The organism is Dyella sp. 01N448 (assembly GCF_056399225.1).
The window spans coordinates 114,864-159,308 of sequence record NZ_JBFTQX010000009.1; the positions used below are offsets into that span (position 1 = coordinate 114,864).

Annotated in this window: 43 protein-coding genes (1 of these 43 cut by a window edge); 20 read left to right on the forward strand and 23 right to left on the reverse strand. The window is 64.8% G+C overall.

Going from position 1 to position 44,445, the window contains the following annotated elements:
* The 4 genes from AC1DKY_RS15910 to dusA form a co-directional block, all read right to left on the reverse strand.
* Positions 1-913 carry the 5' portion of an ATP-binding protein gene (locus AC1DKY_RS15910; RefSeq protein WP_441604714.1) on the reverse strand. It extends 506 nt beyond the left edge of the window, so only the first 913 of its 1,419 coding nucleotides appear in the window; it begins with the start codon at positions 911-913; its stop codon lies off the left edge, out of view.
* Positions 879-1,571, reverse strand: coding sequence for a response regulator transcription factor (locus AC1DKY_RS15915; protein WP_046971280.1), 693 nt, complete (start codon positions 1,569-1,571; stop codon positions 879-881). Before AC1DKY_RS15915 ends, AC1DKY_RS15910 begins: the two co-directional genes overlap by 35 nt.
* Positions 1,571-1,804 (reverse strand): PepSY domain-containing protein, encoded by a 234-nt coding sequence (locus tag AC1DKY_RS15920; protein WP_441604715.1) that lies wholly within the window; start codon positions 1,802-1,804, stop codon positions 1,571-1,573. The genes AC1DKY_RS15915 and AC1DKY_RS15920 overlap by 1 nt, the downstream gene beginning before the upstream one ends.
* A 184-nt stretch (positions 1,805-1,988) precedes the next feature.
* Complete coding sequence (dusA, locus tag AC1DKY_RS15925; protein WP_441604716.1) at positions 1,989-2,993, reverse strand: tRNA dihydrouridine(20/20a) synthase DusA; 1,005 nt, start codon at positions 2,991-2,993, stop codon at positions 1,989-1,991.
* A 271-nt stretch (positions 2,994-3,264) separates the two neighbouring features.
* Between dusA and AC1DKY_RS15930 the strand changes: the two genes are divergently transcribed.
* Positions 3,265-4,041: a ferredoxin--NADP reductase gene (locus AC1DKY_RS15930; protein WP_441604717.1), complete on the forward strand. Its 777-nt coding sequence runs from the start codon at positions 3,265-3,267 to the stop codon at positions 4,039-4,041.
* A 130-nt stretch (positions 4,042-4,171) separates the two neighbouring features.
* On the opposite strand, the gene AC1DKY_RS15935 is transcribed toward AC1DKY_RS15930, so the two are convergent.
* A complete protein-coding gene (locus AC1DKY_RS15935) occupies positions 4,172-4,774 on the reverse strand; it encodes a short chain dehydrogenase (protein WP_441604718.1) in 603 nt (200 codons plus the stop codon).
* Between the two features lie 116 nt (positions 4,775-4,890).
* Between AC1DKY_RS15935 and AC1DKY_RS15940 the strand changes: the two genes are divergently transcribed.
* Entirely contained in the window at positions 4,891-5,790 is a 900-nt protein-coding gene (locus AC1DKY_RS15940; RefSeq protein ID WP_441604719.1) for a LysR family transcriptional regulator, read from the forward strand.
* 91 nt (positions 5,791-5,881) lie between these two features.
* Here AC1DKY_RS15940 and AC1DKY_RS15945 read toward each other — a convergent pair whose 3' ends face one another.
* Positions 5,882-6,625, reverse strand: coding sequence for a protein kinase family protein (locus AC1DKY_RS15945; RefSeq protein WP_441604720.1), 744 nt, complete (start codon positions 6,623-6,625; stop codon positions 5,882-5,884).
* A 13-nt stretch (positions 6,626-6,638) separates the two neighbouring features.
* Here AC1DKY_RS15945 and AC1DKY_RS15950 point away from each other — a divergent pair, with 13 nt between their 5' ends.
* Positions 6,639-7,121, forward strand: a complete 483-nt coding sequence (locus AC1DKY_RS15950; RefSeq protein ID WP_441604764.1) for a DUF456 domain-containing protein — start codon at positions 6,639-6,641, stop codon at positions 7,119-7,121.
* A gap of 106 nt (positions 7,122-7,227) precedes the next feature.
* The gene (locus AC1DKY_RS15955; protein ID WP_441604721.1) at positions 7,228-9,000 is read left to right on the forward strand and encodes a DUF885 domain-containing protein; all 1,773 of its coding nucleotides are present in this window, start codon (positions 7,228-7,230) and stop codon (positions 8,998-9,000) included.
* Positions 9,001-9,010: 10 nt separating this feature from the next.
* Here the strand turns inward: AC1DKY_RS15955 and AC1DKY_RS15960 are convergent, their stop codons facing one another.
* The 3 genes from AC1DKY_RS15960 to AC1DKY_RS15970 form a co-directional block, all read right to left on the reverse strand.
* Positions 9,011-9,388, reverse strand: a complete 378-nt coding sequence (locus tag AC1DKY_RS15960; RefSeq protein ID WP_441604722.1) for a TfoX/Sxy family protein — start codon at positions 9,386-9,388, stop codon at positions 9,011-9,013.
* Positions 9,385-10,053 carry a PAQR family membrane homeostasis protein TrhA gene (trhA, locus tag AC1DKY_RS15965; protein ID WP_441604723.1) on the reverse strand — a complete coding sequence of 223 codons (669 nt, stop codon included), beginning with the start codon at positions 10,051-10,053 and terminating at the stop codon, positions 9,385-9,387. Before trhA ends, AC1DKY_RS15960 begins: the two co-directional genes overlap by 4 nt.
* A gap of 145 nt (positions 10,054-10,198) precedes the next feature.
* Positions 10,199-10,627, reverse strand: a complete 429-nt coding sequence (locus AC1DKY_RS15970) for a hypothetical protein (protein WP_441604765.1) — start codon at positions 10,625-10,627, stop codon at positions 10,199-10,201.
* 291 nt (positions 10,628-10,918) lie between these two features.
* On the opposite strand from AC1DKY_RS15970, the gene AC1DKY_RS15975 reads away from it, so the two are divergent.
* Positions 10,919-11,746: a universal stress protein gene (locus AC1DKY_RS15975; protein WP_441604724.1), complete on the forward strand. Its 828-nt coding sequence runs from the start codon at positions 10,919-10,921 to the stop codon at positions 11,744-11,746.
* A 196-nt stretch (positions 11,747-11,942) separates the two neighbouring features.
* Complete coding sequence (locus AC1DKY_RS15980) at positions 11,943-12,602, forward strand: energy transducer TonB (RefSeq protein ID WP_441604725.1); 660 nt, start codon at positions 11,943-11,945, stop codon at positions 12,600-12,602.
* Positions 12,603-12,691: 89 nt separating this feature from the next.
* Here the strand turns inward: AC1DKY_RS15980 and AC1DKY_RS15985 are convergent, their stop codons facing one another.
* On the reverse strand, positions 12,692-12,982 hold the full coding sequence (locus AC1DKY_RS15985; protein ID WP_441604726.1) for a hypothetical protein: 291 nt from the start codon (positions 12,980-12,982) through the stop codon (positions 12,692-12,694).
* A gap of 224 nt (positions 12,983-13,206) precedes the next feature.
* On the opposite strand from AC1DKY_RS15985, the gene AC1DKY_RS15990 reads away from it, so the two are divergent.
* Both AC1DKY_RS15990 and AC1DKY_RS15995 read left to right on the forward strand, forming a co-directional pair.
* Entirely contained in the window at positions 13,207-13,785 is a 579-nt protein-coding gene (locus AC1DKY_RS15990; protein ID WP_441604727.1) for a cysteine dioxygenase, read from the forward strand.
* Between the two features lie 38 nt (positions 13,786-13,823).
* Positions 13,824-15,194, forward strand: a complete 1,371-nt coding sequence (locus AC1DKY_RS15995) for an FAD/NAD(P)-binding protein (RefSeq protein ID WP_477180019.1) — start codon at positions 13,824-13,826, stop codon at positions 15,192-15,194.
* 42 nt (positions 15,195-15,236) lie between these two features.
* Here AC1DKY_RS15995 and AC1DKY_RS16000 read toward each other — a convergent pair whose 3' ends face one another.
* From AC1DKY_RS16000 to AC1DKY_RS16010, 3 genes are read right to left on the reverse strand one after another with little or no spacing between them, the layout of a single operon-like run.
* Positions 15,237-16,250, reverse strand: coding sequence for a zinc-binding alcohol dehydrogenase family protein (locus AC1DKY_RS16000; RefSeq protein ID WP_441604729.1), 1,014 nt, complete (start codon positions 16,248-16,250; stop codon positions 15,237-15,239).
* A gap of 26 nt (positions 16,251-16,276) precedes the next feature.
* Positions 16,277-17,335 carry an SDR family oxidoreductase gene (locus AC1DKY_RS16005; protein ID WP_441604730.1) on the reverse strand — a complete coding sequence of 353 codons (1,059 nt, stop codon included), beginning with the start codon at positions 17,333-17,335 and terminating at the stop codon, positions 16,277-16,279.
* Positions 17,336-17,363: 28 nt separating this feature from the next.
* The gene (locus AC1DKY_RS16010; RefSeq protein ID WP_441604731.1) at positions 17,364-18,593 is read right to left on the reverse strand and encodes an MFS transporter; all 1,230 of its coding nucleotides are present in this window, start codon (positions 18,591-18,593) and stop codon (positions 17,364-17,366) included.
* 148 nt (positions 18,594-18,741) lie between these two features.
* Between AC1DKY_RS16010 and AC1DKY_RS16015 the strand changes: the two genes are divergently transcribed.
* A complete protein-coding gene (locus AC1DKY_RS16015; protein ID WP_441604732.1) occupies positions 18,742-19,671 on the forward strand; it encodes a LysR family transcriptional regulator in 930 nt (309 codons plus the stop codon).
* Positions 19,672-19,727: 56 nt separating this feature from the next.
* Positions 19,728-21,131 (forward strand): cardiolipin synthase, encoded by a 1,404-nt coding sequence (cls, locus tag AC1DKY_RS16020; RefSeq protein ID WP_441604733.1) that lies wholly within the window; start codon positions 19,728-19,730, stop codon positions 21,129-21,131.
* Positions 21,132-21,157: 26 nt separating this feature from the next.
* On the opposite strand, the gene AC1DKY_RS16025 is transcribed toward cls, so the two are convergent.
* Positions 21,158-22,357, reverse strand: coding sequence for an MFS transporter (locus AC1DKY_RS16025; protein WP_441604734.1), 1,200 nt, complete (start codon positions 22,355-22,357; stop codon positions 21,158-21,160).
* Between the two features lie 65 nt (positions 22,358-22,422).
* The gene (locus tag AC1DKY_RS16030) at positions 22,423-22,794 is read right to left on the reverse strand and encodes a hypothetical protein (RefSeq protein WP_441604735.1); all 372 of its coding nucleotides are present in this window, start codon (positions 22,792-22,794) and stop codon (positions 22,423-22,425) included.
* Positions 22,795-23,010: 216 nt separating this feature from the next.
* Between AC1DKY_RS16030 and pncA the strand changes: the two genes are divergently transcribed.
* Positions 23,011-23,658 carry a bifunctional nicotinamidase/pyrazinamidase gene (gene pncA, locus AC1DKY_RS16035; RefSeq protein WP_441604736.1) on the forward strand — a complete coding sequence of 216 codons (648 nt, stop codon included), beginning with the start codon at positions 23,011-23,013 and terminating at the stop codon, positions 23,656-23,658.
* A gap of 5 nt (positions 23,659-23,663) precedes the next feature.
* On the opposite strand, the gene AC1DKY_RS16040 is transcribed toward pncA, so the two are convergent.
* The 3 genes from AC1DKY_RS16040 to AC1DKY_RS16050 form a co-directional block, all read right to left on the reverse strand.
* Complete coding sequence (locus tag AC1DKY_RS16040) at positions 23,664-23,852, reverse strand: CPXCG motif-containing cysteine-rich protein (protein ID WP_441604737.1); 189 nt, start codon at positions 23,850-23,852, stop codon at positions 23,664-23,666.
* Between the two features lie 35 nt (positions 23,853-23,887).
* On the reverse strand, positions 23,888-24,313 hold the full coding sequence (locus AC1DKY_RS16045; protein WP_441604738.1) for a hypothetical protein: 426 nt from the start codon (positions 24,311-24,313) through the stop codon (positions 23,888-23,890).
* A 65-nt stretch (positions 24,314-24,378) separates the two neighbouring features.
* Positions 24,379-24,816 (reverse strand): putative toxin-antitoxin system toxin component, PIN family, encoded by a 438-nt coding sequence (locus tag AC1DKY_RS16050; protein WP_441604739.1) that lies wholly within the window; start codon positions 24,814-24,816, stop codon positions 24,379-24,381.
* Between the two features lie 73 nt (positions 24,817-24,889).
* On the opposite strand from AC1DKY_RS16050, the gene AC1DKY_RS16055 reads away from it, so the two are divergent.
* Genes AC1DKY_RS16055 through AC1DKY_RS16065 form a run of 3 tightly spaced genes read left to right on the forward strand, consistent with a single transcriptional unit; the run spans position 24,890 to position 26,614 of the window.
* The gene (locus AC1DKY_RS16055; RefSeq protein ID WP_441604740.1) at positions 24,890-25,162 is read left to right on the forward strand and encodes a hypothetical protein; all 273 of its coding nucleotides are present in this window, start codon (positions 24,890-24,892) and stop codon (positions 25,160-25,162) included.
* The gene (locus AC1DKY_RS16060; RefSeq protein ID WP_441604741.1) at positions 25,159-25,668 is read left to right on the forward strand and encodes a M48 metallopeptidase family protein; all 510 of its coding nucleotides are present in this window, start codon (positions 25,159-25,161) and stop codon (positions 25,666-25,668) included. The genes AC1DKY_RS16055 and AC1DKY_RS16060 overlap by 4 nt, the downstream gene beginning before the upstream one ends.
* Before the next feature lie 34 nt (positions 25,669-25,702).
* A complete protein-coding gene (locus AC1DKY_RS16065) occupies positions 25,703-26,614 on the forward strand; it encodes an ion channel (RefSeq protein WP_441604742.1) in 912 nt (303 codons plus the stop codon).
* A gap of 7 nt (positions 26,615-26,621) precedes the next feature.
* Here the strand turns inward: AC1DKY_RS16065 and AC1DKY_RS16070 are convergent, their stop codons facing one another.
* Positions 26,622-27,584: a quinone oxidoreductase family protein gene (locus tag AC1DKY_RS16070; protein WP_441604743.1), complete on the reverse strand. Its 963-nt coding sequence runs from the start codon at positions 27,582-27,584 to the stop codon at positions 26,622-26,624.
* 195 nt (positions 27,585-27,779) lie between these two features.
* Between AC1DKY_RS16070 and AC1DKY_RS16075 the strand changes: the two genes are divergently transcribed.
* Positions 27,780-28,700: a sulfotransferase family protein gene (locus tag AC1DKY_RS16075; RefSeq protein WP_441604744.1), complete on the forward strand. Its 921-nt coding sequence runs from the start codon at positions 27,780-27,782 to the stop codon at positions 28,698-28,700.
* A gap of 20 nt (positions 28,701-28,720) precedes the next feature.
* On the opposite strand, the gene AC1DKY_RS16080 is transcribed toward AC1DKY_RS16075, so the two are convergent.
* Complete coding sequence (locus AC1DKY_RS16080) at positions 28,721-30,043, reverse strand: aspartyl/asparaginyl beta-hydroxylase domain-containing protein (protein WP_441604745.1); 1,323 nt, start codon at positions 30,041-30,043, stop codon at positions 28,721-28,723.
* A 159-nt stretch (positions 30,044-30,202) separates the two neighbouring features.
* Here AC1DKY_RS16080 and AC1DKY_RS16085 point away from each other — a divergent pair, with 159 nt between their 5' ends.
* Both AC1DKY_RS16085 and AC1DKY_RS16090 read left to right on the forward strand, forming a co-directional pair.
* Complete coding sequence (locus AC1DKY_RS16085; protein ID WP_441604746.1) at positions 30,203-31,783, forward strand: tetratricopeptide repeat-containing sulfotransferase family protein; 1,581 nt, start codon at positions 30,203-30,205, stop codon at positions 31,781-31,783.
* Positions 31,780-33,360: a tetratricopeptide repeat-containing sulfotransferase family protein gene (locus tag AC1DKY_RS16090; RefSeq protein WP_441604747.1), complete on the forward strand. Its 1,581-nt coding sequence runs from the start codon at positions 31,780-31,782 to the stop codon at positions 33,358-33,360. The genes AC1DKY_RS16085 and AC1DKY_RS16090 overlap by 4 nt, the downstream gene beginning before the upstream one ends.
* 24 nt (positions 33,361-33,384) lie before the next feature.
* On the opposite strand, the gene AC1DKY_RS16095 is transcribed toward AC1DKY_RS16090, so the two are convergent.
* The 3 genes from AC1DKY_RS16095 to AC1DKY_RS16105 form a co-directional block, all read right to left on the reverse strand.
* Complete coding sequence (locus AC1DKY_RS16095; RefSeq protein WP_441604748.1) at positions 33,385-35,211, reverse strand: tetratricopeptide repeat-containing sulfotransferase family protein; 1,827 nt, start codon at positions 35,209-35,211, stop codon at positions 33,385-33,387.
* 72 nt (positions 35,212-35,283) lie between these two features.
* Positions 35,284-38,256, reverse strand: coding sequence for a TonB-dependent receptor plug domain-containing protein (locus AC1DKY_RS16100; RefSeq protein WP_441604749.1), 2,973 nt, complete (start codon positions 38,254-38,256; stop codon positions 35,284-35,286).
* A 353-nt stretch (positions 38,257-38,609) separates the two neighbouring features.
* A complete protein-coding gene (locus tag AC1DKY_RS16105; protein WP_441604750.1) occupies positions 38,610-39,401 on the reverse strand; it encodes an AMP nucleosidase in 792 nt (263 codons plus the stop codon).
* A gap of 179 nt (positions 39,402-39,580) precedes the next feature.
* Between AC1DKY_RS16105 and AC1DKY_RS16110 the strand changes: the two genes are divergently transcribed.
* The 3 genes from AC1DKY_RS16110 (at position 39,581) to AC1DKY_RS16120 (ending at position 43,713) form a co-directional block, all read left to right on the forward strand.
* On the forward strand, positions 39,581-41,995 hold the full coding sequence (locus tag AC1DKY_RS16110) for an acyl-CoA dehydrogenase (RefSeq protein WP_441604751.1): 2,415 nt from the start codon (positions 39,581-39,583) through the stop codon (positions 41,993-41,995).
* A gap of 119 nt (positions 41,996-42,114) precedes the next feature.
* A complete protein-coding gene (locus AC1DKY_RS16115; protein ID WP_441604752.1) occupies positions 42,115-43,059 on the forward strand; it encodes a DegV family protein in 945 nt (314 codons plus the stop codon).
* A gap of 24 nt (positions 43,060-43,083) precedes the next feature.
* Positions 43,084-43,713 carry a DUF4124 domain-containing protein gene (locus AC1DKY_RS16120; RefSeq protein WP_441604753.1) on the forward strand — a complete coding sequence of 210 codons (630 nt, stop codon included), beginning with the start codon at positions 43,084-43,086 and terminating at the stop codon, positions 43,711-43,713.
* Positions 43,714-44,445 lie beyond the last annotated feature (732 nt).

Here is a 44,445-nt window from a genome sequence, read left to right on the forward strand (position 1 = left end):
CGACCAGCTCATCCATGCGGCGTACTTGCTCGAGCACCGGATCGCGCAAGGCCGATTGGGCGATCGCGCTTTCCAGACTGGAGCGGATCACCGCCAACGGCGTCTTCAGGCTGTGCGCAAGATCAGCCAGCGTGTTGCGCGTACGCACGCGCTGTTCGCGCTCGCTGTCGATGAAGGCATTGATGCGTTCGGTAAGGCCGGTGAGTTCCAGCGGGTATTGATCGCCCAGGTGCTCGCGTTCGCCGCGCTCCACGCGCGACATCTCGTTGGCGACTTTGCGCAACGGCGTGAGGCTCCAGCGCAGCAACAGCATCTGCAGCAGGATCAGCATCACGCCCAGTGACGCCAGCCAGAACACCAGGCTTCGTCGGAACACCGCGTTGCGCCCTTCGAGCTGGTCCTCCGTCTGCGCCACCATGAAAGTGAGGTGCACCGATTTCTTCTCGGCGGTATCGAGCGCCACGCCGTAGATGTAGTAGTAGAGGCGCCCCATGCGCGTATCGACTGGGCCGACGAAGTGCTCTTCGCCGGGCGCGAGGGGATGCAGGAAGCCGAAGTCGCGACCAATGGCCGACGGCGATTCCCACTTGAAACCGTTGTCGCCGATGGCGACCGCGTAAAGGCCCGAGCCCGGTCGCGAGAAACTCGGATCGGGCGGCGTGTCGGGCAGCAGCACCTTGCCGGAGCGACCGACTTCGGTGCCCGCGAGGTAAGCCACGACAAAATTCTGCAGGCGATCCTGCAGCCCCTTCAGCGAACTGTCGGCTGCCGTGCGCGTGAGCGTAAGACCGACCACGCCCAGGAACGCAGCCAGCACAAATCCCGTCGCCAGCGCTGCGCGGCCCGCCAGTGAAAGCGGGCGGCGCGGCGGCGATGGATCATTCGTCTTCGCTTTCGCTGCGAGGGATGGCAAAGCGGTATCCGCGTCCACGTACCGTCTCGATGGGCTTGAGGTTGCCTTCCGGGTCCAGCTTCCTGCGCAGGCGGCCGATGAAGACCTCCAGCACGTTGGAATCGCGATCGAAATCCTGCTGGTAGATGTGCTCGGTGAGGTCGGCCTTGGAGACCAGCTCACCGGCGTGCAGCATCAGGTATTCGAGCACCTTGTATTCATAGCTGGTCAGGTCGACCGGTTTGCCTTCCACCGTCACGGTTTGGGCGGTCGTATCGAGCTTGATCGGGCCGCAGGCCAGGATGGGCTTGGACCAGCCGCTGGCGCGGCGCACCAGCGCGTTGATGCGCGCCAGCAGCTCTTCGACGTGGAACGGCTTGACCAGGTAGTCGTCGGCGCCGTGCTTGAGGCCTTCGACCTTGTCCTGCCAGCCGCCACGGGCGGTGAGGATCAGGATGGGGTAACGCTGGCCGGCTTCACGCAGCGACTTGATCAGGTCCATGCCCGACATCTTGGGCAGGCCCAAGTCGATGATGGCCAGATCGAAGGGCACTTCGCGTCCGAGGTACATGCCCTCTTCACCGTCCTGGGCCGCATCGACGGCAAAACCATCGCGCTTCAGGCGGGCGGCGAGGGTCTCGCGCAGGGGAGCCTCGTCCTCAACCAAAAGAATGCGCATCAGTGTTTCTCCTTGTTGCTTCCACCGTCACTGGACGGGTTCTTGGTCGAATCACTGGAAGCCGGCGCCTTGCTGGCCTCCGTGGTCACTGTCACCACGCGTACGTGCCCGGTGGGCGTCAGCACTTTCACGCGGTGTTCGAAGGAACTGCGGCCCCGCCGCACGGTACTGGCGGACAGTACCTTGCCGCCTGTTTCATGCTGCACCTGGGTCACCGCCTGCTCCAGCGACATGGATGGCTCCGTGGACTGTGCCGCCCAGGCAGCGGTGCCTGTCGACAGTGCCAGCAGCCATGCCAGGGGACGCAGGATTGTTTTCATTTTGTTAAACAAAGCCCGGGTAACGGCAGGGGACGGTATCCATCGGCGTTCAGACTATGGAATCGCGGCTGAATATAGGCCGGACGAACCTGAACGGTCACGCGGCGATGCGCGGTTGTGCGATGGCCTGCTCCATCAGCGACCAATCGGCCCCCGGCAGATGGGCGCCCTCGCTGAGCCGGCGGCGGAAGCCGCGGGCCCCGGGCTCGCCCTGGTACAGACCCAGCAGGTGGCGGCTGATGTGCTTGAGCGCCGTGCCGCGGGCCAGCTCGGCCTCGACGTAGGGCCGCAGGCGCAGCAGCACGTCCTCACGGGTCGGCATCGGCTCGTCGTAGAGCGCGGCCTCGACCTGGGCGAGCAGGTAGGGGTCGTGATAGGCCGCCCGCCCCAGCATCACGCCGTCGACCTGTTGCAGGTGGGCCTGCACCTGCTCGACCGAGGTGATGCCGCCGTTGATCACCACCACGAGGTCGGGAAATTCGCGCTTGAGGCGATACACGCGCTCATAGTCCAGCGGCGGGATCTCGCGGTTTTCCTTGGGGCTCAGGCCCTGCAGCCAGGCCTTGCGCGCATGCACCACCAGCACTTCCACGCCGGCGGCGATCATCGTCTCGGTGAAGTGCTGCAGGTCGGCGTAGTCGTCCTGGTCGTCCACGCCGATGCGGCATTTGACGGTGACCGGGATATCGACCGCATCGCGCATGGCCCTCACGCAATCGCCCACCAGGGCCGGCTCGCGCATCAGGCAGGCGCCGAAGCGGCCGGACTGCACGCGGTCGGACGGGCAACCGACGTTGAGGTTGATCTCGTCATAGCCCGCCTCAGCGCCGTAGCGCGCGGCAATGGCCAGCTCGGCCGGATCACTGCCGCCCAGTTGCAGGGCCACGGGGTGCTCCTGCTGGCTGTGTTCGAGCAGGCGCAGCTGTTTGCCGCGCACCAGGGCGGCGCTGGTCACCATCTCGGTATACAGGCGCGCATGCGGCGACAGCAGCCGGTGGAAATACCGGCAGTGGCGGTCCGTCCAGTCCATCATGGGCGCGACGGTGAGGCGCCAGTCGTCCTTCTGGATCGGCTGCCGCAAGGGAGAAATCGGGGCTGACATGGGGCCTATTGTACTTGCTCGGCCCGGCGGGTCGCGAAGGCCCTGCCCGTGCGGCCCGCTCGATGCGGCAGGTTGACGCAATAAACCGGGTCTCGCGACGCCCGGCAGCCTGAGCTGCCAGGACGCCATGGCATAATGGCGCCTTCGCTGCACCCCCAGGGCAGCACTCGTCAGGCGCAGCGGATTCCGCCTTCCCCACACGAGTCCAGTACCGGCCTGGCCGGTACCCTGCCCGCAGCTTCCCCAAGCTTTTTTTAGGACGGTACCGGCAATGGTGGCATTGGCGACGGAGCACGTGATCGACGTGCACCACTGGAACGACAGTCTCTTCAGCTTCCGCACCACGCGCGATCCGGGCTTCCGTTTCGACAGCGGCCAGTTCGTGATGATCGGCCTGGAAGTGGATGGCCGTCCGCTGATGCGCGCCTATTCGATCGCCAGCGCGAACTACGAGGAACACCTGGAGTTCTTCAGTATCAAGGTGGCCAATGGTCCGCTCACCTCGCGCCTGCAGCACCTCAAGCCGGGCGACCCGCTGATCGTCAGCCGCAAGCCGACCGGCACGCTGGTGCTCAACGACCTCAAGCCGGGCAGGCATCTGTATCTGCTGGGCACGGGCACGGGCCTGGCGCCGTTCATGAGCCTGGTGCGCGATCCGGAAACCTATGATCGCTACGAGAAGATCGTGATCGCGCACGGCGTGCGCAACGTCAACGATCTTGCCTACAAGGACTATCTCGAAACCGAGCTGCCGCAGCACGAATACCTCGGCGAACTGGTGCGCGAGAAATTGATCTACTACCCCACGGTGACGCGCGAAACGTTCCGCAACCAGGGACGCATCACCGACAACATCGTCGATGGGGCGATGAGCTCTGCGATTGGCCTGCCGCCGCTCGATCCGGCGACGGATCGCGTGATGCTGTGCGGTAGTCCCTCGATGCTGGACGACACCTGCGCGTTGCTGGATACGCGGGGTTTTCAGGTGTCGCCGCGTACGCGAGAGCCGGGCGATTATGTGATTGAGCGGGCGTTCGTCGAGAAATAAATCGCGCGGAACACCGCGGATTTTTTTGTGGGAGCGCACCCTGTGCGCGACGGGCGCTGCGTCGAGGTACAACGAAGCGCCGTCGCGCACAGGGTGCGCTCCCACAGTTTTCTTTCTCTCAGCGCTGCGTCTATTCCCAGATCTTGTAGACGCGGCCGGTCAACACGCCTTCCACGCTGCGTCGATACACCTGACCCACGCGTGCGCCGGGCACGGCCTCGAAGCCCGGGAAATACGGCCCATACGCTTCGAGCGCTTCGGTAAGCAAGGTGGCACTCACCGCATTGATGCGCAGACCACGCGGCAATTCCGTTGCAGCCGAACGCACGAAGCCTTCGATCGCCGCATTCACCGTGGTGGCGTTGGTGCCCAGCTTGATCGGCTCTTCGGCGGTGATGCCGCTGGTCAGCGTGAAGGAGCCACCGTCGCGCAGATGCGGGATGCCGGCGATCACCGCATTCACCTGCCCCATCAACTTGTCCTGCAGTCCGGACATGAATTGCGCGGGCGTTGTGTTCACAAGCTCGCCGAAATGCACGCTGCCGGCCGCGGTGACCACGGCATCGAGCTGACCTACCTCCGCGTACATCCGCTCGACGCTCGCCATGTCGGTGAGATCGACGCGTACATCGCCCGAGTGGCGCCCGGCGCGGATGAGTTCGTGGTGGGGCGCCAAGGCCCCTGCCACCGCCTGGCCGACGATGCCGCTGGCACCGACTAGAAGAATTCGCATGGTGAAGCCTCGTGGATGCGCCCCGGCGTGGGTCGCCAAGCCCCCAGTGTCCGCCGAGCCGCGGTCACAATAAACGTGCCATGATGCGACCCATTCCGAACCATGGGTTTTCAATCATGGATACGCTGGCAAGCATGGCGATGTTCGTGCGGGTGGTGGATACCGGCAGTTTCGCGGCAGCCGCGGAGGCCAGCGGGGTGTCGCCGACCATGGCCGGCAAGCACATCCGCGCGATCGAGCAACGGTTGGGCGCGCGCCTGCTCCATCGCACCACGCGCCGGCAACAGCTCACCGAGGTAGGCCGGCTCTATTACGAACGCTGCAAGCTGGTACTGGCCGATGTGGAACTGGCCGAGCGCAGCGCCCACGAATTGCAGGCCACGCCGCGCGGACGGCTCCGCATCACCGCACCGATGAGCTTCGGCAGCCGCAGGCTTACCCCAGCGCTCACCGATTACCTGCAACGCTATCCCGATGTCAGCGTGGAACTGTCGCTGGACAATCGCGTGTTCGACCTGGTCAGCGAAGGCTACGAGCTAGGCATCCGCATTGGCGCAGTCGATGACCCGCAGCTGGTCGCACGCCCCCTGCTGCCGTATCGCATGCTGTTGGCCGCGTCCCCTCAGTACCTCGCCAAGCACGGCAACCCGTCGCGTCCCGAGGAGCTTTCCAAACACACTTGCCTGGGCCTCACCAACTGGCGTCGTCGCGACCAGTGGCGTTTGCTCGGACCTGAGGGTGCGGAGTGCGATGTACCGGTGCAGGGGCGGCTATCGGTCGATCATGGCGATGCCTTGCGTGTCGCCGCCCTGCACGGCGCCGGCATCGTGCTGCAGCCCGAGGTATTGCTGGCGGACGATCTGGCCGAAGGAAGACTGATGGCGGTGCTGCCCGAATGGGCGCCGCCGTCGACGCCGATGCATCTGTTGTACGCGCAGGATCGCCGGCCGACGGCGAAGCTGCGCAGCATGATTGAGTTTTTGCTGGAGCGCTTCGGGGCGGAAGCTTCTGTGTAGGAGCGCACTTGTGCGCGACCGCCCCACGCAACGAAAACCCTGAGGCGCTGCGGTCGCGCACAAGTGCGCTCCTACAAAGGGCGAGGCACCTTCACTGGCGCACGCGGCCCTTACCTTCGTTGTCCCAGTATCCGAACACATGTCGCGCGATCAGTTTGTAGAGGCGCTTGCCAGTGGCACGCCATAGCAGCGCATGCGGAGCAGGTGTTTGCAGGATCAGCAGCTGCCGTGCGGTCAGCGCCTGCGCGCAATACGTACGCTTGTGCTTGAGCAGATGACGCAGGTCTTCGCGCGCCAATGCACGGAACAATGCCCCACGCTTGCCGCGCGTCCAGGCGAGCTGGAAATCCACCAGCGCAGGGCGGCCATCCACGCCCACCAGCCAGTTGGGCTCCTTGGCCGCATCGTTGTGCACGATGCCGCGCCGATGCAGGCGCGCCAGCAGTCGCAGTGCATCGCGGTAATACGCGCGGTCGCAAGGTTGCCCTTGTTGCATCGGTGCGCCGGCGATATAGCTGCGCAGAAGTTCTCGCCCGTTCCAGCCCAGCAGCGCAGGCACCCCCTCCACACCATCGAGCTTGATCAGCGCACGCGCTTCGCGTGCGGCGGCGCGGCGGGCGAAAGCGCGTGCCCACCAGCAGGCCGCGTGGACATCGCGGCGGATCACGCGCACGCCATGCCGCTCGATCATCTCGATGCGACCCAGTTCATCGGACTTGAGCAGCGCGTCGCCTGAGGTATCCACAGATGCTCCCTGCGGTGGCCGTGCACCATTGTCACCCAACGGCGTGATGCCGGCGGCATGGCCATGCCGATATGCTGGGTTCTCGAACATGGAGAACCTCATGCTGGAGATTGCACTCTACGTGCTGGCCGCCCTGCTGATGATCGGCGGCCTCGCCGGCAACATTCTGCCTGCCTTGCCCGGCATCCCGATGATCTTCGGCGGCATCTGGCTGGTGGCCGCGGTGGACCAGTATCGGCACCTGGGAACGTGGTGGCTGGTGGTCATCGGCGTCCTCGGCGCCATCGGCGTGGCGCTGGACTTTGTGGCTGCGTCGCTGGGCGCCAAACGGGTGGGCGCCAGCCCCAGAGCGATCTGGGGAGCCGGCATCGGTACCGTGGTGGGCATGTTCTTCGGCCTCGCCGGGCTCATAGTCGGTCCGTTCCTGGGCGCCCTGCTGGGCGAGCTGAGCTCGGGCACCAGCGTGCTGCGTTCGGCCCATGTGGGCGTGGCCACCTGGCTGGGGCTGCTGTTTGGCACCGTGGTGAAGCTGGTGATTTCCTTTGTGATGATCGGCTTGTTCGCGTTTGCCATGCTGTTTGGCTGAGCCCGGGGCCGGGGCTGGCCATTCGGCTAGCGCGACCTTCGGCACATGGCGCAGCGTACGCGCCGCCCTATAGGCTCGGGGGCACTCCACCTTCAGGGAAGTGCTCATGTCCAAACGTCTCGCCCTGGCACTGGCGGTTTCGCTGGTCGCCGTCGGTTCCGCCCAAGCGGAAACCAAGTCGCCCGCCTGGATCGAACGCAGCAACACCGACGCCAAGGTGCTGCTCGATGTGATGGCGAAGTTCAACCCGGAATTCGCCTCGCAGATCGGCGTGCCCGGCTTCGACGACAAGGTCGTCGACATGAAGCCCGACGTCGACGCCCGTTCGCGTGCCGCCTTCGTCGACGCCAAGGGCAAGCTCGAAAAGATGCTGGCCAGCGAGAAGGACGAGAACGTCCGCCAGGATCTGCAGATCATGATCAAGGCCGTCGATCAGCAGATCGAAGGCATCGATCTCAATCACAAGTACATGCTGCCGTACCAGGACGTGGGCCAGCTGATCTTCCAGGGCGAGTTCGTCTTGCTGAAGGACGACGTGGCCGCCAATCGTCGCCCCGCCGCGCTCAAGCGCCTGGAATGCTACGTGGGCAAGACCGCGGGCTGCACGCCGCTGGTCGAGCTGGCCAAGGCGCAGACCACGGCACGACTGGGCGAGAAGGACCTGATCGGCCCGTACAAGAACGAAGTGGAGCAGAAGCTCAGCAATACGCCGCGCTACACCCAGGGCATCCGCCAGCTGTTCGCCAAGTACAAGCTGGACGACGCGCAGGGCAAGGCCGCGCTCGATGCGCTGGACAGCCAGCTCAAGGACTACGACAGCTGGGTGCGCACCACCATCGTGCCGCGCGAGCGTACTGACTTCCGCCTGCCCGAGCCGCTGTATGCGTACAACCTCAAGCAGGTCGGCATCGACATTCCGCCGGAACAGCTGATCAAGGAAGCGCAGTTCGAATTCACCGAGCTGCGCTCGATGATGCAGATGATGGCGCCGGTGGTGGCGAAGGAAGAAGGCATCCAGGCCACCGACTATCGCGACGTGCTGAAGGCGCTGAAAAAGCAGCAGCTGGGCAAGGATGACGTGGTGCCCTGGTACCACGAGATCATCGGCAAGATCGAAGACACCATCCGCCGCGAGCACATCATCACCTTGCCCCAGCGCAAGATGCAGATGCGCCTGGCGTCGGAAGCGGAAACCGCCGCCGTGCCGGCACCGCACATGGACCCGCCGCCGTTCATCAACAACCACGGCGAACAGGGCACCTTCGTGCTGACCATGGGCAACCCCAGTGGTGGCAAGTCCGATTCGTATGACGACTTCACCTATAAGGCGGCCGCCTGGACGCTGACCGCGCACGAAGGCCGTCCGGGTCACGAGCTGCAGTTCGCGGCGATGGTGGAACGCGGCGTGTCGCTGGCACGCAGCCTGTTCGCCTTCAACAGCGTCAACGTGGAAGGCTGGGCGCTGTATGCCGAGTCGGAAATGCTGCCGTACGAGCCGCCGTCGGGCCAGTTCGTGGCCTTGCAGGCGCGTTTGCAGCGCGCGGCGCGTGCGTATCTCGATCCGATGCTCAACCTCGGCCTGATCACCAAGGAACGTGCGCACGATGTGCTGCGTTACGACGTGGGCCTGTCCGAGGCGATGACGCAGCAGGAACTGGACCGTTACACCTTCAACAGCCCGGGCCAGGCCACTGCGTATTTCTACGGGTACATGCGCCTGCAGCAGACGCGTTTGAACACCGAGCTGGCGCTGGGCAAGGACTTCAACCGCCAGGCCTTCAACGACTTCGTGATCGGCCAGGGCTTGTTGCCGCCCGAGCAGCTCGCCGAAGCGGTGCGCACGCAGTTCATTCCGTCGCAGAAGAAGCAGGCGAAGTAAAAGCCGCTGTTTAGTTCTGACGAGGCCGCGCTTTCGGGCGCGGCCTTTTCTTTTGCGGGGCGGGCGCGTGACTGCTGAGTTCCAGCCACTGCGCAAAGTTCGCCGTGTCGCTGCGCAGTGCTGGCGGTACCAGGATGTAGTCGCGGCTGGGCGGCTCGTCTGCCCTGTGACGGAAGCGAGCCGCACCTTCGTGGGCGAGCAAGCCAGCCTGGTCCGCCTCAGCCAGGCGCAATGCCAGGCCTTGTGACGATAACCACGCGCACGGCCTTTCATCGAACCAGGCCATCAGCCCGCCGAACATCGGCTTGAACCGCAGATCGTGTGGACGTCCCAGGTGCGTGGCGGCGTCTTCCAGTTCCTGGCGCAGAAGCTCGATCGCGGGGTTCACATCGGCGCGTCGGGCAGCACGTAGAGCAGCACGGCAAGATAGTGCAGCACGCTGCCGGCCAATACGAAGAAGTGCCATACCGAGTGGTGATAAGGCAGTTTGCGCCACAGGTAGAACGGCACGCCGAGCGTGTATGCCACGCCACCGGCGAGCAGCAACACCATGCCGCCCGTCTGCAGATGCGCCAGCAACGGCTTGAACGCGATCACGCCCACCCAGCCCATGCCGATGTACATAAGTACCGCCAGCTTGCGGTACTTCTTCAGCAGGCCCAGTTCGAGCGCGCTGCCCATCAGCGCCAGCGTCCACACCGTGGCAAACAGACTCCAGCCCCAGGCGCCCGGCAAGGCGATCAGGGTGAACGGCGTATAGGTGCCGGCAATCAGCAGGAAGATCGCGATGTGGTCGAGCGTACGCAACACGCGCTTGGGCAGCGCGCCGGGAATGGAGTGATACAGCGTCGAGGCCGTGTAGCACAGGATCAGCGTGGTGCCGAACACCGCGCTGGCCACCACGGCCCGGGTGTCGCCGTACAGCGCTGCAAACGTCACCAGCGTCACCAGGCCGGCAATGCTCAGCAGGATGCCGATGCCGTGAATCACACTGCTGGCGAGCTCGTCGCCGAAGGCATAGCGGGGGAGAGCCGTGCCGGAGGTGGCGGACATGGGGATTCCTCAAACGGAACGTACTGGAGCGTACGGCCCCGCCACCTTAGGACGCCCGATCCGATTCAACAAGAGCGGAAGCGGGCATCCGTCAGGCATGCCCGCGACGCAAGACCGCACGACGCCGGCGCGCCGTGCCGTCCGATCACTCGATGATGAAGGCGCCGAAGGCCACGCCCAGGTCCCAGCCCTTGCCGGTGCCGCTGAGCGCGAGCGACACATTGCCCTTGGTCATCACGCGCGCACCGGCCGAGTTGGCTGCACCGGCATGCACGCCGGCATCGGCGTAATGGCCCTTGATCTCGCTGATGCTGCTGACACCCGAGAACTTGCCCACGCCATTGGTGATCTGGCTCTTGCCGAAGGTGAGTCCGCCGCCCTTGACGCGCAGGTGCACCGACAGACTCTGGCCGTTGTTGCAGTGGACAGTACCGCTGCCGGTGGCCGTCTGATAGAACACCGACCAGCCCGCGAGGTTGAAACTCATCTTGCACTCGATATCGCCGGCATGTGCCGGCACTGATGCCGCCCAGCCGGCCACGGCCAGCACGGTGGCAGCCATCCACTTCGACATGCTCATTGCCCTTCTCCCTGGTTGCGCGCTGCCAGTAGGCAGCAAGCGCGCGGTTCTGGCAATCGCCAGCCCGCTGCGGCGTGAACAGGCCATTCACCCAGGATGTACGCCATAGCAAGCCGCAAGGGGAAACAATGCGATAACCGGGCATCCCCTCTCTCTCCCCCGATGCCCGGCCTTACCGCCCCGCCGTCCTGTGCGGGGCTTTTTTTGTCCTGCGATTTCGCGCGCTACACCGCCACCGATGGCAGGCTCTATGCTGATATCGGATTGGGAATCAGGAGAGCCGCCATGTCTGCGATCGACCTGCTGTTGCATCTGGACCATCTCGACCTGGGCGTTGCCGCTCCGCGTGCCGCCCTGGCCTTGGCGCAACGGCTGGGGGCTAGGCTCGACGCGCTCTACGTGGCCGACCTGCCAGCCACCGCCTTCAGTCTTCCCGAAGCCGTGCCCGTACAACTCGAAGAAACACAGCGCCGCGTCGCCGAAGCACGAACACATGACCACCACTGGCAGCAGGCGTTGGCCGCCCGTGCGCTCAACGGCAGCTGGCGGGTCACCCAGGGCGACACCGTCCAGGCGGTGAGCCAGGCGGCCTCCGGTTACGACATCCTCGTGATGGAGCGCAGCCAGAAGCGCAGCGATGCGCCAGTCGGTTTCGGCTCGGTGTCGCGTTGCGTGTTTGCCAGCGGGCGGCCGGTACTGGTAGTGCCGGATGTCTCGCCCGTGCCCAGCGTCGGCGCCAATGTGCTGGTGGCATGGAACGGCAGCCGCGAATCCGCGCTCGCGCTGGCCGCGGCCGTGCCGTTGCTGCAGAAGGCCGATCTGGTGCGCGTGCTCGACGGCAGCGAAATGAACGCGGACATGTTGCCGGTGCTGCCGCCGCCCGGCCTGGCCGACTGGTTGCAGCGCCACGGCATCAACGCCCGCATCGATACGCTCGATAGCGGCCCCAGTCACGCCGCGGGGCCCGCCGTGTTGGAGGCTGCGCATAGCCAGGGAGCCGACCTGATCGTGATGGGCGCCTGGAGCCGCTCGCGGCTCGCGCAAATGGTGCTCGGCGGCACCACCCGCCACCTGTTCATGCATGGCGACGTGCCGATGCTGGTGGCGCACTGAAAAAAGCCCGAACCGGGCCAGGCAGCTCCCGCCCGCCAGAATAGCCTTCCATACGGCTACTTGCGCAAGTCTTTTTTTCGGGCTTAGGCTGCAAGCGCACCGACACGATCCCTCCGCGTCCCCGCGCGGCGTGCACGGGCCATCCGCCTGCTCCAGCAGGCGTCAAAATTCACATCGATACGTCAGGAGGTCGCCTATGTCGTCCGCAAGCCTGGCTGCACCCCGTCATGCCCATCCCGACCACATCCGCATCGCCGCGATGAGCGTGGCGATCACCCTCAACCTCGCTGCGCTGCTCGCCCTCATGCGTCCGATGGCGCCGCAACTGGCCGAGCAGGTGCAACGCATTGCCGCCACGCCGATCAGCTGGATCACCCCGGCGAAGGAAGTGCCTCCGCCACCACCGATCGATATCAAAAAGCTGGCGCCGCCGAAGACCGTTCCACATCCGCAAGCGCTAACGCATCCCCTTCCGGTGACGCCGCCAGTGGTCAACACCACGGACGATGGCACGGTGCCAGCGCCCGTGACTCCGCCCACCATCGCCCCTCCCGCAGCGGACGTTACCAACACTCCCGTCGAAGCCACCCTCGCCTATCGGGCGACGCCGCTGAAATATCCCGCACAGGCGCTGCATTCGCGCCTGCAAGGGCAAGTGATCCTGAAGGTGTTGGTGGACGAGAACGGTGTTCCGCAGGAGGTCGCTATCGAACAAAGCAGCGGCTACAGCCTGCTCGATCGCAGTGCACGCGAGCAGGTGCTGAAGAGTTGGAAGTTCGAACCGGCGATGGTGAATGGCCGGGCCGTGCGTGCATGGGCACGTGTCCCGGTGACGTTCAATTTGAACGAGCTTTGAGCGGCTTCGTCGCGCTTTAGAACGATCTGAAGCGGAAGGCCCGACCTGCATCCAGTGGCAGGCCGGGCCCTTCCACGGCAAGCGAAGTTCTAGTGGGCGTTGACGGGCGCCGCCGGCGCAGGTCCGCGCGCCAGGCGCACGATGGCCCACACCACGGCCACCAGCAAAATCACCGGCAGGCACAAGGGCAACAGGGCGAGCGCCACGATGGGCGCGGCGATCAACAAGGCAAGGCCGCCGAACACCAGACCGAGCACGGCGCCGACCAGGCTGAACAGCCCGCCGATCAAGGCGAAGGCGAGTTTGAAGACCAGGCCGATCAAGGCGACCCCGAGCCAAACGCCTACTATCAACATCAAGAGCACGCTTATCGCAAACATGATGTGTCTCCTCCCGGCGTCACTGCCGGCGACCGTTGCGCATCGAGCAGTTGTGGCAACCGATGCAAGTTTCAAGGCCTGCTTGGAAAGCATCGTGCGCTTTTGCGGCATGTCGCGCATGTCGCGAAAGTCATGTCCCTCGCCATGCCGATCTCGCCCCGGTGTTACGGGACTTTAACGATACGCATGCTCCACTGCGCGCCGGTTTCCATGAGTGACTGCGCATGGCCAAACACATGCAACACCTCAAGGCGCTGCGTGAAATCGCATTTGACTATGGGGTGGGCGAGCACCCTGACCTTGCCTCGATGGCAAGGGAACTGAGTCGTACGGTTTACCAGAATAAGCAGGCCCTGATCGGCGACCTGGCCGATTTGCGCGAGCGCAACCGCGGCTTTGAACGCTGGCTGGTGGCGCAGCGCAACAAGCCCGATATCAGCGTGCTCGTGATGGCATGGCCCGCCAACTACGCCACCCCGATCCACGATCACGATGGCCTGTGGGGCCTGGAGATGGCCCTGCATGGGGCACTCGAAGTGGAATCCTGGGACCGTGACCAGGACGGGAAGAACCTGCGATTGACCGGCCGCGACTGGCTAGGCCCCGGCGATGTCACCTGGTTCGACGCTGACGACCGCCACGTCCACCGTTGCCGCAACCTCTCCCGGCACGACACTGCCTTGACGCTTCACGTGTACGGTGGCGATCTGGCACAGTACTTTACATACCAACAAGCTGGCGAAGCTGGCCAGTGGACCGCAAGCCAGCAGCGCAGCGCCTTGGCCGGCCGCCTGTATGCTTGAAGCCACACACGTGAAGACGCTTTTTTTGAGGGAGTGGCATGTATCGACGGGTCGCCATCATCGGCGGCGGTGCTGCAGCGGCAGCGCTGCTGAGCGAGCTACTGGAACGCCAGTTGCCGCAGCTGTTGCATCTGGACTGGTATACCGGCGGCGGTAACTCGCCGCGTGGTGTCGCGTATGGCACGCGGTCCGACAAACATTTGTTGAACGTCCGTGCGGCCTCGATGAGCATGTTTGCTGCCCGGCCGCACGGGTTTCTGGAATACGCCCAGCGTGGCGACAGCACCATCGCCGGTACCGATTTCCTGCCGCGACGCCTCTATGGCGATTATCTCGAAGCTCAGGTGGAGCGCGCGCTCGAGCGTGCACGTGCAGCCGGCCACGATGTGCGCGTGCTGCCGTTCGAGGTGGATGCCATCGTGCCGGAGCACGATGGCGTCAATGTGATCCATGGCGAGGACAGCGCACGTGCCGACGCCGCCGTGCTGGCGATCGGTTCGTTGCCGCCGCTGCCGTTGAATGGCGTCAGCGATGCGGCGCTCGAAAGCGGCCAGTACGTGACTGAACCCTGGGGTTTTCTTGCGCAGGCCAAGCCGGACACACGTCCGCGCAAAGTGGTGCTGATCGGACTGGGTCTCACCGCCGTCGACGTGTTGCTGGAGCTTTCGGCGCTGTGGCCGAACGCCAGCTTCGAAGCCATCTCGCGCCACGGCCTGTTGCCGGAGCCACATCTGCAGCACGCCTCCGCGCCAGCTGACGACAGCGGCGAACTGATCGAGGCGATGCGCGACGAACCCTACATCCGTACCTGGATCCGCCTGCTGCGCGAAGCCATGGCGCAAAGCGCCGACTGGCGCACCGTGGTCGACAGCCTGCGCCCGCATACGCCTTCGCTATGGGCGCTGCTGGCGGAAGCGGAACGCTCGCGCTTCCTGCGTCATGCACGCTGGGCCTGGGAACGCGTGCGCCATCGCATGCCGCCGCAGGTCATGGCGGCCATGAAGGCGCTTGAGGATGGCGACCGGCTGCACCGTCGTCGCGGTCGTCTGCAGACGGTCGATGTCGTCGGCGACAAGCTGCATCTGGAAATCCGCCGTCCGCACGGCAAGGGCATGGAAACCATGGATGCCGATCTGGTCATCCAGACGGTGGGCCTCAACACGGATGTGCGGCGCACGCAGCATCCGTTGATCCGCCAGCTGTCGACCAATGGCCATGTCACCGCCGATCCGCTCGGTCTGGGCGTCACGGCAACGACGGAAGGACGCGTGGCGCATGGCAACCAGCCGTGGCCGCACTTCTACGCGATCGGTACCCTGCTGCGCGGCACGCTGTGGGAATCCACGGCCATGCCGGAGATACGCCAGCAGGCGCGCAATCTCGCCGACCGGTTGTTGAAGGGCGGATAAAAAAAGGAGCGCTTGGCGCTCCTTTTTTTTGCGTGCCAGCGATTACCAGCCGCTTAAAACCAGCTTGCCGATCGAGCTCGCGCTTTCCACTTGCTGATGTGCGCGACGCAGATTCTCCGCATTGATCGCACCCAGGTTGTCGCGCAGCGTCGTGCGCAACACACCGGCGTCGACCAGGTCGGCCACTTCGTTGAGCAGACGATGCTGCGCCTGCATGTCCTCGGTGTGGAACAGCGAGCGCGTGTACATGAACTCCCAGTGCAGCGAGATGCTCTTCTGCTTGAGCAGGTTGATCTCCAGCGGCTTGGCCGGATCATCGATCAAGGCCAGCTTGCCCTGTGGTTTGAGCAGTTCCACCAGCTTCGCGAAGTGCTGCTCGGTGTGCGTGAGGCTGAGCACATCGTCCACGCCTTGCGGCGCCACCGCCTTCACCGCGGCGACCAGATCGCCATGATGATCGACCACGTGATGCGCGCCCAAGGCCTTCACCCACGCCTGACTGTCTTCACGCGACGCCGTGGCGATCACGGTGGCATTGGTCAACGTGCGTGCCAACTGGATCGCCATCGAACCCACCCCGCCTGCACCGCCGACGACCAGGATGACGCGAGGACGCGCTGTGGCGCCGCGAGGCAGGTTGAGCCGGTCGAACAGCAATTCCCACGCAGTGATCGTGGTGAGCGGCATCGCCGCGGCCTGCGCGAAATCGAGTGTGCCGGGCTTGCGTCCCACGATGCGCTCATCGACCAGCTGGAATTGCGCGTTGCTGCCGGAACGATCGATCGCACCGGCGTAGTACACCGCATCGCCCGGCTTGAACAGCGTAACGTCGGCGCCCACCGCCACCACGGTGCCGGCGGCATCCCAACCCAGCACTTTGTCTGCACCCTCGGGGTTGGCGCGCTGGCGCACCTTGGTATCCACCGGATTGATCGAGATCGCCTCGACCTGCACCAGCAGATCGCGCCCTTGCGGCGCGGGCTGCGCCAACTCGACGTCGATCAGGCTATGCGGATCCGTGATGGGCAGGATCTGTCGGTACGCGACGGCTTTCATGCAGCTCTCCTTGCGAATCTGAAAAGTCAGGGAATGATTTTGCGCCGACGAAAGTCATCAAACAGTCGCGTGAACATCGCCTTGGTTTCCACATGTTCGTGGAAGCCGTAGCGCCGCGCCTTGGAACCGTCGCCAAACATGTCGTAGTCCCAGGAAAACACGAAGTCGGCAAAACGCCAGGACGATACCTCGGCATAGGCATGCGGCGCGAGGCCGTGGCGTTCGCCCATGGCTTGCCACAGCGGCTCCTTGTCTGCCATCACGCTATCGAGCGATAGCGGCAGTGGTGGCGCGACTTCAAGGCCGAAATAATCGGCGATGAAGGGCCACATCTCGTTCCATCGGAACAGGTCGCCGTTGGTGATGTTGAAAGCCTGATTGGCGCAATGCGGCTCGGTGGCCGCCCACACCGTGGCGCTGGCGAGCAGACCGGCATCGGTCATCTCCAGCAGCCTGTCGTAGGCACCCGGCTTGCCGGGAAAACGCAGCGGCAGGCCGAGCTCCTTGCTCATCGACGCATACACGGCGATGGCGAGCGCGAGATTCATCGGATTGCCTAGCGCAAAACCGCCGACCACCGCAGGGCGGATCGCCGACCAGCTCCACGCCCTGCCCTGTTGTCGCTGTTCGAGCAGGCGTTGCTGATCGTGCATGAATTCCGGCGGCATGAAGGCCGCATCGGTTTCGCGCGCCGGCGTCTTGAACGGACCGAGGTGTCCGCCGTAGACCTTGTAGCCCTGCATCAGGCTGATGTGTTCAAGCTGCGGCGCCACCGCTTCGATCGCGTCCAGCACGTTCACCAGCATCGCCACGTTCGGCGGCACCAGTTCGGCCCAGCTGGGGCGATCCTGATAGGCCGCGTAGAACACGTGCGTCACGTGATCGAGTTTGCGCAGCTTTGCCAGCGTGTCGTCAATATCGAGCAGATCGACGGCGATGTGTTGCACGCGGCCAGCACCTGTCCCACCGCGACGCGACAAGCCGATCACCTGCCAGTCCTCAAGCGTCGACAAGTGATCGATCAGATTGCGACCGATCACGCCCTGGGCACCCACCACGAGTGCGACCTTGGTTTGCTTGCTCATGCCCATCCTTTGCACGCAGAGAGTTCGATCAGGCGCCGACGGCGCAAGCTGCCGCGACTGGGCGGCGACGTCGTTCGAGCGCCGCGCTGACCAAAGTCACCAGCAGACCCAGCAAGGCGACCACGGCGCCGGCCACACTTACCGACGGCAGACCCAGACCCATGCCGATCATCGAACCGCCGATGAAGGCGCCGATCGCATTGCCGAGATTGAACGCAGCAATATTCAGCGTCGAGGCCAGATGCGGACCATCGCTCGCCTGTTGCACCACGCGCATCTGCAGCGGCGGCACGGTGGCAAAGGCAGCGATGCCCCAGACGAACACGGTGACCACGGCAGCGATGGTGTTGTGCATGGTCCAGGCAAACGCCAGCATGATCAGCGACAGCGCGATCAGCACGCCCACCAGCGAGGGCATCAGGCGCCAGTCGGCAAGGCGGCCACCGAGCATGTTGCCGATGGTGGTGCCCACGCCAAACAGGATCAGCACCCAACCCGTGGCGCCCACGCTCACATGCGCCACCTGCTGCAGGATCGGCGCGATATAGGTGAACACGGTGAACACGCCGCCAAAGCCCAGCACCGTCATCAGCAAGGCCAGCAGCACCTGCGGCTGACGCAGCACGCCCAGCTCGCGCTTCATGTTCGGCGACGCCAGATCCGGCAAGGCCGGCACCAGCCGCCACACGGCGATCGCGGCGATCAGGCCCAGGCCGGTCACGGCCATGAAGGTCGAGCGCCAGCCCGCCCACTGGCCGAGAAAGGTACCGAACGGCACGCCCAACACATTGGCCAGGGTCAGCCCGGTAAACATCAGGGCGATGGCGCGGGCAGCCTGGCCGCGCGGCACCACATGCGAAGCCACCACGGCGCCGATGCCAAAGAACGAGCCATGGCAGAACGCCGCCACCACGCGCGCCACCATCAGCACGCCGTAGTTGGGCGCCACCGCGCATAGCGCGTTGCCCAGAATGAACAGGCCGAGCAATAGCAGCAGGGCGTTGCGACGCTCCATGCGGGCCGTGAGCGCCGCCAGCAGGGGCGCGCCGGCCGCGACACCCAGTGCGTAGCCCGACACCAGCAGGCCGGCGGACGGGATGCTCACGTGCAGGTCCGTGGCCACTTCGGGCAACAGGCCCATGATCACGAATTCGGTGGTGCCGATGGCGAACGCGGCGACCGACAAGGCCAGCAGGGCCAACCGGGATGAACCGGCTGCGGCCGCAGCAGCGCTTTCGGAAGAACGTGGGGAGTTCATGGGAGGGGATCCCTGAAGGAAACGGCCGCCACTGTGCGCCTTGTAGATCTTTGCGGGAATTGAGCAAACTAGAGAGGCATCTTTTCCTGAAAGTTAAAGATGGCTCATTCCCAGGCCGTACCAGCCTGCTCGCCAAGGTCTCTGGAACATGGTCGATTTCGAAGATATGCGCCTGTTCGTGCGCGCCGTGACCGAAGGCAGCCTGTCGGCGGCCGGGCGCGAACTGGGTCTGTCGCCCGCTGCCGCCAGCAAGCGGCTGACCCGGCTGGAGACCGCGCTGGGCGTGCGGCTGCTCCAGCGCAGCTCGCGCCGCCTCGTGCTCACCGAGGAAGGCACGCTCTACTTTGAGCGCTGCCAGGCCATCATCGCCGACGTGGACGACGCCAACTCGGCCGTCGGGCTGCGCCAGCTGGAGGTGCGCGGGCAGCTGCACATCTCCGCCTCGGTGGATATGGGGCGCCAGTATGTGGGCCCGATGGCGGCCGGTTTCGCCGAGCAGCACCCGCAGCTGCATCTGCGCATCACCAATTCCGACGCCATGCTCGATCTGTTCGAGTACGGCGTGGACGTCGCCGTGCGGGGCGGCACCATGGTCGACTCGCGCCTGGTGTCGCGCCTGCTCACCAACAACTTCCGCGTGCTGTGCGCTTCGCCGGACTATCTGGAACGGCATGGCTATCCGCACCATGCCGACGAACTGCAGCAGCACCGCTGCCTGATGCTGCACCGTCCGGGCCATGGCGTGCTGCCGTGGATGGTGCAGACGCCGGACGGCTCCCGTCCGTTGCGCGTGGAAGCGGCGATGACCTGCGACAACGGCGACCTCATGCGCAGCCTGGCCATTGCCGGCCACGGCATCGCGTTCAAGTCCGCCTGGGATATCGCCGACGACGTGCGCGCCGGCCGCCTGGTGCCGCTGAAGAACGAGGTGTTCCTGGCCGACGCCCACATCTACGCCATCTATCCCAGCCGTGCCTACCTGCCGGCGCGCATTCGCCTGTTCGTCGATCACCTGCAGCAGGCACTGCAGGCACGCGAACGCGATGTGCTCGATACTGTGCGCGACGCCATGCGTTGATGCGGGGAACCCATGCTCGATAAGGATCGCCTCACTCATCTCGCCGGTGGCGCGGCATGTTGACCACCATCGTCGGCACCCTGTTGCTGGTTCTGCACATCGCCGGCGTGCTCGCCGCCATGCACGCGGTGATCAATACGCGCACGCCGCAAGGCGCGTTTGCGTGGGCGCTGGGCCTGGTCTTGCTGCCCTACGCCACGCTCATTCCGTATCTGTATCTGGGACGCAGCCATTTTCACGGCTACGTGGACCTGCATCGCGCACGACGCGACCAGATGCAGGCACTGGCGGACGCCCAGCTGGCCAATGGCTCCAGCGCGCCGGAGGTCAACGATCGCTATGGCGAGATCGCGCACATGCTCGGCGCGCGCTTCCACGCCGGGCAACGGCTGCGACTGCTGATCAACGGCGACGCCACCTTCGAGGCGATTTTCGCGGCCATCAATGAGGCCAGGCGCTGCGTGCTCGTGCAGTTTTTCATCATCCACGACGACATGCTCGGCAAGCGCATGCAGCAGGCGCTGATCGATCGCGTGCGCGCCGGTGTGGATGTGTGTGTGCTCTACGACGGCATCGGCAGCCACGCGCTGCCGAACGAGTATGTGGAAACGCTGCAGGAGGCGGGCGTGATCATCCATTCATTCGCCACCCAGCGGCGCAGCAACCGCTTCCAGCTCAATTTCCGCAATCATCGCAAGATTGTGGTCGTGGATGGCATGCGCGGTTACGTCGGCGGCCTCAACGTAGGCGACGAATACCTCGGCCTCAGCCCCCCGCTGGCGCCATGGCGCGATACGCACCTGGAAATCGAAGGCCCGGCCGTCGCCGATCTGCAACGCAGCTTCGCCGAAGACTGGCACTGGGTCACCGGTGAGCTGCCGCCGCTGCTCAAACCGCAGCAACAGGTCGGCAACGCGCACACGCTCATCGTGGCCACCGGGCCGGCCGATCGACAGGAGACCTGCTCGCTGTTCTTCGTCTCGCTGATCCACGCCGCGCGTCACCGGCTATGGATCACCACGCCTTATTTCGTGCCCGACCAGGCAGTGATGTCGGCGTTGCGGCTGGCGGTGTTCCGCGGCGTGGACGTGCGCGTGCTTATTCCGTGCCGCCCTGATCACCGCACGGTATTCCTTGCCACCAGCCTGTATGCCCACGATGCGGTGCTCGCCGGCATCCGCGTGTTTCGCTATCAGCCGGGCTTCGTGCACGAGAAAGTGCTGCTGGTGGACGATGACACCGCCTCGGTGGGCAGCATGAATCTGGACAACCGTTCGTTCCGTCTCAACTTCGAGATCGGCGCCCTGAACGTGGATCCCGAATTCGCTGGCGAGGTGGAAGCCATGCTGTGCGATGACTTCGCCCACGCGCACGAGGTCACGGCTGCGGAATATGAAAAGGCGCCGTATCTGCGGCGACTGGCGATGCACGTGGCGCGCTTGTTTGATCCGGTGCTTTAAGCCGTGCCGAGGCCTTGCTGTCGCGATCAGCCAGTCGCCTTGTTGCCATGGAGCAAATAGAGACTGCCGGTAAGCACCGCTCCCGCCAACGACAACATCGCAGCCACCACGAACATCGGACCATAGCGTCCACCCGACGCGATCCACCCGCCCAGCGGACCGGTCACGCCCAGCGCCACATCGATAAACACCGAATACGACGCCAGTGCCGCGCCGCGATTGCTTCCGCTCACGCGCTCCACCGCCACCACCCCGAGCGCGGGGAAGATCAGCGAAAAACCGATGCCGCTCAGCGCGGCTCCCAGCATGGCCATGGCAGGGTGATTGGCCATGGCCAGCACGATCAGGCCCGCGCATTCCACCAGCAACGAAACGAGCGCGGTGCGATAGCCGCCGAAGTGCGCGATGGTCCAGCCAAGCACCAGGCGCACGCCCACGAAACACACGCCGAACACGCTCAAGGTGGGAGCGGCACCGGACCAACCCTCGCGCGCGTAGTACAGCGTGATGAAGGTGGCGATTACCCCGAAGCCCACCGAAGCCAGCGCCAGGCCCATGCCGTAGGGCGCCACGCGGCCGAACACGTGATGCATCGGCAGGCGCTCGCCGGCCTCGACGTGCACGGCGGGGCGACGCCACGCCAGCAACAGGCCCAGCACCATCAACAACACTGCCGCGATGCCGATGCTGGCAAAACCCGCCGCAGCGTTCAGCACCACGCCCAGCGGCGCACCGACCGCCAGCGCGCCATAGGTGGCAATGCCGTTCCAGGAAATGACCTTGGCGGTGTGTTCCGCACCGACCCGCCCGATGCCCCACATGATGCAACCGGTGGCCACGCAACTTTCGCCCATGCCCAGGGCCAGTCGCGCCACCAGCATCACGCCCACTGAGGCGACCGGCCATGCACGCAGCAGGGCCGCGGCGATCATCAGCAGGCCGCTGATCGCGCACGCCACCAGGCCGATCAGCGCGGCACGCTTGGGGCCAGCGGTGTCGGAGGTGCGACCCGCAAAACCACGACTCAACAAGGTGGCCACGTACTGCGTACTGATCACCAGGCCGGCCAGCACGGCGCCAAAGCCAAGCTCGGTGTGCACGAACGGCGGCAGCACCGCCAGCTGCATGCCGATCACCAGATAGGCCAGAAAGGTGAAAAGAACGATCTGGACGATTCGTCGGGTCAACGGCAAGCCGCTGGCGCCCGCTTCAACGTGAGTATTCATGGGTACTGCTTTGGGGGAGGAGACAGCGGCTGCATCGGCGCGAGGGGGAATGCCGATGCAACGCTTTACACGGACGAGCGACGACGTACGAACAACAGCCAGCCGATGAATACACCCACGGCGACACCGACAAATTCGAAGAACACGCGTGCGCCGAGATTGTCCGGGTCGTGCACTTCGGCCAGGCGTATTTTCAGCAGCTGCAGCGACTGCACGCGGCCGTAGTTGAAATAGATCAGGTTCCACATATCGCTGCCACCGGCCAGGATCACGCCGATCACGCTCGCCCAGCCTACCTCGAGCCCGAGACTCCAGCCCTGGGTACGGCCGAACATATGCAGGATCACGTAGGCGAGCAGGCCGATGACCAGGGCAATCCCGCCGGCCTCCAGCGCGCCTACGATTCCGTAGCCCATCCACGACTGGTCAAAAAACATGCCTCTGGTCCCTATCGGTTGCCGTGGGCTCATTATGCCTGCGACGACGTCCCCGCCGGGCCATACCATCGTCTGGGGTGGGGTGATTTTCAGCCTGAACGCTCCATATGGATGACAAATCCCCCGTCGAACGCGTCACACCACGCCCCCCTCCAGCCCACTAGACTTTCCGGCGCAACCTTTTGCGAGACTCGACGCGACCATGAGCCCATCCCTATGAGCCCAGCTATCAGCCGCCGCGCCGCCCTGATCCTGGTCGACGTGCAACCGGACTTCATGCCCGGCGGCGCGCTCGCCTGCCACGAGGGGGACGCCATTGTTCCGGGCATCGACCAGCTGCTGAAGCGGGATGTCTTCGAGCATGTGGTGGCCACCCAGGACTGGCACCCCAAGGGCCACGTCTCGTTCGCCACCTCACACCCCGGACGCGCGCCGTTCGACCGCATTCCGCTGTATGGACATGCGCAGACGCTGTGGCCGCCGCACTGCGTGCAGGAAACGCCGGGCGCGGCGCTGCATCCGTCGATCGACTGGTCCCCGGTGGATACGGTGATCCGCAAGGGTGACGATCCCCGCGTGGATTCGTATAGCGGCTTTCGCGAAAACCACGGGCCGCACGGCAAGCGTCCATCCACTGCGTTGCACAGCTGGCTGCGCGAACAAGGGGTGGATGAGGTCTATGTCTGCGGGCTGGCGCGCGACGTCTGCGTGCTGTGGACCGCGCAAGATGCGGTGGAACTGGGTTATCGCACGCACGTGCTGTGGGATCTCACCCGGCCGGTGTCGCCCGAGACCGATATCCCCACACGCCTGCGCTTCGAGAACCTCGGCGTGGACGTGCTCGACTCGACCGCGCTGGCCTGAGCGCGTCAGCCTTCGTTTTCGGAGGCGACGCTGACCTGCGGATCGCCTTCCTCATCAACGCTTACGCTGATATTGATCGGACGGCAGCAGACCTGGCAGTCCTCGATGTAATGCTGGCTGTCGACGGAGCCATCGACGAGGATCTCGATGGCTTCGCCGCAGTAGGGGCAGTGGATGAAGACTTGATCGAGCATGGCGCCCTCCTCGACTCCCCTGTCCTGACTATCGCTCAGCGCTTGGCCAGCGACAGCGACGAACCCCACTTGTTCACTTCCACCAGCGCGGTTTCGCCGGGGGCCAGGTTGGTGTCGACGTGCGCATTGTCGCCCGCCTTGTGGCACGCGCCGGAGTTGCGCAGCGATACGGTGTGGGCGCCGCTGGGCAGATAGAACGTGGCCTGCTCGCCGGTCTCCAGCTGCGCGGCAAATTTGTCGTCGACCAGCACCTGGCTGGAGCAACCGCCGCCGAAGTAACCGTTGCTGCGCACGATCTGCAGCGTGGCATTGCCGTCGCCCGGCGTCTGGTAGAGGAACTGCCGATTGGACACCACGTCCTTGATGACCTTGTCATGGTCGTTGGTCACGCCGCAGCCGGTCAGGGCCACCAGGCCCAAGGCCACCCACACTGCACTTGCTGCGTTCTGCATGATCTTCATCAGCGGACTCCATCTTGGATAGTTAGCATCGCCAATGGGCGATCAATCGGTTGTGAATCGTACGCTCAGGTCACCGGTGGTTCCCATGCCGAAGGGCACAGAATGAGGAACCAGCCCTCGCGTGCCGTGCGCCGGGCCAGCTGCAGCAACGCTTTGTCCTTGCTCAGCAGGCACTCGGCACCTGATGCCAGCGCCAGCTCGAGGAACTTCTGGTCGTCCGGATCAGCGCAGCGCGGCAGCTTCACCTCGGGGCGTGGCGTCATGGCTGCCGCCGGCAGCAGCGACACCGCAAGGTCGAACGCCGCCATGGCCTGCCGGCGGGCCTCCTCGCCGAGGCCAAACTGCGGATAACCCAGCACTGCCTGCCATTCCTCGCGGCAAGGCTCATCCACCACCACGACCACGAGACCCTGTGCCAGCGCGGCGCTGAGGCGCTCGCAGGCAGGATCGCGGAACACGAAAAGATCGAGCGCGACATTGGTGTCGAGGACGAGACGGGGCACGGATTTGGACATGGCGCGCATGGTGGCACAGCCACCCGGTTAAAATGAGCGTCCTACCTGGTGGAATACCGACATGTCCGAACGCCTCTTCGACCACTACGCGGTCCACACCACGGCGATTGCCGAGGGCTCGCGCTACACCGCCTGCATCGTTGTCACGCCGCGCGAACGCAGCGGTTTTCCGGTGTATTTCGCCATCTGCGAGAACCGCAACTTCCGCGAACAGGCGCTGGCGGAAGCCGCCGCCGACAAGGCACTCGCCGCCATCGAGTCGCTGGAAGAGGACGGCACGCCGGTGTTCCCGGAAGGCTATACCGGCTTTGACGACGAACCGCCCGCGGCATGACGGCGCTGAAGTACCTCGGCGGCTATCCGCCGGCGCTGCTGGACAAGGTGCGCCAGCTGATCGACCGCGATGAGCTCGGCACGTATCTGCAACAGCGCCACCCGGGCCGCCACGAGGTGCAGAGCGACAAGGCGCTGTATGCCTATACCAATGCCCTGCGCCAGGAGCACCTGCGCAATGCGCCCGGCATCGACCGCGTGTGGTACGACAGCAAGCTCGATGTCATCAGCAAGGCGCTGGGCATGCACACGGCGATATCGCACGTGCACGGCGGCCGCATGAAGGCGCGCAAGGAAATCCGCATCGCCTCGCTGTTCCGCGATACGCCGCCGGAGTTCCTCAAAATGATCGTGGTGCACGAACTGGCGCACCTGAAGGAAACCGAGCACAACAAGGCGTTCTACCAGCTGTGCGAATACATGCAGCCGGACTATCACCAGCAGGAACTGGACCTGCGCCTGTTCCTGACCTGGCGCGATGCGCTTGAAGCGCGCACGCCGCGATAGAATCGCCACGCCCCTCACCGCCAGGTATGGCTCCATGTTCGTTTGGTTTCGCCAATGGCTCAATCGTCCACGCACGATCCAGATCGGCGGACGGCCGTTCGTCAGCGAAGGTCTGACCCAGCGCATCTGGGACGATATCTACCATTTCGCCCTCAATATCCGCTGGCCCACGTTTTTCGCGCTGGCAGCGGCGGGATTCCTGGCCCTCAACACCGTGTTCGCCGCGCTCTACCAGCTGGGCGACCACGCCATCGCCAACCAGTTTCCGCGCAATTTCGCCGGTGCGTTCTTTTTCAGCGTGGAAACGCTGGCGACGGTGGGCTACGGCGACATGCATCCGCAAACGATGTACGCGCACATCGTGGCGACGGTGGAGATCTTCGCCGGCATGTTGAGCATCGCCTTGGTCACCGGCATCGTGTTTTCGCGCTTCTCGCGACCGCGCGCCAAGATGCTGTTTGCCAATCACCCGGTGATCCGCCAGGTGCATGGGCAGAGCACGCTGATGATACGCGCGGCAAACGCGCGCCAGAACGTGATCGCCGAAGCCTCCGCCAAACTGCATTTGCTGCTGCGCGAAACCTCACCCGAGGGCTTTCGCCTGCGCCGGATTCATGACCTCAAGCTCCTGCGCGACCGGCACCCGGTGTTCACGCTGAGCTGGAGCCTGATGCATGTGATCGACGAAGACAGCCCCTTGTACGGCATGAGCCAGGAGGAACTGGCGACGACCGAAGCCACCCTGATGCTGTGCATCGAGGGCATCGACGAAACCACCGCGCAATCGATGCTTGCCCGGCACCAGTGGAGCCATCGCGAGTGGCGCTGGAATCATCGCTATATCGACCTGGTGCACGACGACGATCAAGGCGTCAGCCATATCGACTACGGGGTGTTCCACCAGGTGCTGCCGGTGGAAGACAACGAGAACACCGATCGTTTTTGAGTGGCGCTCAAAGCGTCAGCAGCACCTTGCCGATGGCGGCGCGGCTTTCCAGAAATTCATGTGCGCGGGCACCATCGCGTAGCGGGATGCGCGCCGCAATCTGCGGTTTCACGCTGCCCTGCCTGATCTGCTGGAACAGCGCCGCAGCACGCCGGCGTCGCTCGGCCGGGCCGGTCAACACGTTCCACAGGTCGCCGCCCGTCAGGGTGAGCGAGCGGTCCATCAACAGCCGCGGATCGACCGGGTCGGGATCGCCCGCCGCCATGCCGTAGAACACCACGGTGCCGCCGATGCGGGCGACGGCCATGCTGTCGGCAAGGGTGCGACCCACCGAATCGTAGACCACGTTGGCGCCATGCCCGCCGGTGAGCGAACGGGTGGCATCCACCCAATCGTCGTAGCCCACGGCCACATCGGCGCCTGCGCCTATCACCGCATCGCGCTTGGCCTCGCTGGAGGCGATGCCCAGCACCACCGCGCCGAGCGCCTTGAGCATCTGCACCAGCAGCAGCCCGACGCCGCCGGCGGCGGCATGCACCACGGCGACGTCGCCCGGCCGCACCACAAAGCTGTCGGTAACCAGGTATTGGGCGGTCAACCCCTGCAGCAGTACGGCAGCCGCCGTATCGGCGTCGATATCCGCCGGCAGGGGGATCAGGCGATCACGGTCCACCGCCACCAGCTCGGCGTTGGCGTGGGGCATATCGGCAAAGCCTACCCGCGTGCCTGCCGGGAACTGGGTATCGCCCGGCATGGGGGTTTCGACCACGCCCGCACCCTCGTATCCCAGCACCCATGGCGCTGAGCCGCTGAGGTGGTAATTGCCGTTGCGGCGGTAAACGTCGGCGAAATTGAGGCCAACGCTATGCATGCGGACCAGCACCTGATCTGGTCCCGGGGTGGGGTCCGGGCGCTCGGTCCAGCGCAGTACCTCGGCGGGGCCGAAGCGGTCGAAGGTCAGTGCGTACATGGGCGTGGTCCTGATGCGTAGGGGGCCGAGGATGGCAAGTTTGCCCGCTGGCCTGCCTTCCCAACAGACAAGAGTGAAAAAACAGTCGCTTTTTCCTTACGGGAAGCTGTATTTTTAGTCAACGCAACGAGAAATCACGCGTTATTCACCGTCATTGGCCGGCAGGTCACGGCCATTGTTCAGGGAGACAGCGCCATGCGGCGAACCTTTGTCGTGGGTTGCCCACGTTCCGGGACCACCATTGTCCAGGCTTTGCTGGCGCGCCACCCTGCGATCTATACGCTGCCGGAAACGGCGTTCTTCGAACAACTGCACGGCGATCTGGCCTGGCGCTGGGGCGATGCCCGCGTGCAGCCGCGCCGCCGCCGCTGGCGCCAGTCGCTGGGCCTGACCCGCCGGCACATCCGCGAGACCTTTGTCGCCTTGCACGTGCAGCTGGCGGGCGCTCGCCCAGCCATGCCCTCCGCCTACCACTGGCGCACGCTTTCCGGGCAGTTTCTAGCACTCCTGGACCGCTCGGCGGTGATGGCCGGGCGATCGATGTGGCTGGAGAAGACACCCAATCACCTGCTCTACATCCCCGAGATCGAAACCCTGGCGCCGGACGCGCGCTTTGTCCACGTGGTACGCCGCGGCATGGACGTACTGGCCTCGCTGGCCGACGTCTATCTGCGCTTCGAGAACGACGACGCCTTCGGCGGCGGCACCGTGCACTGGGCGCGCCGCTGGAACCGGGCCATGGACATCCACAGCCAGCACATCGGCCGGGCCAACCACCACTTCGTCTTCCTCGAGGATCTGGTGCGCCAGCCCGATATCGAATGGGCGCGCCTGTGCGCCTTCCTCGACCTGGCGCCGGACGCTCCACTGGACAACGCCTGCCAGCAGTCCATCGCCAACCTCACTGACGAACCGTGGAAGATCTCGGCCATCGAAGGCCAGCTGCGCGAGGCCGATCCCAAGGTGGACGGCCTGTTTGGCCCCCGGATGCAGCGCTGGCTACAAGGCCGCCTGGCCTCCTACGAGGACCTGCGCGCGCAGTGCCAGGCGGTACGCGCCCGCCCCGCCGCCCGCGTGCGCCTGGCGTACGACACACAGGCAGCCGGCGTCGGCTGAGTCTAGCCCTTCCGCTGCCGTCATTCCCCCGGTACGGCGACTTCGCTGGCGCGGTTGAAATCCCCGATGGTCTCGACCAGGTCGGTGACGGCCATGCGTTCGACCTCGGTGAGGTCGGGATTCCAGCTGTCGAGGATCACCACCACGCGCGTGCTGTCGCTGCGATTCCACGCCTCGTGCTCAAAAGTGTCGTCAAAGGTGACGCAGCGGCCTTCCTTCCACGCATGCAGCTCGCCGCCCACGTTGATCGCGCAATCGCGCGGCACGATCAGGGGCAGGTGCGTGACCAGTCGCGTATTGGTGACGCCACGGTGCGGCAGGATGTGCGTGCCCGGCCGCAGCACGGAGAACAGCGTTTCCGGCGCGTGGTCGCGGATGCGCACCAGCGGCGCGCGCTCCAGCACTGCCGAGGTGCGCGGGCAGCGCAGGTGATGCTCGTCGAAGCGGTCGCCGTGGCGATAGAAGAAGAAGGCATCCCACGCGGCCGGCTGTTCGCCCGAGGAGCGCAGATGTCCCTTGAGCCCTTCTTCCGTCTGTTCGCCGAGAAAGGGTTCGAATGGACGATTTTCCGCGAGCACAGACTGCAGTTCTTCGCGGATCACCTCGGTGGCATCCTGCAGGTCGGCCTGCCACGGGAAGCGTTCGGCACCGTAGTAGGCCTGGCTCGGCACGCCGGGGAAATACAGGAATTTCGGCTTTTGCCGGGGATCGGGAAGCTCCGCCCGACGCTCGCCCAGATAGATGGCCAGGCAGTCTTCCACACGGGACAGGGCGTCGCGGCCATAGCGCGCGCGCATCGGTTCCAGCACCGCATCAAAGGTACGGCGACGGCCGGCGTCGATGAAACGCATGGCGTGCTGCACGGCCTGGCGCAGCCCTGGCGCCGTGGTGGCGTCGCTCATCCAGCGCCCCTGTGCCTGGGCCGCATTGACCGCGCCGAAATAGGCGAGCAGCGCACGCTGCATCTCGCCCAACTGTTCCAGGGCGATGCCCAGGCGCAGGCGCGCCACGAACATGTTGGGCGCGATGTCCACGCAGCGGCGCAGGCTTGCCGCGGCGCCGCTCAGGTCGCCGGCGACGGTCTGTGCCACGCCAAGTTGGTGCAGCAGATCCGGATGTTCCGGATGCGCCTTCGCCGCGGCCGCCAGCATGGCCAGCGCGCGGCTGGTGTCTCCCCGCGCCAGATGGCGGCTGGCAACGAACTGCAGCGCTTCGGCGTCGTCGGGCGCCTGCTCCAGCAGGCGCCCGAAATACTGCTCGGCCAATGCCGGATCACCCTGCCGCAATCCGTTGAGCGCCATCTCACGCAGCGCCGGCACTGCCACTCCCACTCCGCTATTCATCGTTGCTCCCACCGCCTGCGAACTCACTATGCCATTGCGCACCGCGGTCCCCACCCCGGTGCATATGGGCATAATAGACGCGTTTCGACGGGCCGCACGCGCTTTTTTCGTGAGCAGGAAACTGTGTCGCGGTAGTCCTTCCCTTCGATCGGGCCACTGATGAATTCGCGACTGCAAGGGCTGGGACCATCAGCCACCCAACAAGTGATGATCGCCGCCCAGGCGCTGGACGCCGGGCGCGCCGACGAGGCCGACCGCCAGCTCGAACGCGTGCTCACCGCCTACCCCGATCATCCGGAAGTGCTGCGCATGAAGGCGGGCATCCTGAGCTTGCGCGGCCATCACAACGACGCCGTGCGCCTGATGCAGCGCGCGCTGGTGCATCGTCCACAGGATGCGCTCTACCACAACACGCTGGGCTCCCTGCTCGGCACGGCGGGCGACTATGAAGGCGCCATCCGCGCCCTGCGGCGCACCTGCGAGCTGGAGCCGAAACTGGCGATGGCCTGGTACAACCTCGGCGTGATGCTGACCAAGTCGGTACGCAACGAAGAGGCCGCTGAAGCGCTGCAGCGGGCCGTGACCCTGGCACCCGATCACGTGGCCGCCCGCGCGCTGCTGGCGGACCTGCTGCGCACGCGCGGCGACGTCGAGGCGGCGGCAACGGAATATCGCCGCCTGCTCTCGGTACGACCCACCTTCGGACTGGCCTGGTGGGGCCTGGCCGACCTGCGCACGCAGCGTTTCGATGCAAGCGATATCGCGCAGATGCAGGCTGCGCTGCAGCGTGCCGACGCGACCGAAAACGACCGCATCGCCATCGGTTTCGCCCTGGCCAAGGCCTTCGATGACGAGGGGCAATATGCCCAGTCGCTGGAGGCGCTGGCGCGCGCCAATGCCACCGCGCGCCGCTACCAGGCCTGGAATGCACCGCATTTTTCCAAGGCCATCGGCACGATTTCGGACGCCTTCGAGCCTGCGCCCATCGGCAGCAACGAGCCGTTGGGAAGCAACGTGATCTTCATCGTCAGTCTTCCCCGTTCCGGTTCCACCCTGGTCGAGCAGATCCTCGCTTCGCACTCCCTGGTCGAAGGCGCGGGCGAATTGCCGGATCTCCCGCAGGTGCTGGCCGAGGAAACCCAGCGGCTGGGCGGCAAGCCCATTCCGCAATGGGCGCGCGAAGCGACACCAGAGGACTGGCGACGCCTGGGGCAACGCTATCTTGACCGCACCGCGCGCTGGCGCAGCGAACGCCCCGTCTTCACCGACAAGCTGCCCAACAACTGGATCTATATCGGCGCCATTCGCGCCATGCTGCCGGGCGCGCACATCGTGGTGGTGCGTCGTGATCCGCTGGAGACCTGCTTCTCGTGCTATCGCCAGCCGCTGGATGGCAGCAATGGCTACAGCCGCAGCTTCGATGATCTGGCCGCCTTCTGGCACGACTTCGATCGCAGCGTATCGCGTAGCGCCGCCCTCCATTGCGGCCACGTTCGCCAGCACAGCTACGAGGCGATGGTCGCCGACCCCGAAACGCAGATCCGCCAACTGCTCGCGTTCTGTGGGCTGCCCTTCGAAGAAGCCTGCGTGAACTTCCACCAGAACCAGCGCGTGGTCCGTTCGCCCAGCGCAACCCAGGTACGCCAGCCGATGCGCACGGACACCGCGCGTTCGCAACGCTATGGCGCGCTGCTCAACCCGTTGCGGGCGGCGCTTGGATTGCCGGCCCACGACGTATGACCATCGCCAACACGCCCCTGGGGAGCGTGAGGGCCCTGCTCGACACGCTCGCGTCGCAGCCGCAGGATGATTGGCTGGCGCAGGGGCGCGCACTTGCGTTGCGCTCGGACACAGCCGCCGCGCTTGCGGTTTTCGATGCCGCCGCCGCGCGTTTTCCCGAGTCGGCCGATATCCTCCTCGGGCTGGCCGGGCTGCTGTGGCAGAACGGTCACAGCGAACGGGCGGAACAGTTGCTGTACGAGTGGCTGCGATCCCATCCCGGCGATACCGGCGCCGCCTTCCTGCTGGCTTCGCTGCTGCGCGAACAGGGCCGGCTGCTTGCGCTTGGCGAAGTGCTGCGTTCGGCATTCGCGCAGGGCGGTCACGAAGTGGACACGGTCATCCGTGCGGTCGAAATGCTCGACGACTATGGACGGCCAGACGAAGCGTTCACCATCTGCGAGAACGCCATTCGTGCGGGTGCCGATGATCCACGCCTGCACGCCTACGCCGGCATGCTCGGCATTCAGCTGGGGCAGTTTGAACGCACCCGTGCGCACTACGTCCGCGCGCTGGAACAAACGCCCGACGCCATCGACTGGAACATCCCGCTTGGCCTGGCCGGGCTGCAGCGCTACAGCGATCGTGGTCATCACGATTTCGACTTTTTCCACAGCGTGCTGCAGCGACCCGGCCTGAGCGAGCCTACGCGCCGCGCCGTACTGTTTGCGCTGGGCAAGGCGCACGACGACCTGGGTGATTTCGCCTCGGCCGCCACCTATTTTCGGCAGGCCAACGCCCTCGCCCACGCGAGCAGCCAATGGTCGCGCAAACTCTGGAAGCGCAGCATCGAAGCGCGCCTGGCGGCACCGGCCAACCGCTTGACACTGCAGCCGGCAGACGACTGGACACCGGTGTTCATCGTGGGCGTGCCGCGCTCGGGAACGACCTTGCTGGCGCAGCGCCTGGCCCGCTATCCGTCGGTGAAGGTTCGCGGCGAACTCGGTTGGCTGTCCTTCTGGGAACAGCGACTCGCTGCCGTCTCGCCCTCGCGCCAGCAACTGGAGGAGGCCGCCGCGCAATACGCACGCCAGCTCCGCCAGGACGATGAGCCCGCGCATTGGTATATCGACAAGCAGCCGCTCAACCTGCTGCGCGTGGATCTGGCCATGGCGTTATGGCCGAATGCGCGGATCATCCATTGCGAACGCGATCCGCGCGACACCGCCCTGTCATTGTGGTCGCAGTCGTTCCATGACCCGGCCCATGATTACGCCTACGACATGAGCGACATCGCCACCGTGATCCGCGACTGTCGACGCCTGGCAGCGCATTGGCGCGAACGCTATCCCGCCGCCTTCCTCAGCGTGTCCTACGAGCAAGTCGTCGAGGCGCCGGAGAACACGCTGGCCGCCATTGCGCAGTGGCTGGGCATTCCCCAGTCCGCTGCGCCCCAAGACATGCCGACCGAACAGACCAAGGCCATTGCGACGGCGAGCGCCTGGCAAGCCCGCCAGGCGGTGTATACGCATTCGGTCGGGCGCTGGCAGCACTACCTGCCCTTGATGCCCGAGCTGGCGGCAATCAACACGCGCTGATTGCCGCCCCGCTGCGCGACTGCTTCACACCGGTGCGGTGTCGTAGCCCCAGTGGCGAAGCATGGGCTCGAGTATCGGCAAGAGCGGTTCGAACTGTTCGCGATACTTGTGCCAGCGACCCACACCCTTGCGGTTGATCGGCTCGATCACCTGCGAATAGCTCGGGGTCGCGATGTATTCCTTGCTGCGCGCATGGCGGTCGAAACCGAGCATGGGCGAGGCATCATCCAGTTCCAGGAACTGGGCGATCTGCGAAACCTGCCCCGGGAAATCAGCGACCAGATCTTCGTAGCGCGACAACATCACCGACGGCTGCAGGATGCTCACCTCTTCCAGCCAGCGCTGCATGGTTTCCACGTAGGCATGGGCAAGCCGCTCAAGGTTGCTGCAGGCGGCCGCCAATGCACTCGAACGGAAGCTGTGCATGTAGCAGCTCAGGATGACATCGCACGGATGGCGCACGGCGAGTACGAACTTCGCTTCCGGAAACAGCCGATACATGATCGGCAGCCAATGCATGTTCAGCGGATTCTTGTCGACCAGGCGGGCATCGCCATCGCGCTGGATGCGTTCGCCCACCATCACGTGGTAACGCTTGCGCAATTCGTCGACGTCGTACTGGCGCAGCACGCTCAGGTCATCGAGGATGCGTCGGTCGTGATTGCCCAGTACGCCGGCAAGCCGGTTGAAGAACGGGTTCTCGTCCATCGACTGCAAGCCCGGATGCGCGTCCAGCACCTGCTCGAGCAAGGTCGTGCCCGAACGCGGAAAACCCACGACGAATATGGGCGAATCACCCATCGCAGGGGCCGTCAGCGTGGGCCAGCGCGCAAATTGCTCGGCGGTGACACGGGGCGCGTCGACCGGCATGGCGGGCGAGCCGGCCACGAAGAACTCCGGTGAATCGAAGCGCCGCTCATTCGCTTCTATGCGGTGAGCGACGTGCAGCGCTTCCATCGCGGACGACGTTTCACCCAGCTTGTCGTACACCGATGCCAGCTGGAAGTAGTGGCTGTAACTGTTTTCCGCCTCCGGACCCGCCCGCTCGAGCAGATCCTTGGCCGCGGCAGCGTCGCCCTTGCGCAATGCCAGCGTAGCGAGCAAGTGACTGGCTTCTTTGGACTGCACTTCGGAGGCGTTCGATCCGGCGCGCAGCAGCGGCGCGAGTACGGCTTCGGAATCGGCCAGGCGGTTCAACCGCTCATAGTGATTGGCCAGCAGCAGGCGCACGTCGAACTGGGCAGGCCAACGCGCCAGCAGATCCTCCAGCAGGTCGACCGCGTCGGGGATGTCGTTGTTCAAGGTCAACACTTGCGCCAACGACAACTGCAGGTCGTCGTCGTTGAACGGCAGCCATTGTCGCCAACGACGCAGCAGTTCAGAGGCACCTTCGGTGTCCTGGCAGTGGCAGCAGGCGCGCGCCGCATCGATGCGGGCAGCCAGCGAGTCGGGATCCGCGGCGACGACATCGAGCAGAAGGCTGCGCGCGGTCAGGTAGTCGCGCAGGTCAATCAACAGCAGACCGAGCTGGCCCTTGGCCGTGAGGTTGCCTGGATCCAGCTCGACCGCACGCGCAAAGGCCTTGGCAGCCTCAGGCACGTTGCCGGAGTCCTTCAGGGCGGTCGCGTAGTTGTTCCAGCTGCTGGTGCTGTCCAGCTCTTGTGCGAGCTCGGCGTAGAAGGGCAAGGCCTCGTCCACCCGCTTTTGCATGTGCAGGCTGAGAGCGAGCATCAAGGTCAGGTCTGTTTGCCGCGGGAAGCGTGTCAGCGCCTCGCGGCTCAGTTGTTCGGCACGCTGGAGTTGGCCATTCTGGATGGCTGCGGTGATCTGTGTGAGTTCGTTCGGAGCCATGGCTTCACGCAAATAAAGAAGGGCCGCGTGATGACTCACGCGGCCCTCAAGGTTAACGCTTATATCTACGACTTAGAACTTSACCGTRRCGCGWGCCCAGTAGTAGCGGCCCATCAGGTCGAAGTCGCTCGGGTCGGTGTTGGCGTTCAACGTGTTGTTCGCGTACAGCATGGGCGGCTGCTTGTCGAACAGGTTGTTGATGCCGAAGTCCAGACGGGTGTTGATCATGGCCAGGTTGTAGCCGACCGACACGTCGTTGTACGTCGTCGCACCGTACTTCAGGATCGTGCCCGACTCACCGTTCGGGAAGCTATCCTGCGGCGAACCCGTCGCTGCACCGTTCTGGAAGCGACCGATGTAGCGCATGCGCCACTGGGCACTCCAGCCACCGGCCTGCCAATCCACGAAGGCCTGACCGCGCCAACGGGGGAACAAGCAGACGCCAGCGTTATCCGGGCAGGCAGCCGAGGCAGCCGAACCGTACGGGAGCAGGTGACCGGCGTTCTTGTAGGTGACCGAACCTTCCACGCCCGGTGCGGTGACCTGGTCGTAGTACTTCAGGTAGGTCGCGTTCAGGCCGACGTTGAACTGGCCGAAGGAGAACTGCGGCAGCTTGTAGTTGGCCGAGAAGTCGATACCGGAGGTATTCAACGAACCCAGGTTACCGGTCGGCTCAACCGTCGACTGCAGCAGCTGGCCAGCATTCGGGCCGCCGACCTGACGCTGGATGTACTGGCAGTACTGGGTCGAACCATTGGCGCAGAGGTTCAGCAGGCTCTGCAGACCCACCGTGGTGATGGTGTCGTTGAGGTTGACGCGCCACAAGTCGACCGTGGTCGACAGACCCGGCACGTAGGACGGGCTGTACACGAAGCCGAAGTCATACGACTTGCCGTGCTCCGGCTTGACCGGGAAGCCCGCGACGCGCGAACCCTGCACCACAGCGCCAGCCTGCGTCTGCGAGACGACGTACTGGTTCTGGAAGGTGCCGTTGGCCGGCACGTTCGCGCAGGCGATAGCCAGCGGGGAACCTGCCGGAGCGCCAGCGTAATTGGTACACGGATCGGTGTGGATCAGCGGAGCATCCGAACCCGAGAAGTACAGCTCGGTCAGGTTGGGAGCGCGGAACACGTCTTCCATGGTGCCGCGGAGCAGCAGGTCGTCGAACGGCTTCCACTCGACCGCGAACTTGAAGTTGTTCGTGCTGCCGAAGGAACCGATCTTCGAGTAGCGGTCACCGATGGTCAGGTTCAGCGACTGGATGCCCGGGAGACCGGCCAGGATCGGGATGAACGTTTCGGCGTACAGATCCTTGGTGGTGTAACCACCCTGCACGGCGCTCAAGCACTGGCTGCCCAGGATACAGCTACCCGTGGTCGGGTCGATTTCCAGCTGCGGAGCCGGCACGGTGTGCTGGTAGTCCTTGCGCCACTCGAAACCACCGGCCAGCTGCACGGCACCGGCCGGCAGGCTGAACAGCTCACCGCTCAGACCAGCGTGGTAGGTCTTCTCGATGAGGTAGGTGTTCGACGGGGCCGTCACGCTGGCCGCACGCACGGCAGCAATGCTGGCTGCCGACGAATTGGGCTCGAACGGATTGAACTGGCAAGCCACCGGATCGGTACCGGCCGGGCAGGTCGCCACGCCATTGGCGACGGTGGAATCACCAGTGTAGAGCTTGGTCTGATCGACCAGGCCAGCCGTCGTCGTGACGACGCTCTGGTGGCCGTAGTTGAAGCCGACGTCCCAGTTCCAGTTCTTGTCGAATACGGTGAAGTCGCCCTTCAAGCCCGTATTGATCTGAGCGTCGGTACGGCCGGTGAAGGCCTCACGCAGACCAGCCGAGGTCAGACGCTGGGTGAAAGCGTTGCCGGCAGCGGTGCCGAAGCCGCCGCCCGTCGGGACGCCGTTGACCAGAACGGGCGAGTTGAACACGTTGAAACCGTTGCCCGGATTAACCGTCGCGGCGGTCGAGGTCGAGCCGTACACGGCCGGAGCCAGCTGGAAGTTGGCCGAGGTCTTGTTGTAGACCGCGTCAACATAGGCCGTCACGTGATCGGCCAGGTGGTACTCCGCATTGATGAAGCCGCCAGTGCGCTCCTGCGGGGTCATGATCAGGTTGACGGCCGCGTAGTTGTACTTGTCGGCGTTGCCGTAGCAGTGATAGTTGGCCGAGCTGAGGACGGTCGGGTTGCCACCGGCGTTCAACGACACGCGGTTGCAGCCCAGGCCCAGTGCTGCGGCCTGCGAATCGCCAAGCTGGATGCGGCCGACCGGGGTCGAGGACGAACCACCGACGGCGACCTGGGTGCCGGACAGGCTGAGCGCGTTCTTCGAGAAGTCGCGGTTGGCCGACAGGACGCCGTCCTGCTTGTTGTAGCTGATGCCGGCCATGATGCTGCCCTTATCGGACGTCTGGCCGAACGTGAAGGTGTAGCCGCTCTGGTCACCGTCGGTACGATCGGACTGGCCGACGTTCGCGGTGAAGGTGGCACCCTGGTAGTTCTTGCGCGTGATGAAGTTCACCACGCCGCCGATCGCATCCGAACCGTAGGTGGCCGACGCACCGGTCGGCAGCACTTCGATGCGCTCGATGGCATCGGCCGGGATGGCGTTCGGATCCTTGCTCAGCAGGCGCTGACCGTCGATCAGGATCAACGTACGGCGCGAACCCAGACCGCGAAGGTTGATGGACGAACCGCCGGTACCGCCACCGTTGTTGGTCTGCGGGTTGACGTTGCCGCCGGTCATGGCCGGCAGCTGCTGGACCAGGTCGCCAAGCGTCTGCTTGCCGGTGGCCTGGATCTGAGCGCGATCGATGGTTACGACGGGACTGGCCGTCTCGACGTCTACGCGGCGAATCAGCGAACCGGTCACGGTGACCGTTTCGAGAGTCTTGCTCTTGGCCTGGTCAGCGGCCGGTGCCGGCGTAGTGGACTGCGCGTCCTGCGCGAAAGCGGTAGTGCCGTAGGCGCTTGCTGCGAGCATGCCCAGCGACAGAGCCAGACGCACCGACGTGCACAGTTTATTTTCCCCGAACTTCATGAGAACACCCTCCCGTTATTTATATTGACTGGGTTTGACAGACTTTCCCCGCCTCAAACCCGCGCCCGATTCACCCAAACAATTCAGGCGTAGACCTACAAAGTTTGGTCTACAGCGCTCGGCATTTATCACGCTTTACTTACAGATAGTCAATAAAATCTATACGGCAAGAAAACAAAGTGCCGTGACAACTATCGCAATTTTCTACGATTTCGACATCAAATCCGCGCCGCTAAACGCCCCGCAAATGCTTGCTGCGCTGCGAGGAACATCGTTGCAATGGGGTGAAGCCAGGGTGAAAAAAGGCTGGCAAGCCGCCATGGGCCTCGCCAGACCTCTGATTTGGCAGGGGTTCACTCCGTGCCGGTATCGGCTTCGAAGCGCAGGTGTTTGACGCTGCGTCCCTTGCGACGCACCAGTTTCAAGGCTTCTATACCGATGCGTATGTGGCGTTCAACAAATTGCGTGGTCACGCTGCGGTCGCTTAATTCCGTCTTAACGCCCTCGGGGATCATGGGCTGGTCGGAGACCAGGAGGAGTGCTCCGCAGGGGATCTTGTTGGCGAAGCCTGCCGCGAAGATGGTGGCGGTCTCCATGTCGATGGCCATGCAGCGGGTGCGACGCAGGTAATCCTTGAACGCGTCGTCGTGCTCCCAGACGCGGCGGTTGGTGGTGTACACCGTGCCGGTCCAGTAGTCGTAGCCAAGGTCGCGGATCATGGTGGAGACACCGCGCTGCAACTGGAACGCCGGCAAGGCCGGCACCTCCGGCAACAGATAGTCGTTGGACGTGCCTTCGCCGCGGATCGCCGCGATCGGCAGGACCAGGTCGCCAATGGCGTTCTTCTTCTTGAGGCCACCGCACTTGCCCAGAAACAGCGCAGCCTTGGGATGGACGGCGCTGAGCAGATCCATCACGGTGGCTGCGTTGGGGCTGCCCATGCCGAAGTTGATCAGGGTGATGCCGTCGGCGGTGGCATTGGGCATGGGCCGGTCGCGCCCGCGTACTTCTACGCCATGCCACTCGGCGAAGAGGTCAACGTAGTGGCCAAAATTGGTCAGCAGTATGTGCTGGCCAAACTCCTCCAGAGGCGTGCCGGTATAGCGCGGCAGCCAGTTGGAGACGATCTCCTGCTTGTCTTTCATTGAGACCCCTTGAGGTCGGCGCAACGTGGGTTCCGTTGCGCGTTACCGGCGACGCCACGCCGGCAAGATGCCAGATCAGTGCGTGCATCTTAGCGGGTGACGGCCCATCCCTGGGCGGTTTGTTGTCATTTCCTTGAACTGGCCCCGCCCACGATGGGCGGCATGCCAAGGAGAACACCATGCTGCTGATTGGTTGGATCGTCGCCCTCGCCGTCTTCCTCGGCTTTGCCTTCGTCGGGCGTGGATGGCTGGCCTGGGTGCTGGCGCTGGCCGTGTTGTTCCTCACCGGGATCGTACGCGGCGTGCAATCGCCACTCCTTTTATATGGACTGCTATTTGCAGCGGCCTTGGTTGCATTGGTAACTGGTTTCGCGCCGCTGCGCCGCGCCTTGTTTGCACGCCGCCTGCTGCCGATGCTCGGCAAGGTGATGCCGCGCCTGGGCGAGACCGAACGCATCGCGCTGGAAGCAGGCACGGTGTGGTGGGATGCGCAGATCTTCTCCGGCATGCCCGATTGGGACTCTCTGCTGCGTTTTGAATGCAAGCCGCTGAGCGAACGCGAACAGGCCTTCATGGACGGGCCGGTTACCCAGCTGTGCGCCATGCTCGATGACTGGCAGATCGAGCAGCAACGCGACCTGCCGCCCGAGGTGTGGGACTTCATCAAGCGCGAGCGCTTCTTCGGCATGGTGCTGCCGGAGACCTACGGCGGCCTGGGCATGTCCGAAATCGGCCATTCGCGCGTGGTCACGCGTATTGCCACGCGCTCGGTCGCGGCGGCCGTGACGGTGATGGTGCCCAACTCGCTGGGCCCGGGCGAACTGCTGCTGCACTACGGCACCGAAGACCAGAAGCGCCACTACCTGCCCCGCCTCGCCGACGGCCGCGAGGTACCCTGCTTTGCGCTCACCGGACCGGAGGCCGGTTCCGATGCCGCGGCCACGCAGTCCGAAGGCGTGGTCGAGCGGGGACAGTGGAACGGCGAGGAGGTCATCGGGCTGCGACTGAACTGGAACAAGCGATACATCACGCTGGCGCCCGTCGCCACGCTGATCGGCCTGGCGTTCCGCCTGAAGGATCCCGACGGCCTGCTGGGCGGCGCGGTGGATCGCGGCATCACCTGTGCATTGATCTCCCGCGACTTGCCGGGCGTGGTGATCGGGCAGCATCACGATCCCATGGGCGTGCCGTTCGCGAATGGTCCGATCGTCGGCCATGACGTGTTCGTTCCGCTCGACGCCATCATCGGCGGGGTCGAGCAGGCCGGCCATGGCTGGCGCATGTTGATGGAGAGCCTGGCGGCGGGCCGTTCCATTTCGCTGCCTGCGCTTGCCGTAGGTGCGGCACAAATGGCGACGCGCATCTGCGGCGCCTATGCCACCGTACGCGAGCAGTTCGACACGCCGATCGGTCGCTTCGAAGGCATCGAAGAACCGTTGGCGCGCATCGCCGGCCTCACCTATCTGATGACGGCCACACGCACGCTCACCTGCGGCGCGCTCGATGCCGGCGAGAAACCGGCGGTGCTTGGTTCCATCGCCAAGGCCTATCTCACCGACGCCATGCGCGTGGTGGTGAGCGACGCGATGGACATCCGTGCGGGCGCTGCGATCCAGCGCGGTCCGCGCAATGCGCTCTCGCACATGTGGATGTCCGTGCCGATCGGCATCACCGTGGAAGGCGCCAACATCCTCACCCGCTCGATGATCATCTATGGCCAGGGCGCGATTCGTTGCCATCCGTGGGTGCAGAAGCTGATCGATGCGATTGCCGCCAAGGACCTCAAGGCAGTCGACCACAGCGCCTTCGGCTACATCAACTTTGTGTTTACCCGCGGCGTGCGGGCCCTGTTGCTGGGCTTGAGTGGATCTCGCCTGGCCAGCGCGCCGGACAGCGAACTCGCTCGCCAGTACCAGCACCTCACGCGTTTCGCCTCGGCCTTTGCGTTGGTCTCTGATACCTGCATGGCCACATTGGGTGGCACGCTCAAGCGTCGCGAGAAGATTTCCGGACGCCTCGCCGATGCGCTGGCCTGGCAATACCTCGCCGCCGCCACGCTCAAGCGCTACCACGACGGACCCAAGCTCGCCTCTCACTACGACCTGGCGCGATGGGGCGTGGCCCTGGCGCTCTATCGCACGCAGGAGGCGCTGCGCGGCGTGCTGGACAACCTGCCCTCGGAGCTCGCAGCCAGCGTCGCCCGACTGCTGGTGTTCCCACTGGGCGCGCGCTTCCAGCCGCCCTCAGATCGCCTGGGCCAGCGCGCGGCGCGGGCCATCCTGGAAGACCGCGAAGCGCGCATCCACCTCACCGGCGACATTCATGTGCCGGGCCCTGATGAACCTGGACTGGGCCAGCTGGAGGCGGCGCTGGACAAGGCCGTGCGGGCCCTGCCGGTGGAGACCAAACTGCGCGATGCGATCCGCGCCGGCACGCTGGACCGCGCCGCCGGCGACGAGCTCGGCCAACACGCGCTGGCCGCCGGCATCATCACGCAGGCAGAGTTCGACGCGCTCAGCGAGGCCGACGAGGCCCGTGACGCGGTGGTGCAGGTCGATGCCTTCGACCCCGCAACCTACCGCCAGCTGCGTTGACCTTGCGCGTCGCAGTCGATCAGGCATACCGCAATGCCCGGCCCTGTCCCAACGGTCAGGGTCGGCACGTGCACAGGTGCGTGCTATGTTGGCCGCGCTTGTCATAGGGGAGTCACATCATGCGGATGGGTATAGCGATCGATGCCGCCTGCGATCTGCCGCAGGCATTTCTGCAGAAGCACAACATCGCGGTGATGCCCATCACCATCCGCATCGACGATGAAATCTTCATGGACAACCGCAACCAGGTGGAGCTGCATCGCTTCCTGGATCGCAAGCTGGGCAGTCGCAGCCACTCGGCGGAGACCATTCCCTGCTCCGTCGAAGATGTGCAAAAGCTCTTCCTCGACAAGCTGGTGCTGGAGCGGGACTGCGTGTTCTGCCTCACCATCACGGCCACGCGCAGCGCCATCAATGATCACGTGATCAAGGCCAGCTTTGCGGTACTGAAGCATTACCGCGAGGTGCGCGAGAAAAACGGCCTCACCGGCCCGTTCCTGATGCGCGTGATCGATACCCGCACATTGTTCGCCGGATCGGGCCCGGCCATCGTCGAAGCCACGCGGTTGATCGATGCCGGCGAAGTACCTGCGGCGATCCGCGAACGCCTCACCTACATCGCCAATAATTCGTACGGCTACATGCTGCCGCGCGACCTGTACTACCTGCGCGCGCGCGCCAAGAAGAAAGGCGACCGCAGCGTGGGCCTGGTCAGCGCCATGCTCGGTTCGGCGCTGGACATCAAGCCGTTGCTGCGTGGCTACCGCGGCGAGACCAGCCCGGTCGGCAAGGTACGCGGGTTCGAGCATGGCGCGGAAACCTTGTTCAACTACACCGCCAAGCGCATCCATGCCGGCCTGTTGGTACCCGCGGTGTGCGTGAGCTACGGCGGCGATCTGTCGGAACTGGGCAAGCTGCCTGGCTACGCGGCGCTGCGCACCGCCTGCGAGGAATGCGGCGTGGAACTGATGGAAGCGCCGATGAGCATCACCGGCATGGTCAACGTCGGCGAAGGCGCCGTGACGCTCGGCTTTGCCGCCGAGGAACACGTCGCCGAATTCTGAGCGACCACGCCTCAGGAGTTTTGCATGATCCGCCTGTGCATCCTCGCTTCACTCCTGCTGCTTGGCCTGCCGGCCATGGCGGGCACGGCGTATCAATGCACGGATGCGAGCGGCAAGCTCACCTTCCAGGACAAACCCTGCAGCGCCAACCAGCGCCAGCAGGTACTGCAGCTGGACGATTCCCAGCCCATCTCGCCACCGCCGCCCGCAACGCCGGACACACCAACCTTCGAGCCCGTGCCGCCGCCCGCGCCACCGCAGCCCATGGCCGCGCTGCCCCTCATGTACGGCTGCGTGCGCGCCACCGATGGCAAGCCCTACCTCAGCGATAACGGCGATCCGCAGCCCTATCAGGTGCCCTACGGCATCCTCGGCGCGGGGTCGCTGCCGCTATCGCAGGTCTACGGCGGACCCAACGCCGCCGGCGCCTCCGCCCCCGAACTCAATCGCGGACGCGTCACCCCCGGCCTGATCGCCAATCACTACGTATGGGTGCAGGACCAATGCCGCGAACTCACGCGCGCAGAGACTTGCCACGCCCTGCGCGATGCCTTCGACGAGAACGCCACCAAACTCCGCCGCGCGTTCAAGAGCGACCAGCCACCGCTTGAACAACGCGAACAGGAACTGCACGCGCAACTGCAGAACTGCTGAGCAAAGTTTGCGCAATGTCATGCAAGTGCGCGCCACGCAACGCGCGTGGCGAGTTGTCCACAGGGTTGCTACCAGGCTTTCCCCAACGGCTGTGGAAAACACTGCGTGTGGTTGGTGAATGTTTGCGCAGGTTGCTGAAACTTGCGTGGTGGCGAGAGGTTGGGTGTTCTATCCACAGGGTTGTGGGGTGGTGATCCACATGGGGTGTGGACAGAGGGGGTGTGGTTCGCGGTGCGATGTTCGCGCGAGTGGGCGGCGTGCTTATTTGCTCGTCGTTCCTCTGGAGGCCGCCCCTTTGCTCGTCATTCCGGTGCAGGCCGGAAGCAGTAGCGGCATGGCTCAGTTGTCGCGTTACCGCCAGGGTGCCGCCTGCGCGGCGGGCGTTTCGAACGGCTGCCGCCGCTCGAGTCACTTTTCTCTTGCTGGCCCAAGAGAAAAGTAACCCAAAGAGAATGGCCTGATAACGCCCGCAGCATTGTGTTGGGATAAGCCCGAACGCTTGAGGTGCGTCGTTGTGGGACAACCTCCGAGGCTACACAGCGGGTACTGCATTGCGCTGCGCAACGCGCCCGAATCGCTGAGGACTTAACGCGGGGCCTCGCTGCGCATCGGCTTTGGGTCACAGATGGCGCACTGGATGCGCGCCTGGCGCTTGGCTTGTCTGTGGGAGCGCACCCTGTGCGCGACAGCCACGCCGGGGTGTACCGCTTCGTAGGTTTGTCGCGCACAGGG

Bases quoted from the DNA above. Each gene is read 5' to 3' on its own strand.
- AC1DKY_RS15945 (WP_441604720.1), bottom strand. From the start codon at position 6,625: ATGTTCGAGAACCCAGCATATCGGCATGGCCATGCCGCCGGCATCACG.
- AC1DKY_RS15995 (WP_477180019.1), top strand. From the start codon at position 13,824: ATGTATCGACGGGTCGCCATCATCGGCGGCGGTGCTGCAGCGGCAGCG.
- AC1DKY_RS16085 (WP_441604746.1), top strand. From the start codon at position 30,203: ATGAATTCGCGACTGCAAGGGCTGGGACCATCAGCCACCCAACAAGTG.
- AC1DKY_RS16010 (WP_441604731.1), bottom strand. From the start codon at position 18,593: ATGAACTCCCCACGTTCTTCCGAAAGCGCTGCTGCGGCCGCAGCCGGT.
- AC1DKY_RS16080 (WP_441604745.1), bottom strand. From the start codon at position 30,043: ATGAATAGCGGAGTGGGAGTGGCAGTGCCGGCGCTGCGTGAGATGGCG.
- AC1DKY_RS16040 (WP_441604737.1), bottom strand. From the start codon at position 23,852: ATGCTCGATCAAGTCTTCATCCACTGCCCCTACTGCGGCGAAGCCATC.
- AC1DKY_RS15990 (WP_441604727.1), top strand. From the start codon at position 13,207: ATGGCCAAACACATGCAACACCTCAAGGCGCTGCGTGAAATCGCATTT.
- cls (WP_441604733.1), top strand. From the start codon at position 19,728: ATGTTGACCACCATCGTCGGCACCCTGTTGCTGGTTCTGCACATCGCC.
- AC1DKY_RS15970 (WP_441604765.1), bottom strand. From the start codon at position 10,627: ATGTCGAAGTGGATGGCTGCCACCGTGCTGGCCGTGGCCGGCTGGGCG.
- AC1DKY_RS15955 (WP_441604721.1), top strand. From the start codon at position 7,228: ATGTCCAAACGTCTCGCCCTGGCACTGGCGGTTTCGCTGGTCGCCGTC.
- AC1DKY_RS16025 (WP_441604734.1), bottom strand. From the start codon at position 22,357: ATGAATACTCACGTTGAAGCGGGCGCCAGCGGCTTGCCGTTGACCCGA.
- AC1DKY_RS16060 (WP_441604741.1), top strand. From the start codon at position 25,159: ATGACGGCGCTGAAGTACCTCGGCGGCTATCCGCCGGCGCTGCTGGAC.
- AC1DKY_RS16095 (WP_441604748.1), bottom strand. From the start codon at position 35,211: ATGGCTCCGAACGAACTCACACAGATCACCGCAGCCATCCAGAATGGC.
- AC1DKY_RS16030 (WP_441604735.1), bottom strand. From the start codon at position 22,794: ATGTTTTTTGACCAGTCGTGGATGGGCTACGGAATCGTAGGCGCGCTG.
- AC1DKY_RS16015 (WP_441604732.1), top strand. From the start codon at position 18,742: ATGGTCGATTTCGAAGATATGCGCCTGTTCGTGCGCGCCGTGACCGAA.
- AC1DKY_RS16090 (WP_441604747.1), top strand. From the start codon at position 31,780: ATGACCATCGCCAACACGCCCCTGGGGAGCGTGAGGGCCCTGCTCGAC.
- AC1DKY_RS16115 (WP_441604752.1), top strand. From the start codon at position 42,115: ATGCGGATGGGTATAGCGATCGATGCCGCCTGCGATCTGCCGCAGGCA.
- AC1DKY_RS15930 (WP_441604717.1), top strand. From the start codon at position 3,265: ATGGTGGCATTGGCGACGGAGCACGTGATCGACGTGCACCACTGGAAC.
- AC1DKY_RS16120 (WP_441604753.1), top strand. From the start codon at position 43,084: ATGATCCGCCTGTGCATCCTCGCTTCACTCCTGCTGCTTGGCCTGCCG.
- AC1DKY_RS15940 (WP_441604719.1), top strand. From the start codon at position 4,891: ATGGATACGCTGGCAAGCATGGCGATGTTCGTGCGGGTGGTGGATACC.
- AC1DKY_RS16075 (WP_441604744.1), top strand. From the start codon at position 27,780: ATGCGGCGAACCTTTGTCGTGGGTTGCCCACGTTCCGGGACCACCATT.
- AC1DKY_RS15920 (WP_441604715.1), bottom strand. From the start codon at position 1,804: ATGTCGCTGGAGCAGGCGGTGACCCAGGTGCAGCATGAAACAGGCGGC.
- AC1DKY_RS15980 (WP_441604725.1), top strand. From the start codon at position 11,943: ATGTCGTCCGCAAGCCTGGCTGCACCCCGTCATGCCCATCCCGACCAC.
- AC1DKY_RS16045 (WP_441604738.1), bottom strand. From the start codon at position 24,313: ATGAAGATCATGCAGAACGCAGCAAGTGCAGTGTGGGTGGCCTTGGGC.
- AC1DKY_RS16065 (WP_441604742.1), top strand. From the start codon at position 25,703: ATGTTCGTTTGGTTTCGCCAATGGCTCAATCGTCCACGCACGATCCAG.
- AC1DKY_RS16005 (WP_441604730.1), bottom strand. From the start codon at position 17,335: ATGAGCAAGCAAACCAAGGTCGCACTCGTGGTGGGTGCCCAGGGCGTG.
- AC1DKY_RS15915 (WP_046971280.1), bottom strand. From the start codon at position 1,571: ATGCGCATTCTTTTGGTTGAGGACGAGGCTCCCCTGCGCGAGACCCTC.
- AC1DKY_RS16070 (WP_441604743.1), bottom strand. From the start codon at position 27,584: ATGTACGCACTGACCTTCGACCGCTTCGGCCCCGCCGAGGTACTGCGC.
- dusA (WP_441604716.1), bottom strand. From the start codon at position 2,993: ATGTCAGCCCCGATTTCTCCCTTGCGGCAGCCGATCCAGAAGGACGAC.
- AC1DKY_RS16000 (WP_441604729.1), bottom strand. From the start codon at position 16,250: ATGAAAGCCGTCGCGTACCGACAGATCCTGCCCATCACGGATCCGCAT.
- trhA (WP_441604723.1), bottom strand. From the start codon at position 10,053: ATGTCCGCCACCTCCGGCACGGCTCTCCCCCGCTATGCCTTCGGCGAC.
- pncA (WP_441604736.1), top strand. From the start codon at position 23,011: ATGAGCCCAGCTATCAGCCGCCGCGCCGCCCTGATCCTGGTCGACGTG.
- AC1DKY_RS15985 (WP_441604726.1), bottom strand. From the start codon at position 12,982: ATGTTTGCGATAAGCGTGCTCTTGATGTTGATAGTAGGCGTTTGGCTC.
- AC1DKY_RS15975 (WP_441604724.1), top strand. From the start codon at position 10,919: ATGTCTGCGATCGACCTGCTGTTGCATCTGGACCATCTCGACCTGGGC.
- AC1DKY_RS16105 (WP_441604750.1), bottom strand. From the start codon at position 39,401: ATGAAAGACAAGCAGGAGATCGTCTCCAACTGGCTGCCGCGCTATACC.
- AC1DKY_RS16055 (WP_441604740.1), top strand. From the start codon at position 24,890: ATGTCCGAACGCCTCTTCGACCACTACGCGGTCCACACCACGGCGATT.
- AC1DKY_RS16110 (WP_441604751.1), top strand. From the start codon at position 39,581: ATGCTGCTGATTGGTTGGATCGTCGCCCTCGCCGTCTTCCTCGGCTTT.
- AC1DKY_RS15935 (WP_441604718.1), bottom strand. From the start codon at position 4,774: ATGCGAATTCTTCTAGTCGGTGCCAGCGGCATCGTCGGCCAGGCGGTG.